Origin of the sequence: Spirosoma endbachense, assembly GCF_010233585.1 — a bacterium.
Taxonomy (GTDB): domain Bacteria; phylum Bacteroidota; class Bacteroidia; order Cytophagales; family Spirosomataceae; genus Spirosoma; species Spirosoma endbachense.
The window spans coordinates 7,987,896-8,045,566 of the sequence record NZ_CP045997.1 but is presented as its reverse complement, the minus strand read 5'-3'; the positions used below and the strand labels follow the sequence as shown (position 1 = coordinate 8,045,566).

The 57,671-nt window shown below is 48.6% G+C and carries 38 protein-coding genes (1 of these 38 only partly in view); 18 read left to right on the top strand and 20 right to left on the bottom strand.

Annotated elements, in window-relative coordinates; translation table 11 throughout:
• The 9 genes from GJR95_RS32795 to GJR95_RS32755 all read right to left on the bottom strand — a co-directional run.
• Positions 1-1,421, bottom strand: partial view of a beta-N-acetylhexosaminidase gene (locus GJR95_RS32795; RefSeq protein ID WP_162389877.1) — the 5' portion only. Its footprint begins 397 nt before the window's first position; the window shows 1,421 of its 1,818 coding nt (coding positions 1-1,421); its start codon is at positions 1,419-1,421; the stop codon falls past the left edge of the window.
• A 46-nt stretch (positions 1,422-1,467) separates the two neighbouring features.
• Positions 1,468-3,192, bottom strand: coding sequence for an FAD-dependent oxidoreductase (locus tag GJR95_RS32790; protein ID WP_162389876.1), 1,725 nt, complete (start codon positions 3,190-3,192; stop codon positions 1,468-1,470).
• Positions 3,193-3,275: 83 nt separating this feature from the next.
• The gene (locus GJR95_RS32785) at positions 3,276-4,970 is read right to left on the bottom strand and encodes a RagB/SusD family nutrient uptake outer membrane protein (protein ID WP_162389875.1); all 1,695 of its coding nucleotides are present in this window, start codon (positions 4,968-4,970) and stop codon (positions 3,276-3,278) included.
• 4 nt (positions 4,971-4,974) lie between these two features.
• Positions 4,975-8,055 (bottom strand): SusC/RagA family TonB-linked outer membrane protein, encoded by a 3,081-nt coding sequence (locus GJR95_RS32780; protein WP_162389874.1) that lies wholly within the window; start codon positions 8,053-8,055, stop codon positions 4,975-4,977.
• 39 nt (positions 8,056-8,094) lie between these two features.
• Positions 8,095-9,714, bottom strand: a complete 1,620-nt coding sequence (locus GJR95_RS32775; protein ID WP_162389873.1) for a DUF4127 family protein — start codon at positions 9,712-9,714, stop codon at positions 8,095-8,097.
• 19 nt (positions 9,715-9,733) lie between these two features.
• A complete protein-coding gene (locus tag GJR95_RS32770; protein WP_162389872.1) occupies positions 9,734-10,975 on the bottom strand; it encodes a sugar MFS transporter in 1,242 nt (413 codons plus the stop codon).
• 5 nt (positions 10,976-10,980) lie between these two features.
• Entirely contained in the window at positions 10,981-12,174 is a 1,194-nt protein-coding gene (locus GJR95_RS32765) for an AGE family epimerase/isomerase (protein WP_162389871.1), read from the bottom strand.
• Between the two features lie 342 nt (positions 12,175-12,516).
• A complete protein-coding gene (locus GJR95_RS32760) occupies positions 12,517-13,722 on the bottom strand; it encodes an ROK family protein (protein ID WP_162389870.1) in 1,206 nt (401 codons plus the stop codon).
• A 147-nt stretch (positions 13,723-13,869) separates the two neighbouring features.
• The gene (locus GJR95_RS32755; RefSeq protein WP_232540933.1) at positions 13,870-14,688 is read right to left on the bottom strand and encodes a hypothetical protein; all 819 of its coding nucleotides are present in this window, start codon (positions 14,686-14,688) and stop codon (positions 13,870-13,872) included.
• Between the two features lie 557 nt (positions 14,689-15,245).
• Here GJR95_RS32755 and GJR95_RS32750 point away from each other — a divergent pair.
• The 6 genes from GJR95_RS32750 to GJR95_RS32725 all read left to right on the top strand — a co-directional run bounded on the left by GJR95_RS32750 (position 15,246) and on the right by GJR95_RS32725 (position 24,427).
• Positions 15,246-16,049, top strand: coding sequence for a FecR family protein (locus tag GJR95_RS32750; protein ID WP_162389869.1), 804 nt, complete (start codon positions 15,246-15,248; stop codon positions 16,047-16,049).
• An 80-nt stretch (positions 16,050-16,129) separates the two neighbouring features.
• Positions 16,130-19,270, top strand: a complete 3,141-nt coding sequence (locus GJR95_RS32745; RefSeq protein WP_162389868.1) for a SusC/RagA family TonB-linked outer membrane protein — start codon at positions 16,130-16,132, stop codon at positions 19,268-19,270.
• Between the two features lie 50 nt (positions 19,271-19,320).
• Entirely contained in the window at positions 19,321-21,018 is a 1,698-nt protein-coding gene (locus GJR95_RS32740; RefSeq protein ID WP_162389867.1) for a RagB/SusD family nutrient uptake outer membrane protein, read from the top strand.
• Positions 21,019-21,226: 208 nt separating this feature from the next.
• The gene (locus GJR95_RS32735) at positions 21,227-22,159 is read left to right on the top strand and encodes a sugar phosphate isomerase/epimerase family protein (RefSeq protein WP_162389866.1); all 933 of its coding nucleotides are present in this window, start codon (positions 21,227-21,229) and stop codon (positions 22,157-22,159) included.
• A gap of 102 nt (positions 22,160-22,261) precedes the next feature.
• Positions 22,262-23,005, top strand: coding sequence for a 3-keto-disaccharide hydrolase (locus GJR95_RS32730; RefSeq protein WP_162389865.1), 744 nt, complete (start codon positions 22,262-22,264; stop codon positions 23,003-23,005).
• A gap of 96 nt (positions 23,006-23,101) precedes the next feature.
• Positions 23,102-24,427, top strand: coding sequence for a Gfo/Idh/MocA family protein (locus tag GJR95_RS32725; protein WP_162389864.1), 1,326 nt, complete (start codon positions 23,102-23,104; stop codon positions 24,425-24,427).
• A 53-nt stretch (positions 24,428-24,480) separates the two neighbouring features.
• Here GJR95_RS32725 and GJR95_RS32720 read toward each other — a convergent pair whose 3' ends face one another.
• Positions 24,481-25,788 (bottom strand): DUF2851 family protein, encoded by a 1,308-nt coding sequence (locus GJR95_RS32720; protein WP_162389863.1) that lies wholly within the window; start codon positions 25,786-25,788, stop codon positions 24,481-24,483.
• 145 nt (positions 25,789-25,933) lie between these two features.
• Between GJR95_RS32720 and GJR95_RS32715 the strand changes: the two genes are divergently transcribed.
• Positions 25,934-26,731 carry an SDR family oxidoreductase gene (locus GJR95_RS32715; protein ID WP_162389862.1) on the top strand — a complete coding sequence of 266 codons (798 nt, stop codon included), beginning with the start codon at positions 25,934-25,936 and terminating at the stop codon, positions 26,729-26,731.
• 67 nt (positions 26,732-26,798) lie between these two features.
• On the opposite strand, the gene GJR95_RS32710 is transcribed toward GJR95_RS32715, so the two are convergent.
• Positions 26,799-28,142 carry an amidohydrolase gene (locus GJR95_RS32710; RefSeq protein ID WP_162389861.1) on the bottom strand — a complete coding sequence of 448 codons (1,344 nt, stop codon included), beginning with the start codon at positions 28,140-28,142 and terminating at the stop codon, positions 26,799-26,801.
• Between the two features lie 456 nt (positions 28,143-28,598).
• Between GJR95_RS32710 and GJR95_RS32705 the strand changes: the two genes are divergently transcribed.
• From GJR95_RS32705 to GJR95_RS32680, 6 genes are all read left to right on the top strand, one after another.
• Positions 28,599-31,745, top strand: a complete 3,147-nt coding sequence (locus GJR95_RS32705) for a SusC/RagA family TonB-linked outer membrane protein (protein WP_162389860.1) — start codon at positions 28,599-28,601, stop codon at positions 31,743-31,745.
• Positions 31,746-31,765: 20 nt separating this feature from the next.
• The gene (locus tag GJR95_RS32700; protein ID WP_162389859.1) at positions 31,766-33,229 is read left to right on the top strand and encodes a SusD/RagB family nutrient-binding outer membrane lipoprotein; all 1,464 of its coding nucleotides are present in this window, start codon (positions 31,766-31,768) and stop codon (positions 33,227-33,229) included.
• Between the two features lie 28 nt (positions 33,230-33,257).
• Positions 33,258-33,776 carry a hypothetical protein gene (locus tag GJR95_RS32695; protein WP_162389858.1) on the top strand — a complete coding sequence of 173 codons (519 nt, stop codon included), beginning with the start codon at positions 33,258-33,260 and terminating at the stop codon, positions 33,774-33,776.
• A 932-nt stretch (positions 33,777-34,708) separates the two neighbouring features.
• Entirely contained in the window at positions 34,709-37,906 is a 3,198-nt protein-coding gene (locus tag GJR95_RS32690; protein ID WP_162389857.1) for a SusC/RagA family TonB-linked outer membrane protein, read from the top strand.
• Between the two features lie 20 nt (positions 37,907-37,926).
• Positions 37,927-39,408: a RagB/SusD family nutrient uptake outer membrane protein gene (locus tag GJR95_RS32685; protein WP_162389856.1), complete on the top strand. Its 1,482-nt coding sequence runs from the start codon at positions 37,927-37,929 to the stop codon at positions 39,406-39,408.
• Positions 39,409-39,539: 131 nt separating this feature from the next.
• On the top strand, positions 39,540-41,225 hold the full coding sequence (locus tag GJR95_RS32680; protein ID WP_162389855.1) for a S8 family serine peptidase: 1,686 nt from the start codon (positions 39,540-39,542) through the stop codon (positions 41,223-41,225).
• On the opposite strand, the gene GJR95_RS32675 is transcribed toward GJR95_RS32680, so the two are convergent.
• Positions 41,226-41,939 (bottom strand): SDR family oxidoreductase, encoded by a 714-nt coding sequence (locus GJR95_RS32675; RefSeq protein WP_162389854.1) that lies wholly within the window; start codon positions 41,937-41,939, stop codon positions 41,226-41,228.
• Between the two features lie 239 nt (positions 41,940-42,178).
• On the opposite strand from GJR95_RS32675, the gene GJR95_RS32670 reads away from it, so the two are divergent.
• Positions 42,179-43,108 carry a porin family protein gene (locus GJR95_RS32670; protein ID WP_162389853.1) on the top strand — a complete coding sequence of 310 codons (930 nt, stop codon included), beginning with the start codon at positions 42,179-42,181 and terminating at the stop codon, positions 43,106-43,108.
• Positions 43,109-43,280: 172 nt separating this feature from the next.
• On the opposite strand, the gene GJR95_RS32665 is transcribed toward GJR95_RS32670, so the two are convergent.
• Together GJR95_RS32665 and GJR95_RS32660 are read right to left on the bottom strand one after the other, a co-directional pair.
• Entirely contained in the window at positions 43,281-44,147 is an 867-nt protein-coding gene (locus tag GJR95_RS32665) for an SDR family NAD(P)-dependent oxidoreductase (RefSeq protein WP_162389852.1), read from the bottom strand.
• 89 nt (positions 44,148-44,236) lie between these two features.
• Complete coding sequence (locus GJR95_RS32660; protein ID WP_162389851.1) at positions 44,237-44,959, bottom strand: head GIN domain-containing protein; 723 nt, start codon at positions 44,957-44,959, stop codon at positions 44,237-44,239.
• 75 nt (positions 44,960-45,034) lie between these two features.
• Here GJR95_RS32660 and GJR95_RS32655 point away from each other — a divergent pair, with 75 nt between their 5' ends.
• Positions 45,035-45,193 carry a hypothetical protein gene (locus GJR95_RS32655; protein WP_162389850.1) on the top strand — a complete coding sequence of 53 codons (159 nt, stop codon included), beginning with the start codon at positions 45,035-45,037 and terminating at the stop codon, positions 45,191-45,193.
• Positions 45,194-45,301: 108 nt separating this feature from the next.
• Here the strand turns inward: GJR95_RS32655 and GJR95_RS32650 are convergent, their stop codons facing one another.
• Entirely contained in the window at positions 45,302-45,511 is a 210-nt protein-coding gene (locus tag GJR95_RS32650; protein ID WP_162389849.1) for a hypothetical protein, read from the bottom strand.
• Positions 45,512-45,561: 50 nt separating this feature from the next.
• The gene (locus GJR95_RS32645) at positions 45,562-46,023 is read right to left on the bottom strand and encodes a MarR family winged helix-turn-helix transcriptional regulator (RefSeq protein ID WP_162389848.1); all 462 of its coding nucleotides are present in this window, start codon (positions 46,021-46,023) and stop codon (positions 45,562-45,564) included.
• Between the two features lie 161 nt (positions 46,024-46,184).
• Between GJR95_RS32645 and GJR95_RS32640 the strand changes: the two genes are divergently transcribed.
• On the top strand, positions 46,185-47,207 hold the full coding sequence (locus GJR95_RS32640; protein ID WP_162389847.1) for a Gfo/Idh/MocA family protein: 1,023 nt from the start codon (positions 46,185-46,187) through the stop codon (positions 47,205-47,207).
• A gap of 37 nt (positions 47,208-47,244) precedes the next feature.
• Here the strand turns inward: GJR95_RS32640 and GJR95_RS32635 are convergent, their stop codons facing one another.
• The 4 genes from GJR95_RS32635 to GJR95_RS32620 form a co-directional block, all read right to left on the bottom strand.
• Positions 47,245-48,162, bottom strand: a complete 918-nt coding sequence (locus tag GJR95_RS32635) for a helix-turn-helix domain-containing protein (RefSeq protein WP_162389846.1) — start codon at positions 48,160-48,162, stop codon at positions 47,245-47,247.
• Positions 48,163-48,231: 69 nt separating this feature from the next.
• Positions 48,232-48,972, bottom strand: a complete 741-nt coding sequence (locus tag GJR95_RS32630; RefSeq protein ID WP_162389845.1) for an SDR family oxidoreductase — start codon at positions 48,970-48,972, stop codon at positions 48,232-48,234.
• A gap of 243 nt (positions 48,973-49,215) precedes the next feature.
• Positions 49,216-50,145 carry a citrulline utilization hydrolase CtlX gene (ctlX, locus tag GJR95_RS32625; RefSeq protein WP_162389844.1) on the bottom strand — a complete coding sequence of 310 codons (930 nt, stop codon included), beginning with the start codon at positions 50,143-50,145 and terminating at the stop codon, positions 49,216-49,218.
• Positions 50,146-50,434: 289 nt separating this feature from the next.
• Entirely contained in the window at positions 50,435-51,901 is a 1,467-nt protein-coding gene (locus GJR95_RS32620) for an arginine deiminase family protein (RefSeq protein WP_162391950.1), read from the bottom strand.
• Positions 51,902-52,817: 916 nt separating this feature from the next.
• Here GJR95_RS32620 and GJR95_RS32615 point away from each other — a divergent pair.
• Together GJR95_RS32615 and GJR95_RS32610 are read left to right on the top strand one after the other, a co-directional pair.
• Entirely contained in the window at positions 52,818-53,198 is a 381-nt protein-coding gene (locus GJR95_RS32615) for a hypothetical protein (RefSeq protein ID WP_162389843.1), read from the top strand.
• 290 nt (positions 53,199-53,488) lie between these two features.
• A partial coding sequence (locus tag GJR95_RS32610) for an SdrD B-like domain-containing protein (protein WP_198424764.1) occupies positions 53,489-57,671 on the top strand: 4,183 nt, incomplete at its 3' end.

Here is a 57,671-nt window from a genome sequence, read left to right as displayed (position 1 = left end):
TATTCGGCATGGCGGATATTCGGTACACTTTCAGCCCAGAGATTTCCCTGCCCGCCCAGAATTAAGTTAACATCGACGCTGTCGGGAACCGGTTCGAACGAGTACGACGTGCTTAGTCGATTGATGCCATACGTGCTGGGTTCGGCCGATGCCTCGCCCTGGTATAAATCGAGGTAACAGAATTGATACGGTGTCATAATAACCGGATGGCCCTGTTTGGCCGCTTCAATACCACCTTTCATGCCCCGCCAGCTCATGACGGTTGCATCGGGTGCGAGACCGCCCTCCAGAATTTCATCCCAGCCAATCAGCTTTTTCCCTTTCGACTGTACGATTTTTTCGACCCGCTTAATGAAATAGCTCTGCAACTCTTCCAAACTGCTGAGGTTATTGGCAGCCATAGTGGTTTTACACTCCTCGCAGCTGGACCAGAAGCCCTTGTAGGCTTCGTCACCACCAACGTGGATATAAGGCCCTGGAAATAGTTGAGCGATCTCAGTGAATACCTTGTCGATAAACAAATACGTGCTGTCGTTGCAGGGATTGAGCGTATTGTCTTCGAGTTTATAGAACTTACCATTGGGTGGTACAACCACCTGCTTTTTGCCACAGGTCAGGTTCGGGTAAGCCGCAATGGCCGACATGATGTGGCCCGGCATATCGATCTCTGGTACGACGGCAATATGTCGTTCCTGAGCATATTGAACAATTTCACGAATATCGTCCTGCGTGTAAAACCCACCATACGACGGTAATTCGCCCGGTTGTGGATTTTCAATGTCCCACCAGCGACCCGTTCGGGGCACGCGCCAGGCACCTACTTCCGTCAATTTAGGCAGGCTATTGATCTGAATCCGCCATCCCTGATCGTCGGTCAGGTGCCAGTGAAAAACGTTGAATTTGTACTGCGCCATTTGATCGATGAACCGCTTCACAAACGCCTTATCGAAAAAGTGACGACTCACATCCAGCATCAATCCGCGCCAGCCAAACCGGGGCTGGTCACGAATGTGCAGAGCCGGAACGGACTGGTCACGAAATGATTTCGCAACAGGCAGCAATTGACGCATCGTTTGCAGACCATAGAAAAGTCCGGCAGCTTCAGGAGCCGTCAGGATAATGCCCGTTGGCGCAACCACCAGATCATACCCTTCCGGCCCTACGCCCGCTACAGGAGCCAGTCGAACCGTGATGGCCTTGGTGGGTCGGGCTATATCCGTTGTCGGAATTCCGGGCAGATTATCCGTCACCATTTTGCGCACATCGGGGGCGGGTGTCAGGATCGACAGGCGGGTTTGGGCGGTGATTGCAAAAGCCCCGGTTGCTGGTTCAAGCGTTTGTGGAGCAGGAATAAGCGCTGGAATTGGTAACTGGGCCGAAGCCGTGACCGCCAGCAAGAGCAGAACAATTAATTTATGCATTATAAATAAGGTTTAGAACAACCGTCTCTTAGACGTAAATCAGCGCTTACGGTTTAGGCCATTGGGTTTCAATTCCCTGCGAGCGAACCATCGTCTGAAATCCATCGAGCAACTGTTCTTTCTCCCGAACCACGCGCGGAATTACTTTCTTATCGAGCGAATAAGCCACCAGCATCCCTACAGCCTCCCCGATGCTCCACTCCACCGGATGCAGTCGATAACAGCCATTGGTAATGTGTGTTGTACCGATGTTTTTATTGGCAGGCAGCAGGTTTTCGACCCGTTTTGGTAATAAAGCCCCCAATGGTATCTGGAATGGCAGGGAACCAAAATCGATGTAGTTGTTGCCACCCGTACTGGGGTGTAAATCAATATGGTAGTAGCCCACCCCTACGCTGTCGGGGAATTCGGCAGCGGTATTGTCGGTCTTCTTTCCCGTTATCAGGGCGCGGTTATCGGCACCGACATGCTCTTCCAGTACGGTAAATACCGCTTTGATGCGCCGTGATTCCCGGATATACGGGTATTTGGCCAGACCATCTTCAGTGCCCATCAGATCACCACGCAGGCGAAGGCCGGACCATCCCAGCTTCCCGTCGGGGCGGGGCGCTTCGGTCTGAAGCCAATACAGCAGCGATAAGCTCAACTGCTTGGCCCGCTCAACGTGTTTTTTAAAGTCTTTTTCACTGGCTCCGATCAGGTTGCCGAGCGTGTAATCGTTCTGTGGCCAGTTTACGCTGGAAATGTCACCCGCATACGTACCGGGTTTAAAGTTGTCTTTGCTGATAATCCGGCGGTAATTCCACAGGTTGAGGCTATCGCCCGTGCTGACTCCTTCGGGATGAAAACCCAGCTTTTTCGGTTCCAGCGTTTTAGGATTCGAATAGGCCAGATCCAGCAGTTTGCCGGACCAAACGGGTGTAACATTAGGGGTATAATTGCGCCAGAAATCGTACTCTTTGGGCTTATCGATGACGTGGTTAGCACCGGGAATATAGTCCATCGCAAAGCACATCGTAAACGCCTGACAGTTGTTCGGATCAGCCTTTTCAGGGGCGTGTAGCTCCCGCGTTTCCGCGCGTGATTCAGCTCCAGTCACGAACTCGGTTCCGGTTAGTGGCAACAGATCACCCAGTTCGGTAGCATCGACAAAATAAGGGGCCGACAGAATGACTTCGTTTCCTGTTCGCTGGCTAACGGCCTTGAGGGCCCGGACTTTATCGCCACGAACATCGGCACCCGTAATTTTGTGTTCGATCAGAACGGTTAGCTGACCCGCGCTGATGTAGGGGGCCAGCATCTGTTGCAGAACCGCCAGCGCAACCCGTGGTTCATGGCATAGTTTCGACACAACGCCATCGCCGGGATTCAGATTCGGGCGTGTTTTGGCCGACTCCGTCAATGGATAATTCTGACGATAGTAGCTACGGACGGCGTTCCGAAAATCGCGGTAAAGCTTCGTTGCTCCATGCGTTTCAATCCACTGATGTTCATCAGGCGGAACACCCTGCTGGGTTAGTTGCCCGCCAATCCAGTCGGTTTCTTCGGTTAAAACCACCGTCAGTTTGTTCCGTAAGGCAGCCAGAGCCGCAGCGCAGCCCCCCAACCCGCCACCGGCTATGACCAGATCAGCCTTGCGTTCGGCCTGGCCAGCGCGCCAGAAGTGCTGCCCGCCGAGACTATGGGCAGTTGCAGGAAACGCCAGCAGTGGAGCCGTTAAAGCAGCGCCACTGCTGATCGATAATCGTTCAATAAAATTCCGTCGATTCATTCGTACTAAGCTAAAAATCTTCTGTGTTGCGGTGGTGTTTCTATCGCCAGGATATGGCCTATAAAACACCACCGCTACTGATTCTACCAACCAGAATTTTGGGTCAGCAGTGGGTTAATGTCGCGTTCAGATTGTGGAACGGGCAGCAAGGTAAGCTTTGGATACCAGAATCGGTTTTCGCGCACGTAGCGTAGATTTTCGCTGCCTGTGTAAACGGGAATACTGTTGAGATCGTGGGTAGTACTCGTTTTAAAGGTCGGGGACGCAGGTACTTTGGCCGGATCTTTGGCAGCACCCATCACCGGCTGTGGCATGGCAATATCAGCGATTCCCCACCGGCGAATATCGAACCAACGGAAGCCCTCCATCGCCAGCTCGGCAACGCGCTCCCGACGAATCAACTGACGGAGTTTATTCTGGTCTTTCTGAATGGCCACCTCCACGGTTGGTTGCCCGGCGCGTTTTCGCACCAGATTCATGGCGTTGATCACCGAATCGTCGAGTTGGTTGAGCTCAATTTTGGCTTCGGCATACATCAGCAGGATTTCGGCGTAGCGCATCATGATGAATCCAACCCGCGCCGTAAACGCATCTTCGGCCGTCAACGTGTATTTGGCATGCAGTAAGCCGACGCCACTTTTAGACGGTCCAAAGGCATTGTCAAAATCAGCGTTGGTGCTGGTTGTCCAGGCTCCACTCGCATTTCTGAACGAGGTCGTGTTCTTGTAAATGTCGTATACCAGCGTTTTCAGGTTCATGGAAATCGTATCGCCCGGAATCGCTACCGTATACTTTAACCGAAGATCACGATTTCGGCTGGGTTTAGCCGGATCATACACCGCCGACTCATCGATCCGTTTTCCGTCTTTTGCTTCGAACATATCGACCAGCCGTTGTTGCGGAAACCGCCCGGACTGACCACCAGCCGCCCGCGAAATACTGCCCAACGGAAGGTACGTGATCGAATTCGCATCGGCTTCCGAATGAAGAATCTGGTACATGATCTCTTTCCCGGCATTGGCCGTCTGCCCCGTCCGCGTGAACAACTCACCAAAGTTTGGATTCAGATTCAGCCCGGCCCCATCCATAATCTGTTTGGCAGCATCGGCCGCAACCTGATATTCTTTGTTGAAAAGCGCCGTACGTGCCTTATAGCCCAGCGCAACCGCCTTGCTCATCCGACCCGGATCGGCAGGAGCCCATGCCAGAACGGCTGCGGCAGCATCTAATTCGCTGTAAATAAACTTGATGACGTCCGCTTTAGGCGTGCGGGTTTGCGAATAAAACTCCGTTGGCAGTAAAGGTTTGGTGATCAGGGGTACATCGCCAAACATAAATACCAGATAAAAATAGGCGTAGGCCCGTAACACCCGCGCTTCGGCCTGAAGTCGGTTATAGGCAGCGGCTGGCACATTGTTTTTGCCAACTTCCATGCCTTCGAGCATCGTATTCGCCTGCTGAATGGTGGTGTAGGCAAATGTCCAGATGGCTTTTGGGTGCGCATTGAACACGTCGAAATTACCTTCACCCAAATCAACCGCCCGCAATAGGGCAATATCGGTCCAGCCGTCCATAATCGACTGATAGGGTGTATTTCCAGTATTCCAGTAAGCCGATTTGTAAATGCCATTCAGGGCAACATTCATCTCGGTCTGGTTATTAAAAAACTGACCCGTGGCCGGGGCATCCAGCGGGACCTGTTCGAGATAATCTTTGCAGCCCGAAAACAAGGTCATCGACAGGCACAAACTTGTTATGTAGAGAAATCTTTTTTTCATGGCTTTAGAAATTGATGTTCAGACCAACGGTGTAGGTTCGCATGATGGGGTAAAATTCACCGCCGGTATCACGTTGCTCCGGATCGAAGCCGGGGAAGAACTTCGTCCAGGTAACCAGGTTCTGGCCACTCACATAGACCCGCGCTGACTTGATTTTCACTTTCGTGGTCAAAACGGTTGGCAGTGTATAGCCCACAACGACATTTTTCAGGCGCAGATAAGCAGCTGACCGCACCCAGAAGGACGACGTAACGTAATTATTCGGAATACTGTTGACCGTCAGGCGGGGGTAAGCGGCTCCGGTATTTTCCGGCGACCAGTAGTCTTTCTGGTACTCAAACATGGTTCCCTGGAAGTTTGCGGAGTAGAATGGCTGTGCCGCCGTGCCTGACAGGTAATTATCTTTCTTGCCAACGCCCTGGAAAAAAGCCGTGAAGTCGAAGCCTTTATATTGTGCCGACAGGTTCACGCTATATTCGTAACGAGGGAAATAATTGCCCAGAATGGCCCGGTCGTAGCTGTCGATTTTGTTATCCGGAACACCATTAGGGCCACTGATGTCGCGGTACCGAATATCGCCCGCAGCCGAGTTTCCGTATTGAAAGGGTGCATTCTTCACTTCCTCTGCGCTCTGAAACAGCCCATCGGCGATGTAGCCGTAATACGAATCCAGTGCGTAGCCTTCCTGCTGAATCGTGGCTCCGTTGATAATCTGTTTTCCGCCATTATTGAGCAGCGTATTCTTTACATCCGATGCATTTACCTGCACCTGATAGCTGAAATCGCGGATTTTGTCACGCCAGCCAATCCCCAGCTCCCAGCCTTGATTGCGCATCGAACCGGAATTGACAAAAGGGGCTGTAAGGCCAACATAGGCCGGAACCGGCACCAGCTGGAGCATGTCGACAATGTCGCGCTGGAAGAAATCGGCCGTTATGTTCAGGCGATTGCGCAGCAAACTGAAGTCGCCACCGATATCCAGAATTTTCGAGGTTTCCCAGCGTATGTTGGGGTTAGCCGCCGTTGTTAGTGCGTAGCCCGGATTGACGGTGTTGTTGAAATAGTAGTTATAGGCCGAACCCGAGTTAAACAGTGAATACGTCGGGTAATAGTCGGCTACACCGCTCCGGATCAGGTTCTGGTTTCCCAGCGAACCATACGATGCCCGAATTTTCGCTTCGTTGACCACTTTATTGATCCCCGCCCAGAATTTTTCCTGTGAAAGCCGCCAGCCTGCCGACACGGACGGAAACAGTTGCCACCAGTTGCTCTCCCTGAACCGCGATGACGCATCCCAGCGACCATTCACTTCCAGCAGGTATTTTTCGTCGTAATTATAGTTCAGCCGACCATAGGCCGACACCATCGAGTAACGGCTTTCGCCACCGCTCATGCTTTGCCCCAGTTGATCGCCACTGTTCAGGTAGGGTCGGTCGGGAGAGAGCAGATTCTGGCGGAATGTATTCACAAAACTGGTCCGAAAATCTTCGGTGCTGAAGCCGCCCAATAGCGTAAAGCCGTGTTTACCAAACGATTTGTTATAGGTAGCCTGCGCCCGGAACAGATTCTGGTAGTTCTGCGAATAATTGTCACTCAGCGAATTCAGAGCTGGCCAGGGCCGCGCAAAAACGAGCGTATTGTTGGCCACATCGGCATTATAGATGTCGTACTGGTCCATAAACTGTCGATTGCGCGACGTGTAGTAGTTGGCGCTGTAGGTTGCGAGTAACTCCAGGCCAGGAATCGGCGTATAAGTCAGTGACCCTTTGATGATCTGCGAATCGGTCAGATTCCGGTTAAAACCACCGTCCTGCGCCTGAGCTGCCGGGTTTGCGTTCGACCAGCCCTCGCCCCACTGGCCGGTACTATACTGACCGGGCGTAATGGCCGGGAAACCCAGCATTTCGCGAATAATGTACTGGGGAGTATTCTGCCCCGGCCACAGGCGGTTCGATTTATTCAGCACCAGATCCATCGAGGCCGACAGCTTATTGGTGATGGCTACATCGGTATTGAACCGCAGGTCCATCCGTTTATAATTCGTGTTGGCCGTCAACCCATTCTGATCCAGAAAGCTGCCCGATGCGAACAATTTGACACGCTCTCCGCCTATCGATACATTGAGGTTATGGTTCTGCATCAGACCATTATTGGTCAATACCAACTTCCGCCAATCGGTGTTGAACAACGTCAGGTTATCCGGCCCATTTTTCTCATAAGCTGCAATTTGCTGGGTAAACGCGGCCGGAAGGCCACTATTGGCCTGAGCCACATCCCAGAATTTCATGTGCTCCAGCCCATTTACTTTTTGGGGTAAATCAGTTGGTTCCTGCTTCAGGCCGTAGGCGTTATAACTGACATTGACGCCTTTTGCGCCCCGTTTGGTCGTAACCAGCACAACACCATTGGCGGCCCGCGAACCATACACGGCAGCAGCAGCGGCATCTTTCAGAATCGAAATGCTGGCAATGTTATTGGGATCGATGGCATCCAGGCTCATCTCGACGTTATCGACCAGAATCAACGGGTTCTGCCCGGCATTGATCGAACCGACTCCCCGAATACGAATCGTTCCTGCATCACCGCCCGGCACACCCGATTGCTGGGTGATGGTGACACCCGGTGCGGCTCCCTGCAACGCCAGCGATGTTGAACCTACCTGCCGATTTGTGAGCGATTTGCTTTCGATTACAGCCACAGAACCGGTCAGATTCACTTTCTTCTGTGTTCCATAACCAACCACAACTACCTCATTCAGCGTTTTGGTGTCTTCGGCCAGCGAGGCATCATACTCACCGGCCCCATTGAACGGGATTTCTTTGCCCACTGTTCCCATGAACGAAAACACGAGCGTACCACTTTGCTCATTCACCCGAAGCGTATAACGCCCATCCGCGTCTGTTGTGGTCCCCAAAGTCGTGTTTTTGACAACCACGGTCACCCCCGGCAGAACGGCCCCGTTCGCATCGGTAACTTTCCCCCGAAGCACCTGGCCCTGGGCAAAAACATTGGCGTGTTGACACAACGTAATCAGCAAAGCCAATAGCCAGCTTATACGCCATCTCTGCGTAAATAAGTGTTGCATAATTAAATTTATCTGGTGTTAGTAAAGAGAAAACGAGGATTAGTTTTCGGGAACAGACTGACAGCTTATCGTAAAATCGATCATGGCTTCGAAGGTGCGGTTCCAGGGGAGGTCAAACTGTAAGGCGATGGGTTTCGTACAGCGAACGGCCTGCTGTAAGCTTCCGGGTCGCTTCTGTTCGTAATTGGTAACCAGTTCATCGAATGATTGCCGGAGAAGTCCCAGGCAGTACGCTTCAACCTGGCTGGTTGTCTCATCACTCATGAGCGTCGAACTCCGCCCGACCTGTTTGGCAAACTGATTGGCCTTCGCCCGGATCAGGTTGTGGAAATAATAATCGTCCAGAACCCGGTGAATCAGAAACCAGTTCTGGGCCGTCCAGATGCGATTGGCCACGCTGGATTGTTTCATTCGTTTTGCTTGAGCCAGCGTAAAAATCACTCCCTGCGGCAAAGCGGTTCCGATGGTGTTGCCCGCCGTATTCCAGGACGCATAACCGCTCAATTCAGGCAATAAATGCCGTTTTTCCAGTGCCATCGTAAAGGGGGTATCTCCTCCCTGTACATCGCCTTTCGGGTCGATATCGGCGACTATGACACGCTTGCTCTGTTTGATTTTCGCATCTATTTCATCCGCAAAGCTGTCGGCCCGACCGGGTTCAAACCGTGATGCAAAGACGTAATACAGGACATCGGCATCGCGCTCATCATTTACCTCCTGCGAACCGGTAGCTTTGATATGATAGCTAACCGTCTGTCGCAAAGGCCGATCTTCGAAAGGCATCACCGTGTTACCAAGCTTTTCTGAGGAGTAAACGGCTTTCACCTTCGGCGAATAGGTTGCATGCTTGTTGAGGGCGCGCGCCAATAATAGCATCGACACCTCGTCGGCGCCGGGTTGTACGGCAATTTTGTCGGTCAGCTTTAGCCGTCTGGTTTCTGTGATCAGTGTTTCCCGATCGGCAATATGAACACCCTTCGGCTTGGCGTCATCCTGTGTCAATAAGAGGTAATCGATAATTCCCCGCCGAACCAGGTCAATGGCCTGTTGGTTCACCCGCAGGTTGCGGGAACGAGCCTGTTTGTAGTCTGCCAAGCCTTCGGCCGGGATTTCCTGCTCCAGTTTTGCGGTTTCGGCCTTTGCTGCCGGATCGGTAGCCACCGAAATTTCGGCCCAGTGAGCCAGCTTTTCGCGGTACGCACCATTCTTGCGATCGGCGGTCGGAGCAAGGCGCATCACGACACTTTGCCCGTAAATTTTCAAACCGGGTGCCCGCTTACGCATAGTCGCTACAATGTCGAGCCGTTTGATGGCTACCTCGAAGGGCACATCATGCACCCGCGAACCAACCAATCCTCCATAGGCCAGCATATCGAGCGCGATAATGGCGGCATCGAACGACTTCAGATCCTGTTGCTGCAACCAGGTAATGATTTTGTCGGACTGGCCGGGTGTCGTAAATCGACCGAGTAGCTCCAAAGGTGGTGTAACGACCTGCGCATCGCCAATGAGGCCCATCCGCTGCGTAAACTGTAAGCAGGGCGGACGGTCATCGAGCGGAATCAGCAGAATCCGTGCGTTGTAGGCAGGATCTTTGCCCCCAAAAGCCGAAAGGCCAAAGCCAGCAAAGAACACAAGAAAGGTTAGGAAACGAGTCATGTTTTTGGAAGGGAGAAAATTATAGGTCAGTAGCCGCTTTATAGCCGTTGATCCCGTAGAAAAGGATATAACCATAGCAGACAATAGGCAGCAGAAAGGCAATAGGCCACGTAAAATGATCGATCAGCAGACCCTGACAGAACGACACAATGGCCCCGCCCGCAATGGCTGTTGAGAGCAAACCCGAAGCCTGGGTCGTGAATTTGCCCAGCCCCTGCACCGCCAGCGAAAAAATGATCGCGAACATGATGGAGTTACACAACCCAACAGCGATCATTGTCCAGACGGCCAGATAGCCCGCCGAATTGATCGAAATCGCAACCAGTCCGATGGCTAGGGTAGCGCAAACAGCCAGAATGGAGGACGGCTTCACCGATTTTAGCAGAAGCGCACCCACAAACCGGCCAACCAGCATACTCCCCCAATAGAAAGCCACATAGCTGTTCGCTTCTTTTTCCGAGATATGGATGGCATCCGTAATGTAGTTCGTCAGAAAAGTACCAATGGACACTTCGGCACCGACATAGCAGAAAATACCGCCGAGGCCGAACCGAAGATTCCGAAACGAGAAAACACTTTTTCCGGATTCAACCTCATTTGTCCCGGTAACTGCTTTGATAACAGGTAAGCGAAGTCGCCACACAACCAGCGCAATACAAGCCAGCAACGCAGCGATTCCCAGGTATGGATACCGGACGGCATCGCTCGATGCATGGCTTTGTTCGAGTGGAGCCAGAATAAAATAAGCCCCAAACAACGGTGCGACGGTGGTTCCGATGGAGCCTACTCCCTGAATTAGCGTTAGCCGGGAAGAGGCCGTTTTTGCCGGTCCCAATATGGTGATGTATGGATTGGCTGCCACCTGCAACAACACAATACCAATGGCAATGATGAACAGAGCAGCCAGAAACAGGGCGTATAAATGCAGCGCCGAAGCGGGAAAAAACAGAATTGCTCCCACTGCAGCAATGGCAAACCCCATGACCATACCGGTCTTGTAGCCCACTTTCTCTACGATTTTCCCGGCCGGGATCGACATGATGCCGTAGGTCAGAAAGAAGTAAAACTGAACCAGCGATGATTGAGAATACGTCAGACTGAAACCCTTCTTAAAAAACGGAACCAGCGTATCGTTCAGACAGGTGATAAAGCCCATCATGAAATACAGCACCGCCAGCGATAGCAACGCCGGGGTATAATTCTGGGCCGTTTGTCCGGACTGTTCGTCAACCGTTATGGTTTGTGCAGGGAGGTTTGCCATTCGTGTTAGTCCTGTAAGAGCGTGTTTGCTTTTTTCTCAGCGATGGCTTCCAGCGTTTTCCAGCACTGGTAGAGACCGCGCGGAATGTGGAAGCAGCCTTTCCATTTGCCGCCTTTAAGCGGTAAGAGCACTTCGCCCTGCCGGTTGAGATAGCCAAACCATTCGCCGTATTCGTCATCCGGAAAATGCGCCCATGTGTAGGCATGTACTTTCTCAAACCACTGCCAGCAACGTTCGTCACCCGTGTGCAGATACCCTTTTAACAAGCTGATGATGGTTTCAATATGTACCCACCAGAGCTTCTGATCCCATTCCAGTTGCTGGGGCGGATACCCTTTCACATCCAGAAAATAGAAGATCCCGCCATACTGCTTATCCCAGCCATATTCCAGAATAGACAGCGTCTGATCGACTGCCTTACGCATCAATGCCTGATCGCCCGAACGCTCGGCCAGATCCATGATAAACCACATCGATTCGAGGCCATGACCCGGATTGACCAACCGTCCTTCGAACGAATCCGAGAAAGAACCATCGGGTGCAATATGCTCCAGAATCAGGCCAAGGTCGGGGCGGTAAAACTCTTCCATGACCGCACGGATACCCGATTCGATGGTTTGCTCGACCAATTCGGGTTTTAACAGGGGTTCAATCTCCAGTACCAGATTGCACAGAATCATGGGTAACGCAAAACTCTTCAGTGGCCGCGTTTCCGGAAATGCTTTGTTGTAGTCTCCTTTTGGATTATCCTTCCGGTGGATAATGTTCAGAAACGTTTCTACAGCAATATTGGCGTATTCTTTAATACCCGTTGCCTGATACAACTGCCCAAACGCCATGGTGGCGAAGCAATCGGAGAAAATATTGTACGGCTGAATGAGTGGTTTGCCTTCGCGGGTGAGTGAGAAATACCAGTTTCCGGACTCATCGCGACCGTGTTCTTTGAGAAAATCAGCGCCCTGAATGGCGAAATCGAGCCATTCCTGCTTCTTTTCGACCCGGTTGTAGAGCATCGAGAAACACCAGACCTGACGTGCCTGTAACCAGACAAACTTATCGGTGTCATACACGGAGCCTCTCCGGTCGAGACAGGTATAATAGCCGCCAAACTCCTTGTCTGCTGAGTTTTTCAACCAGAATGGAATGACATCATTCAATAGATTGTCCTGGTAAAGACGTTGGTAATCGTTTAACTGCATGGCAGTAGGTAATGAACGTTTGTGTTGAACTAACCGTGTTTTCGCTGCTTGATGCAGGTTCTGGAACCAGCTTACCAGCAGCAAATTATTTAATAATCATCTTTACAATCAAGAAACTCAAAATGAATAACAATTATAAAGAATCACTAACTTATTAAATTCACTTATTAAGTATAAAGCGAAATACAGCATTATCTACTGTTGTCGCAAGCTTACAGACGAGTTTTTTTTGGTAAGCGCTAAAATTGTTTATTTAGTAATAGTATTTCGAGATAATTCAATAAACAGTAATATATTTGACAATAGAGCAGATTATCCAAATAATATCCTCTTGATTGCTACTTATATCAATGCTAGTACTCGATCTCTAACCAGAAGACAGGCTCCAACAATACCGGCATGTTCACCCAGCTTTGATAGTTTCAGTTGCGTATCGGTATTGACCAGGTTTAATGAATACTTGTTAATGGCCGTCTTGATCGGCAGTTCAATGTAATCGCCCGTCGATGCAAGGCTACCACCCAGAATCACCAGCTCGGGGTTAAATACATTGATCAGAAAGGCAATGCCACGCCCGAGCCTATCGCCTACCCGCGCGATCAGGTCAATGGCCAGCACATCTTCATTTTTTGCCGCCTGAATAATATCTTCCATCATGATCGATTCAGGAAGCGTATCGTTCCGGGATAAAACAGAGGTTGATCCCTCCTTTAGCTTTTCGCGAAACATACGGGTGAGCGCCCATCCGGAAGCTTCCGTTTCCAGACAACCTTTTTTCCCACAATGACAAATGAGTTCGTTATCGAAAATCGGGATATGGCCTAACTCCCCTGCATAGCCGGATTTACCGTAATACAACTGCCCATCAATCAGAATACCGACGCCAATACCATAATCCAGATTCAGGAACAGAACATCTTTTTCTTTCCCGACAGCGCCTACGCAGAATTCGCCATAAGCCATGGCGCGCGTGTCATTTTCCAGAAAAACCCGGATGCCTACTTTGCTTTCGATAATTTCACTCAGTGGCTGCTCGCCGAAGAAAAAGAAACTGTAGCTATAGCCCGTCGAATAGTTGATCCGCCCCGACAGATTCAGGCCAATGCCCAGAATCCGGTCTTTATTAATGGGCAGGCTGGCAATGAAATCATTGATATACTGGCACAATACTTCCAGTGATTCTTCTGTATTATCCAGTTTATAGGCCAGATTCTCAGTAACTTTAATCAGACTTTTCTGGAGGTTCAGCAGGCCGATATTGATGTGACTATGTTTTACATCGACGCCAATAAAGAAGGCAGAATCAGGAACGACACCATATAAATTAGGCTTACGTCCGCCCGTCGATTCAATTTTACCGTAATCCTGCACTAACCCATCGTTGATGAGTTCATTAACGACTGTAGTCACTTTAGGAACGCTTATCGTTAATTCCTTACTGAGTTCAGGTATGATTGCATTACCCGCATTGGCAAAATAGCTAAGAATATTCTGTTTAAAATTTAGGCCTTTGCTGCTAGTTTTAGAATTGGTTGACGACTTACCCATCAGATCCTCTTTACTACTTTTCCCCAAACTTACTAAGATCTGCCAATAGGCTGATGTGGGCCCGATTTTTATTTACAGATCGTTGCCATCACGTTGGTTAACGAACGCATAAACCGCGCCAGGTGAGGACGGACACTTGCCCCGCAACTAGCCTCGTTTCAGTCTTTGCTTTCGGCGTTGACGCCAGTATTTGATGTCAGAGGTCAGATTTTCGAGAAAAAAAGACGGTCCGACAGATATGTAGAAGCCGGTATAATTGATCTGGCTTTCGGGAATGTCTTTTTTCAATATAAAGCGGTATCCGATCAATGCATTTACCCCAAACCAGTGGAGTGGTCGGAGCCACCGTATCGTTGGAAACTGATACGCCGACAGAACGCCAACCCCAAGCGGCAGAAAAATTCCACGAGCGACTTCAAAATCCTTGGCCTGATCGTCGTTGCGTTCGTAGCGGGAATGCCCATAGCCGAATTCAATTGGTGTACTCACTTCGAACGAGTTTCGACGAAGCCAGTACCGCTCATAATAAACCGTGGCAATACGGAGATGGCGTGTCACATACTCTGATGTATTTGGCAACAGCCCCGGCTGGTCCAGATGCTGGTTGATAAAATAAAATCCGGCCCCCGCCTTGAAACTGGCATCCCTTACTCCTTTAATAGCGGGTCGATCATGCTTTGAGGGGAATAAAAAACCGGCCCGAATACCATAAACACTCACTGGTATTCGCCGGCCGTTGTCGTTACGCGTATCACTAAAGAAAAAAAATCGCTGATCGGTCGATGCGGTGAAGGTGAGTGCATTAGGCCGCGTTTCAATGCCTTTAACCGTGTCTTTTAACGGAGTGACCCCCTGATTGGGCCGGGCAATAACTGAGGAAATTAATTGAACGACCAGAAACAATGTACTAATTGCTCGCAGGGGCCAATGTCCAAAAATCATTCCGGTTCGGTAAAAGCGTATCATAACGTTCGTGAGAACTATAACCGATAAATGCGCAGATGGTTAAAATGTTCTATCCTGATCGTATTACGAATGCAATCGGGGCTGTTTTTCCAGTAGCATTTATCTAATTCCTATTCTTCAGTCCTACTCCCTGGCTATCAAGGACTAACAAAAAACGCTAAACTGAGTATTTCGGAGTAATCTGGGCATGAATAGTCAATAAAGAAAGAATCTATTTCTAAAAAAAATTCAATTTAAAAAATCTAAACACTTCTGCTTCTGTACCCACCTTACATAAATCTGTGCTTCAGTCCACATCAAATTAGCGCTATTTTTTTGTACTTACTTTTGACGGGAACGTTCCCGAGAACGATTGCATAAAAAAATTCTGGTATTTTCTTCTTTATGTTTAGTTTTCTTCGAAAGCTTACGTAAAGTGTTCGTCTATAATCAGGCATCCAGATTTTTTCTTTGTCATTGAATAATCCATAAATGATAAGTATCCCTCTATAATTAACCAGGAATAAGTAGAAATCCTTATCCAGAATGCTTTGACCTACACAAAACAGTGTCATATCGTGTCTTACAAGCCATATTCAGCCTACAGCGCCGAGGAGTTCGCCCTCGACGATTTGTTCGTTCGCTGGGTTCAACACCCAACCGACGAAGAGGTGGTGGCTTATTGGCAAATCTGGCTGGCTCACAACCCAGATTGTGCTGATACGGTTGAGATTGCGCGTGAACTAGTTCGAACCGCTTCGCTACCCACCAGCCTGTCGTTAACCCCGGATGAAACATCGTCGGTATGGTGGCGTATTCGCGAATCGCTGCAAACGATGGAAGATCTCCGACCGTTGCAACCCGACGTTCGGGCTGTCGTTGGCTGGTGGTATTTTTTGAGAACGGTGGCGGCTACGCTAGGTGTCGTACTGCTCATCGGCTGGGCTTTATGGATACAGTATGGCCCTGATCAGTCGATAAAAACGATTAAGACAACGGCTGGGCCTCCCCGAACCATTAATTTACCGGATGGCTCGATTGTACAGCTTCATGCCAATAGTCAGCTACGGTACGACCGGCGCGGTTTTGCCGGACAATGGTCCGACGATACGCCACGGGCCGTATGGCTGGAGGGCGAAGCCGATTTTTCAGTAACTCATCGTAATGATACGTCTTCAGCGCGGTTATTTCGGGTGCATACGCCCGACCTTACCGTTGAAGCCGTGGGTACAACATTCCGGGTTCAACAAGGTCCCGGATGCACACGTGTAGCCCTGACATCGGGGCAGGTCAACTTACTACTCAATCAAAAAAAACCCATACGGCTTAACCCCGGCGACTCAGTCGAGGTAGCAGAGGGCTCAGTACAAGCTTTACCCTAACACTCCCTCTATCAAAATCTCAGCGTGCTTTATTTATTAATTATCAACCTATCTATTACAAACTCTAAATTCTTACCTGAATGCAAAACACAATTACCTCTCAGCCGAGGCTACCATCTCTACGACGGTTATCTCCACGGCGAACATGGCTCCCCTTACTCGGTCTGACGGCACTTACCCTAATCGGCCAACCAGCCTTTAGTGCGCCACCAACAGACAAGTTTAAGTCGGACAATCCGGCCCAGGAACGCTCCGTTTCTGGTAAAGTACTATCTGGCGATGATAACACCGCGTTACCGGGCGTAAGCGTTGCTGTTAAGGGTACCACACGTGGCACGACTACTGACGCAAACGGTGAATACCGGATTAACATCCCTACCAGTCAGGCTGTACTGGTCTTCTCGGCAGTCGGCTTTGTGAACCAGGAGGTTTCTGTCGGCAACAAGTCAGCAATCAACATAACCTTAACGACCGATACCCGCGCCCTGAACGAAGTGGTTGTCGTTGGTTACGGTTCGCTGAAAAAGAGCCAGACAACCGGGGCCATTTCGTCGGTTACACCAAAGCAAATCACCGAACAACCCGTTACCAACATCGGACAGGCCATGCAGGGTCGGGTAGCGGGTGTGGATGTGGCTCAGTCGGGTAGCCGACCCGGTTCCGTACCAACGATCCGTATCCGTGGACGTCGTTCGTTCAATGCCGGTAATGACCCGTTATATGTTGTGGACGGAATTCCGCTTGCCAGAGAGTACGAAGACATCAACCCGAACGATGTGGGTTCGATGGAAATCCTGAAGGATGCTACCGCAACGGCAATCTATGGTGCCAGAGGTGCCAACGGGGTTGTACTGGTTACGACCAAACGGGGTAATCCAACGGGTAAAACAACCATCAGCTACGATAACTATGTTGGTTTTACCGATGCCCTTGATAAAGTCCATCTGTTCAGCGGTTCCGAGTTTGCCGAATTCGTCCGCGAAGCTTACCGAACAACGGGCAACTACAAAGACGTAAACGGAAATCCAGTCCCGACGGGAGTAGCCGATGCCTATGCTGACTCGAAAGTGGCGGTACTGGGTGGCGACCCGAACGTAGCAGCTGGACTTGCCGCGAACCGGAATACGGATTGGCAGTCGTTGATTCTGAAACAGGGGATTCAGCAGAACCACTCATTAGGCATTCAGGGGGGCAATGAAAAAACGCAGTTCTATATTTCGGCTGGCTTTTTTCAGGATAAAGGGATCATGCCTGGGCTTGATTTTACCCGCTATTCGCTGCGTGCCAATGTTGATCACCAGATTAATAAGGCACTTAAAGTGGGTCTTGCTTCGTATATGATGTATTACCTACGTAATGGGGAGAACCTGAATCCATACAATTTTACGCTTCAGCAAAACCCGCTTGGTCGGCCTTACGACGATAACGGAAACCTGATTTTCTCCCCTACCAATGATGCCCTGCTCACCAATCCGCTCGCGGAGGTTATACCGGGTGCCCAGATTGAAGAACGGAAGAAATATCGGATTTTCAACAGTGTTTATGCAGAAGTAAGCATTCTCGACGGGTTAAAATACCGGGTTAATTTCGGGCCTGATTTTACGATCAACAGATATGGCCGCTTCATTGGCGCTCAAACGAACGCCCGGAAATTTGGTGATCCTCAGGCTTCTAACGCTGCCGCCTTTAATTTCGACTACACGCTGGAGAACGTTGTAACGTACAACAAAAAAATTGGCGACCACAATTTCGGTATCACAGCGCTGCAATCTATTCAGCGCGATAATTCGGAGTTTAATAACATTAACGTGCAGGGTGTTCCAGCCGAAACGCAGCAGTTTTACAATGTAGGCAATGCCAGTTCGGTATTAGGGGTAAGCAGTGGCCTGATTCAGTGGACCATCAACTCCTACATGGGCCGTGTCAACTACGACTACAAAGACAAATACCTGGTAACCGCCACCCTGCGCCGGGATGGATCGAGCCGGTTTGGAGAAAATACCAAGTACGGTAACTTCCCCGGTATTGCCCTGGGCTGGAATATCAACAATGAAGACTTCATGAAAGGGTCTACCTGGGTCGATCTGCTGAAACTACGGGTCAGTCGCGGTTCGGTAGGTAATCAGGGCGTAGCACCCTATCAAACGCAGGGGCTGCTGGGTCGTACTGTGTATGCTTTTGGTACTACTCCGGCCTATGGGTATCGCCCCGAAACGATTGGCAATCCTGATTTGCGCTGGGAAACGTCAACGACTACCAATATTGGCGTCGATTTCAGCCTGTGGCGCGGTCGGGTAACGGGTGCCGTTGAATTGTATCAAACCCGAACGACCGATCTGCTGCTATCTGACCAGTTGCCGACATCGATTGGGTTCAACGCAGTTACCCGCAACATTGGCGAGACCCAGAACAAAGGGTTAGAAGCCAGCATATCGACCGTGAATGTGAACACCAAGGGCGGCTTCAAGTGGACCTCCGATATCGTGTTTACCAAAAACACGGAATCCATCATTTCGCTCTTCAACGGACCTATTGATGATGTGGGTAACAAACGATTCATCGGCAAACCCCTGACCGAGTTTTATGACTATAAGAAAGCGGGTATCTGGCAGACCAACGAAGCCGACGCGGCCAAATCTTACCAGAGTGCTGTTGGTCAGATTAAAGTGCAGGATACGAATAATGACGGTAAAATCACGGCTGATGACCGGGTGTTCCTGGGCTCCGACATTCCAACCTGGAGTGGTGGTATTACCAACCGGTTCAGTTATAAAGGGTTTGACCTCAACTTCTTTATTTATGCCCGCATTGGCCAGACCATCCTGAGCGGTTTCCACCGGGATAATAACCAGCTGGCAGGTCGATACCAGCAGATTAAAGTGGATTACTGGACACCTAACAATCCAACGAATGAGTTCCCCCGTCCTAACTCAAGCCAGGAATTCCCCGTGTACAACCAGGCTATTTATTACTTCGACGGTTCATTTGTGAAGGTTCGGAATATCAACTTTGGCTACACGTTCCCGGCAAGCATTACGTCGAAACTCCGTATGCAGTCGCTCCGTTTGTTTGCCAGCATTCAGCAGCCGTTCATCTTTTCGAGCTACCGGTCGAAGTATAACGGTGTTGACCCTGAAACAAGTGCAACTGATGGTGTGGTCAGTAATGGTGTTGTGCCAGCTACCCGGGTAACGACCTTTGGTTTGAACGTCAAATTCTAAGCACATAGCCAGTAAGCGATGTGTTTATAAACCTCATAAGATTCAAAGACATGAAATCAAATTTTTCACATAAATCATTCCGTATTCTGGCCCTTACCGCTCTGCTATTCAGCGGCCAGGCCTGTAAGGATATACTGGATGAAAAAGTTATCTCCAATATTGGAAATGACTATATCAACACCCCAAAAGGTTTTGAAGATGCCAGTAAAGCCGCTTATTCTTCCATGCGGAATTTTTACGGATCGGAACGCGGCCTGACCATGACCGAATACGGTACGGACATCTACACAACCGGAGCCGACGGCAGCTACAAAGGATTTCACTTTTACGACACCCAGATGAACAGCTTTGTTGATATCATTCAACAAGTGTGGGAAGAGTTGTATCGAGGCATCAATACCTGCAATGCCGTTATTGAGCGGGCACCGGCGGCAACCGTTACGGATGCGGTAAAAAAACTCCGGGTAGCCGAGATGAAATTCCTGCGAGCGCATTATTACTTTATTCTGGTGCAACAGTGGGGTGGAGTCGATTTACGGCTGACGGAAACAATACTTCCAACAAAGAAAACCAGCCGGGCTACCGAAGCCGAAATTTATAAAGCGATCACGACTGATCTGGAAGCGGCTATAACAGACTTGCCTACCACCAAGGCATCGGCACAATCGGCCAGTGATTACGGGCGGGCGACCAAATCGGCTGCCGAACATTTACTGGCTCGTGTCTATCTGACCAAAGCTACTTCGTCGGCTAAAGCAACTGACGATTATTCGAAAGCCGCGACCTATGCACAGAGCGTAATTGCCAACTATGGCTACAAGCTGTTGCCCGATTTTGCCAGTGTGTTTGCGCAGGGAAGTGGTGAAATTAACGACGAAGTCATCTTTTCGATACAGTATACATCTGATCCATTGACCAACGTTAACACGGCAAACTTGAATAATGGAGAAGGCAACAAGCTTCACTTATATTTTGGTATGCAGTACGACGTGCAGCCCGGTATGAAACGGGATATTGCAGGTGATCGCCCGTTTAAGCGGCTACGTCCAACGACCTATTTGACCGAAACTGTTTTCAAAGACCGGGTAAACGACTCGCGTTACAAGAAAACGTTCAAGGATACGTGGCTGAGCAACAACCCCGGCGCTAACCTGAATACATCTTTCGACAACAGTAAGGCTAAGATGACATTGAAATTGGGCGATACAGCTATTTACATCCCAGGTATTGAGTGGACCGTGGCACAACGGGCCGCTAAGCCGTATCAGGTTTTGGTACCCAGCGCCTACACGGCAGCCCTATTCCCAACGCTGCAAAAATTCCTCGACCCCAATCGTCCTGATCTAACCTACGAACCGGGTAGCCGTGATTATCTGGCGTTCCGTCTGGCCGAAACGTATCTGATTTTGGGCGAAGCTCAATTCAAGCAAGGTAAAACTACTGAAGCTGCTGCCGCGCTCAACGTAGTACGTCGACGTGCTGCCTGGCCTGGAAAAGAAACGGCGATGGAGATAACCCCTGCACAGGTGGATATGGAGATGATCATGCAGGAACGAGCCCGTGAACTGGCTGGTGAACAAACCCGCTGGATGGATTTAAAACGCTGGGGGAACCTGGTTGAACGGGTGAAATTATACAACCCCGATGCCGCTGCCAACGTAAAAGACATTCATAACCTACGGCCAATTCCGCAAACGCAGATTGACCGGACAGAAAGCGCAGCGTTCAAACAGAATCCAGGATTTTAACGAATAACGTTTAAATGGTGAAAGAGCGAATGAGTAAATGAGTGAAAATAGCTGCCAAATCGTTTTCACACATTTACACTTTCGCTCTTTCACCATTTACAAACAGTAGAACATACCTTATTTGCCCTTATTTAAAGACGGAAAACGATTCATTTCACGATCAGTACCCGTGTGTATCGGGTCTATACTGACTATCCCATTTTCTACCATGCAGGAGACTGTAAACAGACGGCAGTTCCTCACAACGGCCGGATTATCGGCACTGGCCCTCACGACTGGCGTAAATCGGTTATTTGCTCAGGCTGAACTGACCAAACCATCTGGTCTAAAAATTGCCTATTCGGCTATTACATGGGGCGGAAATGATGCTCAGGCCATTACCGACCTGGCAGCACTAGGTTATAAAGGCATTCAACTCCGGGCCAATACCTTTGGGCCCTATAAAGCGAAGCCTTCTGAACTCAAAGCGCTGCTCGACCAGAACCATTTGGCACTGGCCATGTTTTCGAGCGGAAATGTCGAGATCGATCCGGCGAAAGAGCAAAGTACCATCGATATGCACGTGGCCCACGCTAGTTTTGTAAAAGCACTGGGTGGGTCGGCGTTTCAGATGACCAACAGCCTCCGGCCGAAAGACCGGTTGCCAACAACCGAGGAATTGAAACGGCTGGCCGTGGTCATGAACGAAATTGGCAAACAGACCGCCGATCTGGGCGTTCAGGCAACCTATCACAACCACATGAACCAACTCGGCGAAACACCCGAAGAAGTAGACGTGATTGTACAGACCCTGAACCCAAAATACACCAAACTCCTGCTCGACATTGCTCACTACAAGCAAGGCGGTGGCCAGCCCGAAAAAGCCGTTAAGCAGTACAAAGGCATAATCCATGCCCTGCATCTAAAGGATACGATGTCGCCCGTACCCGATAAACCAAACGACCCGAAAGCGTATAAATTTGTTGAACTGGGCCGTGGTAATGTCGATGTTCCGGCCGTCTTCAGAGCGCTGGAGGAGATCAATTTTAAAGGCTGGGGAATCATCGAACTGGATGGCGTCCCCGAAAAAGACAAGACAGCCGCTCAATGCGCCAGTATCAATAAAGACTACATTACGAAAACGTTAAATTTTCCACTATGAATATTAATGAGCGAATGAGTGAATGAGCAAATAAATGAACTGCTCTATATTCACTCATTCGCAATTTACTCATTCGCTCATTAATTATTCACTCAATAAATCATGAAACAATTCATTTTGACGGGTCTGCTGCTGACCTCTTTCCTAGCCGCACAAAATCCCCAGACGCCGAATACGCTTACCGACAAAGAAAAGAAAGATGGCTGGAAACTGCTCTTCGACGGTAAAACGACCAATGGCTGGCGGGGCGCTTATAAAGATAAGTTTCCGGAAAAAGGCTGGAACATTGCCGATGGCCTGCTGACCATTCAACAATCCGATGGCTCCGAATCACAAAGTTTCGGCGATATTGTTACGACCGGCGAATACACCGATTTTGACCTGACGTTCGATTTTAAACTGACCGAAGGAGCCAATAGCGGTTTGAAGTATTTTGTCGTTGAGCATTCACCAAAACCAAAGGGATCGGCCTTCGGACTGGAATTTCAGGTTCTGGACGATGATAAACATCCCGATGCGAAGCTGGGCCGTAATGGGAATCGTACCGTTGGTTCACTGTATGATTTGATTCCGGCTAAAAACAAAAAGGCGAACCCAATTGGCCAATGGAACACAGGCCGTGTCCTGTCGAAAGGGAAACACGTTGAGCACTGGCTCAATGGAACCAAAGTGGTAGATTATGAACGTGGGAGCGAGAAATTCAGGGAGTTGGTAGCACTGAGCAAATACAAAGCTCCGGAATACAACGCCAACGGTCGGTTTGGCGAAGCGCCAAAGGGTCACATCTTATTGCAGGATCATGGCAATAAGGTGTCATATCGGAACATAAAAATCAAAACACTTTAAAAACACTATGGACGACAGACGTTAGACTTTAGTTCTTTCTGACTTTACTTCTATAGGTCTAATATCTAAAAGCCAGCATTTTACCCTCTGAATCACATGGAAAACCGTCGTGAGTTTATAAAAAAATCGGCACTGGCTGGGCTCGGAATGAGTTTCTCTGCTGGTAGTTATGCCCGCATCATCGGCTCAAATGATCGCGTTCGGGTAGGTATCATTGGATTTTCCGATCGCTTCCGGCAGTCGCTGGCACCAGCGTTTGCCGAACATGCCAAAGCACAGAACTTCGCTTTCGTAGGGGTTTCAGACATCTGGAGTCGCCGTCGTGAAGAAGCTGAACAATATTTGAAAGGAAAAGGCTGGAACGACGATGCTTTTTTCAAAGCTCGTAATAACGACGAACTCCTCGACCGCAAGGATGTTGATGCCGTTATCATCAGCACCGCCGATTTTCAGCATGCGCTCCATTGCACAGCCGCCGTCGAATCAGGCCGTGATGTGTATTGCGAAAAACCCTTTGCCGAATCGTTAGACGATGCGCGCAAGGCGGTTAAAGCGGTTGAAAGCTCGAAAAAAATCGTTCAGGTTGGTTCGCAACGGCGATCGGCCCCGAACTACCATTCGGCAAATGACTTTATCAAATCCGGCAAATTCGGCGACATTACGATGGTTGAAATGACCTGGAACGTCAATCAGCCCGGTCGGTGGCGCCGGCCTAAATTAGTGTCTGAAATTCGCAAGGAAGATACCGACTGGGATCGCTACCAGCTTAACCGACCTAAAGTTGCCTGGGACCCCCGCAAGTATCTCGAATTCCGGTTATTCTACCCCTATTCATCCGGTATTCCGGGGCAGTGGATGTCGCACCAGATCGATACTGTTCACTGGTTCAGCGGCTTAGATCATCCACGTAGTGTCGTTGCCAACGGTGGTGTCTATGTCTGGAAAGATGGGCGTGTCAATGCTGATACCTTTACCGCCGTGTTCGATTATGGTCCGGACAATGATAAAACCAAAGGTTTCCAGGTACTTTATTCCTCGCGCATGAACAATGAAGCGGGTGGTGTAAAGGAATACTATTTCTCGAACGGCGGTATGATCAACCTCGATACGAACAAGATTTCGCCCGAGGGAGGTCTGGAGGCTAAATACGCGAAGGAAATGAACATGCAGGCTAATCTTCTGCCAACTATGTCGCTTGGCGAAGCTGCCAAAATGGAAACCTCGGCCAATACCGGCGGTGATCCAATGACCTCGTTACACATGCTCAACTGGATGCAATGCGTTCGTAGCCGCAAAGAACCAAACGCGCCTGCACGAGTAGGATTCAATCACTCGGTCGCCAACATTATGGCAACGATGGCACTGCACACCGGCAAACGCGTAACCTGGGATTCGACCAAGCAGGACGTGGTGGTGAGCTAAACTTTTATGAAATGACCTAAGGTAAATGATGTTCAGTGGTTCCATTCCATCATTTACCTTAGGTCATTTATTTTTAATATTCCGGCACCAATCTGGCAGTTAAGGCATTTTTTCACAGAGCAGAATTCGTTATAAAGTTCAATAGCTGCCTGTGAATCAAAAGCCGTACGCATGCATAAGCCAAGCTCTTCCCAACCGTCGGTCAGACGGTTTTTTTCTGGCGGTAACTGCTCCAGCAAAGCAATTGCCCGATCCAGAAAAGCCGGTTGCCCCCGGTGATGGGCATAGGCTGCCAATAATGGCACAACCGCATTGATCACAATCGTCGAAGCCGAGTTTATCCCTAGCGTTGGGACTGTTTTGCCGGTTGGCTTACCAAACCGATAATGCAACTGCCAATAATCAGACGGAACTAGCTGAAAGGCCTTCAGCAATAGCTGTGCATCATCATTCCCCACAAACAGCGAAAACAAACTGGCATGATGCGTTAGTAACCGGGCAAATTGCGCCAAACGCAGGGTCGGAAAGTTAGCTGGTCGCATTCGCCCCCATTTCCAGGCATGTTCAGCAACCTGTTTGTCGGCAAGATCATACTTCGCCGATAGAAAGCGATACTCCCGTTGAAGCATCCTTACGTAGTCGTCTGGCTCTTCAGAAGTATCAAGCATACCTGCCGTTCCGAAGAGCATCGCTTCGGCCTGTACCAGCACATCCCGATGTTTTAATAATGCTTTCAACGGTACGGCCCGGCTCAATTGCGCCATTGGTTCGGCATTAACTTTAAAACCCATGTTTATGGCCAGTAATCGATAGGCTGTTTCTTCCCAATCGCCCTTCGTTTGTTCAAACACCAACCGCACACCAGCAGCTTTACGTTCCAGGCGCTGTAGCATCGCTTTGTCGAGCATGGCTGTTACCCGCAACGGCTGAACAGACCGAAACAGCCCCGCACATGGAATGGCATCCATAGAATCGGCCAGTGTTTTAAATCGGTCGATTAATGCAGGAGCTGTGATTGAGATACATTCAAGCGTAGGCAAGGGCGCACCGTTTGCCCGATCGACCCGACGGCCGGTTGCGGCACGGTCGTCCTGCCAGACGACGTGCAGAATTACATTATCATAAGCCCGATCGTCCTGATGGTGGTGTGCCAGCCAATCCGACGTATGGGTATGCATTTCGACCGTTCCGACCCATTCTACGTCGTTGATCAATAAGCGGGCATTAAAGAAGTCGGGGCCAGCATCGAGATTTCGAAAACCAGGATGTAACACCTGAACCGATTCCCCATCGGTGGTAATCAGGTTGTTTTTAGTAAAATACTGATATTGCCAAAGAAAGTACAAGAAGGCTTCGGGCACAGCGAAAACGTGTTGACAGTAAGCATTACCAGATGTCGTTTTCGGTTTGGAGGCAAGCCAAAAATAATGAAACTATTAATAGCATAACGTATACTTTACTACAAATTCGTCGATCGTATTTTCGTATCATCTTCATCATCGTTCTATGGCTGCATTTTTTCAGAAAGTTGTTTGGATTACGGGTGCTTCATCGGGTATTGGTGAAGCGATTGCCCAAAACCTGGCGAAGGAAAAGGTAAAACTGGTACTGTCGGCCCGACGAGCCGATGAATTACAACGGGTAGCGGCTCAAACAGGTCTTCCCTCATCTGATATACTTGTTCTACCGATGGATATGACTGACATCGACAGTCTTCCCGGCCATGTAGAAACTGTCCTTCAACACTTCAGTCGGATCGACTATGTATTTCAAAATGCAGGAATCACCCAGCGAAGCAGCGTTGCCGACTCCGACCTTTCGGTATATAAACGACTGATGGATGTAAACTTCTTCGGTGTTGTGGCCTTAACGAAAGCGGTGTTACCCACAATGCTGGACCAGAAAAGTGGCCATTTTGTGGTAACAAGCAGTGTTGCCGGAAAATTGGGGACGAAACAACGTTCGGGATACTGTGCCAGCAAACACGCGCTACACGGTTTCTTTGATGCCCTTCGCGCTGAAACCTACAACGATGGTCTGCGAGTTACTCTGGTTTGCGCAGGTTACATAAAAACTCCGCTTTCGCTCCATGCCCTCAGTGCGGGTGGGCAGGTACATGGGAAGATGGATACCAATCAGGAGGAGGGAATGAGTGCAGAAGCCTTTGCCAGACGCTTATTAAAAGTAGTTTCAAAGGAAAAAGAGGAGGTTTATATAGGGGGTGCAGAAATTTACGGCATTTATCTTAAACGTTTCCTACCGGGTCTTTTATCCCGAATTCTGCGCAATCGGGAGGGCGTATAAACAGAACGGCCGGATTTCTATGATTGAAAGTAAATCGTAGAAATCCGGCCGTTCTGTTTACAGAGAATTATTTACCGCTGATAGCGACACCTTTGCTTTTACCTGCCTGCTCCATATAATCTACGGTCAGATGGCAGAGTGATTTCATACCAAGTACGAAGCAACTTTCATCAATCTGAAAATCAGGTGTATGGTGTGGAGCTGCATCTTCGATCTTTTTACCCTTTGTCATACCGCCCAGAAAGTAAAAAAATCCTGGCACTTTCTGCTGGTAGAATGAAAAGTCTTCGGCACCCGTCTGAGCGGGCGTTAGTCGAATGTTATTTTTTCCGGCTACCGCTTCAAGCGTTGGCACCATCTGATCGGTCAGCTTAGGATCATTGTAGGTGACGGGGTACATGACTTCAATCTTAACATCAGCCTTGGCACCGGCACTTTCGGCAATATTGGTCGCTATTTCATTGATCCGGCGATGGATTGTTTTCTGCATTTCATTATCCAGCGAGCGAATTGTACCGATCATATTCACTTCTTCCGGAATGATATTCTGCCGAATGCCGCCATGAATGGCCCCTACCGTCACAACGGCCGCATTTTCGGTTAATGGTAAGTTCCGGCTGACAATGGTCTGCAAGCCCATAATGACCTGTGCCGATGTCACTATGGGATCAACTCCCGACCACGGTGCTGCACCATGAGTTTGCTTTCCTCTAATTTTAATGGCATACGAATCAACAGCAGCCATCGTTGCGCCGGGCCGATATTTAATCGTACCTACTTCGGTTTGCGAGTTGATGTGTAGCCCGAAAATGGCGTCTACTTTCGGGTTTTCGAGGACACCTTCTTTCACCATCAGGTAGGCACCCCCTTCTTCGCCCGTTGGGGCTCCCTCTTCGGCAGGCTGGAATATAAATTTCACCGTGCCTTTCAATTCACTCTTAATGGATGCCAGTACCTCAGCAGCTCCCATCAGCATGGCCACATGGGTATCGTGTCCACAGGCATGCATTATACCCGTTTGCTGGCCATTGTATTCGGTATGGGCTTCTGACTTAAATGGCAAATCGACTCGCTCGGTAACGGGTAATCCATCCATATCGGCCCGTAACGCCACTACAGGTCCGGGTTTACCACCTTTGAGTAAGCCAACAACGCCGGTTTTACCAACACCCGTTTTCACTTCGATACCGAGCGATTGCAGGTGAGCCGCAATTTTAGCCGCTGTCTGAAACTCCCGATTACCCAGTTCAGGGTGTTGATGAAAGTCGCGACGCCAGGCCACTACTTTTTTTTCAAGGCCTTCAGCGGTTTTATCCATGCGGGCGCTCAACGTAGTTCCTTGTCCCAGCACCGATTGAGCAGTAAAACTCATGACTGCCAGAACGCTGGCACATAATTGATATTTACCCATTGAATTGTACAATTTTTCCGTTTCATTACATCTTTGTAATGCAATTTACATGAAATCCATATAAAATTTGGCTTAGCAGGCCTTATTAATAATAATCAACCTACCAATACTATTTTTTATAAAATAATTCTCATAGCTACTCTAGGCATGAAAATGCTTGATGGTAGGTCAAGAAATTGGATTATTACTCTTTTTATGGATAATCTTGGTGCTGAACCTGGCAGAAAGCTTAGGGCAAATGTCTCAATATGGCTCAAAATAAGTGACTAAAAAATATATTTTACTTACCTATATGTGTAAATTTTCGCAACTAAGTAGGTTAAGTAACCAGTAGTATATAAATCATAAGAATATTGCAAAATTTTCCTACCACTTATCCATTATTTTTATTATTTGTAAGTTAACTTTGTCTCCCTTTTTTGTGGGTTATTATCTTTTTCTAACAACTACTGTTTTATGCACAAAATTTTATTGGGAAGCTGGCTTCTTGCGCTGCTTTTCTGTTTGCCAGCTATGGCGCAGGATATAGCCGTGAGCGGTCGCGTCACTTCATCAGACGACGGCATCGCATTACCAGGTGTAAGCGTGCAGGTTAAAGGAACAACTCGTGGGGCAATAACGGATGCTAGCGGGAACTATCAGATCAGTGTTCCAGCCGATGCAAGACTAGTATTTAGTTTTATTGGCTTTACGAGTCAGGAAATCGCAGTCGGTAATAAGAACACCCTTAATGTGGTATTAGTCGCCGGTTCGCAGAGTCTCGACGAAATTGTCGTAACAGCTCAGGGCATTGAGCGTGACAAGCGCTCGCTCGGTTACGCAACACAGGAAGTAGGCGGTAATATTCTGGCGCAACGGTCAGAGCCAAACCTGCTAAATGCCTTACAGGGCAAACTGGCAGGTGTAAACATCACAGGATCTAGTGGTGCGCCAGGTGCTTCAACCAACATCAACATTCGGGGTATCACGTCATTCAATGGAAGCAACCAACCTCTCATTGTAGTGGATGGTATTATTTTTAGTAACGACGTTAACCTTACTCAGAACACGCTGTTCGGTACCCAGCCTTCTAACCGTCTGGCCGATATCAACCCAGAAAGTATCGAGTCGGTCAATGTATTGAAAGGACCTGCAGCAGCCGTCTTATACGGTTCACGGGCATCGGCTGGTGCTATCGTTATTACAACCAAGTCGGGCCGTAACCAGAACAACAAAACGGAAGTAACGGTCAATTCGTCGTATAACGTTCAGGATGTGTATGGTCTGTACCCATTTCAGAATTCCTATGGTCAGGGAGCCAATAATGCGTACGTTAATAACTCAACAAACTCTTGGGGCCCCTCTTTTACGGATGTTACATCGGTGACGAATCTTCAGGGGCAGACAGTTCCTTACAAGGCCTATCCGAATAACGTACGTGATTTCTACAAACAAGGTAGCGTCATTCAGAATTCTGTCAATATTGCCTCTGGCGATGCCACTCGTAATTACATAATTGCCGTTGGTAATACCTTACAGAATGGGATTGTACCGAACTCGAAGTTTAACCGGACTAATGTGCAGCTTGGTGGCGAGACTAAATTACAGAATGGATTGAAAATCAGCGGAACAGGCACTTACGTTCAAACAGTATCGACAGGTATTCCGGGCGGTAATGGAGCCAGCGCATTTGGTCAGATGACACGGATACCGCGCAGCTACGATTTAGCGAATGAGCCGTATCAGGACGCCAATGGAAAGAGCATTTATTTCTCGACCACGGTCAATAACCCGCAATGGAGTGTTAACAATGAGCGGCTCGACAGCCAGGTTGACCGCTTTTTCGGAAACTTCCAATTGAGTTATGACTTTACTTCGTGGTTAAATGTAGCCTACCGTGTAACGGGTGACACTTATACCGACCGTCGCAAATTGACCCTTCCAATCGGCGCAGGTCGTGCGCCCCTGGGGCAGGTACAACAGGATAACTTTTTTCGCAATGAGTTGAACGGAGATTTGTTGATCAGTGCCCGAAAAGACAATTTGTTTATAGAAGGTCTCAATGCGAACCTATTATTAGGCAATAACATTAACCAACGGAGAACCCAGGAAGTGGCTGCTGATGCAGCATCCTTAACCATTCCAGGCTTCTATAATCTCAGTAATGGAACCGTATTTACAGGCAGCGCCGAAACGACTACTTTGCGTCGCCTGGTTGGTTACTACGGTCAGTTGTCCCTGAATTACAACAACTATTTATTTCTGGAGTTATCAGGCCGCGCTGACCAGTCATCTACTTTACCGAAAGCGAACAACACGTATTTCTATCCTTCTGCTTCGGTTAGTTTTGTACCAACAGATGCATTCAAGATCAATTCTGACGTCCTGTCATACGCTAAAGTTCGGGCAAGTGCTGCCCGCGTAGGTCGCGATGCAGATCCTTATTTGCTAAACTCGGTATATACAACATCGGGTTACGGGAATAATGTTGCCAGTATCACTTTCCCATTGGCCGTAAACGGTGGTAACGTTCCTGGTTTTGGTATTAGCAGCCGTATTGGCAGCAATAACCTCAAGCCTGAATTTGTTACTTCCTACGAAGTAGGGATTAACCTCGGATTTTTCAAAAACCGGTTAAGCATTGATGCGACATACTTCGACTCACGCAGTACACAACAAATTTTCAACGTGGCCGTATCGAACTCGTCAGGGTATGATACACGTACAACCAACGTTGGTGAGTTGAATAACAAGGGGATTGAATTAGTCCTCAATGCCACACCGTTACGGGTAGGCGGTTTCAAATGGGATGCGACGTTAAACTACACACTGATCCGGAATAAAGTTGTATCGATTGCACCTGGTGTGACATCATCGCAAATTACCGGTAACGTATTCGGTGGTATCATTCCTTCCATTTATGTAGGCCAACCATACGGCGTTGTTGTTGGAACAGCCAATGCCCGGGTTCAAAATACAGACCCCACTGGCTTGTATTATGATGCAACAGGCCAATTTGTAGGTAAATATGTTGTCAATGGAACATCTGGGCAGTTTGCTCCGGGTATTGCCAACGCTGTGATCTCAAGTCCGCAGGCTAATTATACGGCGGGTCTGACCAATACCTTCTCTTATAAAGGTCTGGCTCTGTCGGTGTTGATCGATACCCGTCAGGGTGGTCAGCTTTATTCATTTGGTGCTGTCGATGCCCGGTCAAATGGTTCGTTAGAGGTGACAGGAGTTGATCGTGATCAGCCACGCATCCTGCCCGGTGTGATTCAGAATGCCGATGGAACGTTCCGGCCTAATAACATCCAGATAGCACCACAGACGTACTGGGGCGCATTGGGTGGCTTAGCTTCCGAGGGTGCTGTTTTCGATGCGACCGTGTACCGTCTGCGCGAAGTGGCTCTTAATTACACATTACCCAAGAGTTTGCTCGCTAAAACACCTTTCGGCTCTATTTCGGTCGGTGTTAGTGGTCGTAATTTGTATTTCTACGCGCCAAATTTCTTTGGTGATCCAGAAACGAACACACAAGGAGCGGGTAATATTCAGGGCCTAGACCTAAATGGTCCGCCTAACACGCGGAACTTTGGCGGTAACATACGGCTCACTTTTTAACATCCTTATTTGATCTACTCATGAAATTGATAGCCTATAAAAACTACCTTCTCGTCCCTCTTTTTCTGGGAATGGGAGCCTGTAGTAACTATTTAGACGTTAACGTTACGCCCAATAACCCTACATCAGTAACGCCAGCCGTATTGTTGCCTGGTGCTCAGGCAGGCTCTGCTTTTGCGAACGCCAATGAAATAAATCGCTTTTCATCAGTGGTGATACAGCAGTTGTCTGGAGCCGGTAATAACCCAGCTAACTACGATGTTTATCAAACGAACGGCGCTGATTTAAACAACCAGTGGACGGGTGAGCTTTATGATGGAGCGCTCGTTAACTACCAGAAATTAGTTGAATTAGGAGATGCTACGGGTTCAAAAGCTTATACGGGTATTGCCAAAATACTGAAGGCTTATACTTTCAGTGTAGCCACTGACCTTTGGGGAGATATACCTTATTCTCAAGCTTTACAGGGAGAAGCGTTTCTTAGTCCTCGGTTGGATAAGCAGGAGGATATTTACAAAGGCAACACTGCACAGGGCATTCAAAGCCTGTTCGACCTGGTACGTGAGGGTATTAAGGATCTCGATGCTGCCTCGGCAACAAAACCGGGTGCTGATGACCTGATTTATGGTGGAGATCTGGCTAAGTGGAAGCGGGCTGGCAATACATTGTTATTAAAGTTTGCCATGACTATCAGTCGTAAAGAACCTGCTTTAGCAACCAGTGTTATCAATGAGGTACTGACAGGCAATAACTACATCAACGCTAATAGTGGGGATATGAACTTTGCTTTTGGAGCCAGTGTCGGCAGCCAGGACCCTCGCTATACTTATACCAATATCAGTACCTTTAAAGATGACCTTATTTTAAGCACACGGTACTTAAATCTGTTGAAGGGCTTCAACGATCCCCGTCTGCCTATTTTCTTTACGAAGCCGGCAGCTGATTACGTATCGATCGATAATGGCTTTAGGGGTACTTTGCCACAACCCATAACGAGCTGGTCACGGTATAACAAATACGTTGTTGGTAATGCTGGTGAAGGCCCTGTACGATTGGCAACAAACTTCCAGCGGGCATTTATTCTGGCTGAAGCAGCGCTTCGACTGGGTACGCCCGGTGATCCACAGGCGCTTTATACCGAAGGCATCAGAGCATCGATGACGCTGGCCGGGCTTACGGCCGATCAGATTAATGCCTATCTGACTGCAAACCCAACGGTAGCAACGCTAACGGGAACCAATGAGCAAAAGATTGCTCAGATTATCACTCAGAAATACATTGCCTTTACAGGAAATGGATTAGAGTCTTTTAATGATTACCGTCGGACAGGATATCCCGTTCTGCAACCTTCGCAGAACGCGGCTGGTATTGATGGCACCCGGCCAGTTCGGGCAGTATATATCAATGCTGAGCTTCAACGGAATACAAACTTCCCCAATCCCGCTCCCCAATCGAATGTCCGGGTATGGTGGGATGTCGACTAAAACTTAAAGACTTCAAACACGCAATTGCATGAAAAATATAATCATAAATCTGTTGCTGCTTGCTTTGGTAGCTGGTAGTAGCTTCTCCTGTAAAGATGACCAGGTATATAGTGACCTGGTTCGCGATAACCGACCGGCAGTTCCAGTAACATTTCCGGGAGCAACAACGTACGGATTTAATCCATACATTACCAGTTCTCTGGCAGCCGGTGGTGCGATTCAGTTTACCTTGTCTATACCCGCAACCAGTGGTCGTACGATTAAGGAAATTACCAAAGTGGTAGGCGGAGCAACAGGCATAAACGTAGCGACACTAAATGCAGCCACAGCTACGACAGCTTATAATCCAGCTCCTATTGCCGGTAGCGGCACAACAGCCGTATTCACAACGACTATTGCTGATTTTAAAAAGAAGTACCCAACGGTACCGACTACACCAGCAACACAGGCGAACACGTTTACCGAAATTCAATTCCTTTTTCTGGTAACACTTGATGATGGCACCCAAATTGTTCCTGAACCTGTTCGGGTAAGAATTGTGGCCTAATTAACGCTGCCAGACTAGTATAAAAAGCCCTCCAGACGTCTGGAGGGCTTTTTATTTTCAATAGTTTTAGAGCTTTCACTTTGAGCTGTTTTGAATGGTATTAAATCAAAAGCCCGGCAATGAAGGCTCATATCAGCCCGTTTTCCAAGGCAATTTATATATAATGTTTTTCATAATTAGTTACTACACGCAGCTACTCTGGCTTATTTTTTTCAAGCAGATTAATTGTTCTCTAGACTAAGTATTTTCCCTAAATAATTCAATTTCACCAAATGTTAAACTATTATTTTTCAAGTGAAAAAAGTCAAAATAATTTATTCCAAGTAAGGAAATTTAATTTTAGTTATTCGTATTATATCAGCTTATTCAATATTTTCACCAAAATTAATAGGGCACTTAATTAAGTATAAATAACTAATATCAATCCTTGCACCTTACAAAGTAAACTCGTTATGCCTTATCTGTATCAACGTCACTAATTTTTTCCGACGGCATTTTACATTACAGCGGTGTATTTAGGATTAAAAGCGACATTAAATCCTGATTAACAGCAGTATTAAGACTTTAGACGATGCTAACAGGCGAAGGTTCATTTTCTGGATTATGACTGATAAAATTTTATCTAAACAAGGGAGGCCTAAATCATTTCTATAAAACTCATCATCTACCAATTAGTAAATAAACACCAACCAAAAGCCATTATATATCTATAGTAATTAGCTCTAATCCATTTCAAGAAAACCTAGTCAAATTGGCTTTAATAGATGTTAGCCAGATTAGTTGAAGCTTTTTATTTCTATCATCAGCTACAGTATGCCTTATCGGAATATTACAAAAATTTCCTAAATCACAGTACCAATATTGTTATTCTACATACTAACTTTGTACTCCCATTTTGGGATTTTTAAAATGTTTCTAACAACTACTGTTTTATGAGCAAAATTTTATTGGGAAGTTGGCTGCTTTCGCTACTTTTCTGTTTGCCAGCTCTGGCGCAGGATGTAACCATAAGCGGACGTGTCACTTCATCAGACGACGGGTCTCCCCTACCAGGCGTGACCGTACAAATCAAAGGTGCTACCCGTGGCACAAACACCGATGCACAGGGTAATTACAGACTAACTTCTCCAGCCAATGGCCAGTTGGTTTTTAGTTTTATTGGCTACACGACACAGGAAGTTCCCATCAACAATCGATCAACAATCAACGTCGCCCTCGCTGGCGATTCTCAGCAACTCAGTGAAGTAGTCGTAATTGGTTATGGTACCCAGAGCCGACAGGACGCTACCGGTAGTATTGGATCGGTAAAAGGGTCGGCGATTGCTCAGATGCCTATCCAAAGCTTTGAATCGGGCCTGGCAGGTCGTACGCCGGGGGTTCAGATTACCGTTCCGAATGGTGTACTTAATAACCCTCCCGTTTTCCGGATTCGCGGAACAAACTCCATTTCGCTTAGCTCGTATCCGCTCATCGTTGTCGATGGTGTTCCTACATTCACCGGTGATCAGGGTTCTACAAATGCTCCCAGCAACCCGCTGGCCAGTATTAATCCGAACGACATTGAGAGCATGGACGTAGCCAAGGATGCGGCTGCAACTGCTATCTACGGAAGCCGCGCTGCGAATGGTGTCGTATTTATTACCACCAAACGGGGCAAATCGGGTAAAGTAAAGGTTAACTACGATGGCTGGGTAGGCTTTTCAGACACCTATCGTTTGCCTGAGATGTTGAACGCCAGCCAGTATATTAATTATAAATCGGCGGCAGTAGCCAATAACCCCACGGCATCAACCGTAAAGTTTACGCAAACCAACGACGCCAATGGAAACCCCATCGATACGAAGTGGTATGATTACATTTATCGGAAAGCGGTTTCGCATAGCCACAACCTGAACATTTCGGGTGGTAGCGAGAACACAAACTACTATTTCTCAGCGGGTTACACAGCTCAGCAGGGTATTATCCGTAAGAACGATTTCAACCGCATGAACGTGCTGTTTAATGTCGACAGCAAGCTTAGTAAATTCTTTACCATTGGTGGCAAAATCGCTTATTCTAACGAGAGAAACCTTTCTGCGGGTTCGTCGGGATCGTTGAACGGCGAATCGTTCAATACCAGTGGTCTGGGGCGTGTTGGTCTGGTGTTACCTCCAATTCTGTCTCCGTACAACAATGATGGCACTTATAACCTCAACGGATCAGCCATTGGTTTTGCCAATAACATTGCTGGAACTTCTGTTTCATACCCCAATCCAGCCCCAATGATAGACCTGAACCGGTCTAACACAGAAAATGATCACATCCAGTCTAATGCTTATCTGCAATTCAAACCGCTGGATTGGATCACGCTGAGAAGTACCTATGGTATTGATTATCTGCTGGTTGACAATGACCTCTACCAGTCGCCGATCACCAGCGACGGTTACGCCAGCAATGGTAATGCCACGGCTAACTTCCGTAAGTTAAAAACATGGTTATGGACAAATACTGCCCAGTTTGACCGCTCGTTTGGTGGTGCTCATAACTTTAGCCTTCTGCTTGGTCAGGAACAGCAACGCACGACCCAGACAGGCTATGGCTTAAACCGCATCAACATTTCTGACCCAAATTATACGGTGATTCAGGCCGGTTGGGCAACCAGTAACGCATCAAACGCGCTTTATACCGAAAACTATCTGTTATCGGTTTTCGGCCGGTTGAACTACAACTTCAAAGAGAAATACTTCCTGAGTGGCAATTTACGTCAGGATGAATACTCGGCGCTGGGGGTGAAAAAAGGAACCTTCTATGGCCTTTCGGCTGGCTGGGAAATCTCCCAGGAAGGGTTCTGGAAGTCGGCTCACTTAGATAATGTGTTCAGCAACTTTAAAATTCGGGGCAGCTACGGTAAAGTTGGGAATATAGGTGGCATCAACGATTACTCACCGTATTCGCTCTATGCGTCCGGTCTGTATGGCGGTGTGCCAACCCTGTATTTCCAGAGTGTGGGTAATACGAACCTGAAATGGGAAACCAGCACTAAAACTGATCTCGGCTTTACGTTTGGTTTGCTCAACAACCGGATTACTGGTGAGCTGGCCTATTACAAAAACGACATTAATAACCTGATTCTGAACGTAGCTCAGGCTCCATCTACGGGTATTCCGGGACCACTTGGCCCGGTTACGACTGTCGTATATCCTCCGCAAAACGTTGGAGCGATGTATAACAAAGGACTTGAGGTTTCGCTGAATGCACGGGTTATCAACACCAAAGCTTTTCAGTGGTCGTCGAATTTCAACATAACCTTCAACAAAAACGAAGTGACGGCACTGGCTCCTGGGCTTAATGTAATCCAAACCTCTACTGGCTCTCTGGAAACAGTGAACCAGACGGCTCCCGGTTACTCGCTTGGCCAGCTATGGGTCGTTCGTACGGGTGGTGTTGACCCGGCAACGGGTAAGCGGATCTTTATTAACTCCGCTGGTCAGAACGTTTATTATCAGTATTATGCCCCAACCGGTCAGTTCAACTACTCGACCACGCCAGATGGAAAAACCCGTTATGTAAGCCCAACGGGTGGTTCATCGATCACGCAGGCGGCTGATGGCGTGATGTACGCCAACGTTAACCCCAAAGTATATGGCGGCTGGGACAATAATTTCAAGTATAAGAATTTCGACCTGGGCGTACTGCTTACCTATCAGTTAGGTTTTTATGTCTACTACGGTACCAATGCGGGTCTGCACGATCAGCGTTTCTGGAACAACGCTACCGATGTACTGACCGATGCCTGGCAAAAAGAAGGAGATACCGGCAAAAAATATGCAAAGCCCGTATTTAACGATAACACGTCTAACGGATCGGCGTTCCCGATGGATATCAACGTGTTCAAAGGCGACTTCCTGAAAGTACGGTCCCTGACTCTGGGTTATACGCTTCCAGCGGCCCTGCTGTCGAAGGCGAAAATCACGAATCTTCGCTTTTATGTGAGCGGCCAGAACCTGGGCGTACTTACCAAATACCCAGGTCCTGATCCTGAAGTATCGTCGAATGGCTCGGGGGTTGGTGGTAACAGCAGCCAGGGCGTTGACAGAAATACGGTCGGCAATGCCCGCACCATCACCATTGGCCTCCGGGCTGGCTTCTAATTTTGACAGGAAGAGATATCATGAAAAAGAAAATAAATAAGTCAATACTAGTTTGTCTGACTCTGTCACTGTTGGGACTCAGCTCCTGCGACAGGACTCTGCTTAATCCCATTCCCCAAACTACCGTTCTTGACGCTTTGGCCCTGAGCACACCTACCCGTGTGCAGAACCAGGTACTATCGCTATACGGAGCGTTGAAAGATGGGAATTTCTACGGGGGTCGATACGTGATTTACGGCGACATTCGGGGTGAGGATTTCATTAATGAGACCTCTAACCTGGTTACTGGTTCGGATGTATGGGGCCTGAATGCAACGAACAGCGCCACGGCTGTTGTCAACTTATGGTACTTTGGTTACCTGACCATTAACAAGTGTAATCTGTTTCTGGATGGTATGGCGGCTGGAGGTTCTACCGTTGTTGGCACCGAAGCAGCGGCTAAATACATTGCCGAAGCTAAATTTGTTCGGGCTTTAAGTTATTATAGCCTGCTTCAATACTATGCCCGTCCTTACGTAGATGGCAATGGCAGCAAACCCGGCCTTCCACTTCGGTTGACAGGTATTAGCAGCGTTGGGCAGTCAAATTTAGCCAGAAGTAGCGTTGCCGATGTTTACGCGCAGGTTCTGAAAGATTTGAACGAAGCTGAAGCAGCATTACCCGCTACCTATGCCACAGGCTCAGATAACACAACCCGTGCTCATAAGAATACCGCAATTGCATTAAAGACACGGGTTTATCTGACCATGCAGAATTACGCCAGTGTTATTACGGAAGCGAATAAAATCGTTAGTGCAACGGCCCCCTTCAAGGCCTCGACGGGTGTAGCCAACACCTTACAGCCTGATATTACTGCGATATTTACCAACTACACGACTCCAGAATCGATCCTGTCTATGCCTATGACATCGACAACGGGCGATTTTCCGGGTACGCAGAACCAGCTGGCTTATTATTATTCGCCAAGCTCGGCAAACGGTGGTGTAGGTAATTCGGAGTATTCGCTGAACGCAAAAGGAATTATTGCGGATACAACCTGGCGGGCCGCCGACAAACGGCGTTCATTTGTGAAGCAAACAGGTACAACAACCGCAAAATACTGGCTGACCAAGTATAAAGCCGGTAGCCCGTTTACCGATTACGTACCTGTTATGCGCTATTCCGAAGTGTTGCTGAACCTGGCTGAAGCCAAAGTTCGAAGCACCAACGCCATAGATGTACAGGCTGTAGCGCTGCTGAATGCCGTTCGTAATCGTTCGGATGCCACAAAAACCTATACAGCTGCCAGCTTTGCCACATCTACCGACCTGATCAATGCTATCCTGCTGGAACGGCGGATCGAATTTTTAGGCGAAGGCTTACGGAACAATGACCTGATGCGTCTGTTACAGACAATTCCGGCAAAAGGAACAGTACCCGCGAAAGCACCATCGGAACCAAACTATATCTGGCCGATATCATCGTCTGAACTGGCCCTGAATTCGTTAGCTACTGATAATTAACTCAAGAGAATTACCGGTTTGTAAGAGGTTATCTCAAACGGGATAACCTCTTTTTTTTATGCCCGATCTGCCTTCACTACTCATCGAATAGACAAACTATTTCGTATTTTAGAGGAGCAACAATTTTCTTTATGAAGAACTTCCGCCCTGCGCCTGTCATAAAAATTAGGTATATCATCTGCTTTAGCCTGTTATTGCATTCGATTGGCATGCAGGCTCAAGGCGTATCAGGTCAGCCTCCCCGAAACTGGCCTTATCTTGACCCTACCGCCGATTCGGTAGCCGGTATTAGCTTGTATAAGGCCTATGAGTTACTGAAAGGCCGAACCTCTGTTCCGGTTGTGGTAGGTGTCATCGATTCGGGGGTGGATCTTACGCACGAAGATTTGCGGGATGTCATCTGGTCAAATCCTAACGAAATCGCTGGCAACAATACTGACGATGATAAAAATGGCTATACCGACGATCTGAACGGCTGGAACTTCATGGGTGCCAAAGACGGCACGACCTATGAATACGACCAGCCCGAAATCACTCAGACGTATACCCTCCTGAAAGACAAATACGATCAGGCAAACCGCGCGAACCTGTCTCCAACTGAAAAACGGCAATATGACACCTATCAGGCGGCCAAAAAGCTCTTTCTGCAACGCTATCAGGGAGTGCGTTCTAAACGGCTGGCCTTCGCAGACACGGCCCAATTCTGGAAAGTAGCTGCCCGGATTGGTACGCTTTTGCCAGACAGTGTACTAACGCAAAAAGCGATTCGGACTGTTGATGCTGGAAACGATTCAGTAGCGCTAGCTGTCCGTGATTTGCTGGCTAGTGCTTACAATCCAGCCTTTGGATCATTCCTGGCCTATACCAAATTGGTCCGGCTGAACTGGGCGCGATTTAGATTAGTAACCGCCAGTGATGCCGACATTGCCTACAATCCAGCGTATAATCCCCGTCTGGCGATTGGCGATAATCCGGCTGATCCTACTGAACGCTATTACGGTAGCCCTACTTTGGTCATTGGCCAATCGCAGCAACTGGCCGTTCATGGTAGCCATGTGGCGGGTATCATCGCGGCCAAACGCGGTAATGGCATTGGCATCGATGGTATTGCCGACAATGCCCGCATTATGATGGTTGCCGTTGTTCCAGCCAACGGCGATGAGCGCGATAAAGATGTAGCCAATGGTATTCGATATGCCGTTGAAAACGGCGCCAAAGTCATCAACATGAGTTTTGGCAAGCGTTTATCTCCCTTTAAAGAGCAGGTCGATGCAGCTATTCGGTACGCCGAAGAGCACGATGTGCTGATTGTTCATGCCGCCGGAAACAACGGTGAAAACTTCGACTCAATTCCGGCTTACCCATCGGCCCGCTACGAGAATGGCCAGATAGCCCAAAACGTCCTGGTTGTGGGCAATAACACCTGGCGCCTTGATGGAGGATTAGCCGCCCGGTCATCGAACTATGGCCTACAAACGGTCGATCTGTTTGCTCCCGGTACCGATATTCTATCGACCATTCCTACTAATCAGTATGCCGTTTTTTCGGGCACAAGCATGGCTGCCCCCCATACGGCAGGGGTAGCAGCGTTGCTTCGGTCTTACTTTCCAAGCCTGACTGCCGTTCAGGTAAAAGACATTCTCCTGAAAAGCAGTTATAAACCCGGTATTGTTGTGCGCAAGCCTGGCCGATCGACCCAGCAGGTTCCATTTACCAGTCTAAGCAGAACAGGGGGGCTATTGAATGCATACGAAGCGGTGAAGCTGGCCTTGGCCAGTACGCCTGAACAGCCCGGTGGCCCGGCAAAACCACACTGATTACCAGTCTATTTCTCGTTTGTCGTGCCAGAATTTACCGGTTTCATGCTGGGGAGCATCCGTAGCGAGCCAAACGATGGTTTCGGCCCCTTTCTCAACAGGGCGACTGGCATTAGTACCTCCCATATCGGTACGGACCCAGCCTGGATCAACGCAGTTTACAGCAATTTTCTGGTTTCTGAGCGCTCCGGCAAACTGCTTTGTTACCGCATTCAGGGCCGTTTTCGAAATACTGTACGCCGGGGCATAGGTATCCATATCATTCAGGGCTCCTGCTCCACTCGATACATTAATGATACGGCCACCAGAAGGGCTTTTTGCCAGATAAGCCAGAAAATCCTGTATGACCATGATTGGCCCGCTAACATTCGATTTGAATGTGCGGTCGAGTAATTCAGGGTTCAGTTTCACGATAGTTTCGCCGTGGTCTTCCAGAATACCGGCATTATTGACCAATATATCGAGATGATCCGCTTTCTGCGAAAAGGTACCGCAGGCATTTCTGATACTGACTGGATCGGTCACATCGAGTTGTATAAATGTGGCCTCATAGCCTGCCCGGCACAACTCTTCGGATGCTTCGCGGCCTTTTGCCAGATCACGGGCACCAATAAAAACGGCAAAGCCACGTTGGGCTAATTGTCGGGCAACTTCTTTTCCAATGCCTTTATTAGCTCCGGTGATCAGAGCCGTACGCTGATGTTCTGTTTTCATAATCGGGTTAGTGATGGAGTAGTAAGTGCAAAAACAGATCTTTATTATATGGTCAAAAGACTGTATAATTCGGAAATGTTTTCAACACTGACTATACACTCTGTTACTCGGGCAAGCTGCAAAATGTTTACAGAAAAATAACCGTATGCTCAACCCGGCTACCGTTTCCTCATTGTTGTTACCAGATTTATTACCTTATCGACTAATCTTACAGAATTATTTAAATGGCTCACTACCCAATGAAACCGCTGAACATTCTGCTAAGTCTTGGACTGCTATTGCCTGTCTTAGCAGAGGCCCAAGTCAGCCCAGCGACCCAACCCGCAACAACGACATCCCAATCGACAACCCTTAATGCCACTAGTCGCCCGTCTGTTCGTCCCCCCGCGACCCGCGCTGCCAGTCCAGACGCCACTACCCCGTCGACATCGACAGGTTCGAAACCCAACCGAAAGCAGGAATTATACGATCAATATCACGGCATAACGAAAAAGCCAACACCACCTCCACCAGCACCAGTGACTCCGGTAGTTGTAGCCAGCGAACCGGCTCCTAAGGCGGAGGCACCGGAACCAACTCCAGCCATGACCAGCGCTCCGGAGGAAACACAGGTAGCTAACACAAATGCAAATTTCCGAATTGGCATACGAGGTGGCGTTACTTATCCTGTTTATCTGGAAAAAGTTGCAGGATCTGACCCAGCCATCAGTTTTGTTGGCGGTCTCGTCATGCAGTTTGGTCGCGGCAAATTCTCTTTTCAACCCGAGATCAATTATAGCCGGATTACACAAAAGCTGTCAAGTAGTGGTTTTGGAGCTGTAGAATCAAAATACGCTGTCGATCAGGTTGTTGTGCCGCTACTATTCAAGATTTCGACTGGCACGTTTGAAGGAAACCGCTTTTTTGTTAATGTCGGTCCATATGGTGCCTACCTGGCCAGCACCAGTATCAACGGCCTTAAGCGTGAGGTTCCCAGTAACGTGGGCCGCTTTTCGTTTGGTGCAGCGGTGGGTGTTGGTGCCATGTTAAAAGCAGGGCCTGGCCACGTAACCATCGAAGCCAGGGGTTTATATAATCTCGGCAATAGTACGGATGGTATTGTCACTGATTCAAAAACGATTATTGCAGAAGGCACGCTCGGCTATGTATTTCCGCTGGGTGGGCGCTGATCAAACTTCTTTATTATCTCATAGAGTGGGTTTTTGGAATGGCGGTGACTTCTGGTCACCGCCATTTTTGTTGTTCCTTAACGAGACACAAATGGCCTTTCGCCAAACCCAATACCCCGTGCCACGGTTCGAACCGTGGCACGGGGTATTGGGTTTGGCGAAAGGCTTCTGATTAGCTTACGCTTTCCTTCGCCACATAGGCTAAGGTGCGCTCCCATAGCCAGTCGGCATTCTCGTCGGTTGCATCCCGATTGGATGGTGACTTTGGGCGACTATCGGCAAAATAGGCTCCGTTGTTACGTTCACCAATGGATTTGAGTGGAGCTGATGCCAGAAATACAGACGTTTGCGCGCCGACTTCGGGCGTTCGCATAAACGGCCCGGCTAACCGAAAGAGCTGCCCTACCAAACCGGGAGTGTCGCTCCCAAAGTTGGTTCGTACGGCTCCCGGATGCACCGAATACGATGTAATGCCCGTTCCGGCCAATTGACGGGCCGCAGCTTTCGCAAACAATAGATTTGCCAACTTATCGTCGCCATACGCAGCCCATGACGAGAGTGTATCGATGTGCCGAAAAAAACGAGCCTTACGGCCCATGGCATGGGCTCCGGATGATAAACTGATAATACGCGCGTCGCCCGTTTGGGCCGCCGTTTTTTTGAGCAGATCCAGCAAGTGATAGGTCAATATAAAATGCCCGATATGGTTGGCATAAAACGACTTTTCAATCCCGTCGGCAGTAAATTCGATAGTAGCCGGTGTATATCCGGCATTATTGATCAGCACATTGAGCCGCGTATAATCGCTCCTGATTTTCTCGGCTGCCCGGCGTACTGAGTTACCATCAGCCAAATCGACCGTCAGCAAATCGACCCGGACTGCCGGGTTAGCTTTCCGCACTTGGGCCTGTGCATCAAGCCCTTTTTGTTCATTGCGGCAAAGTAGAATAAGATCGAACGAACGTTGCGCCAGCGCTTTTGCAGTAGCCAGTCCAATTCCAGCGTTGGCTCCCGTTATGAGAGCTGTTTTGATTCCCATAGAGATGAATTACAGATAACGTACGGGATGCCTGATGGTATTGTTTCACAAAGCACCTCTACTTTTAAGCTGTAATTCAGCCATTTTGTTTAGCCTTGCCTGCGGATTTTCGACATGCCAGTTGCTTCCTGCGACGTTACGGTCGGGTTTCCCGAATAGGTGATCGAACTAACTCCATTTGCCGATGCCGACAGTGTTTCAGTTACATGAATGTTTGCCTGACTAGCGCCATCCAGTTCAATTGTTGCGCGGGCAATTGTGAGCTTGGTAGCATCTAATTTACCTGCGCCACTTAACCGTATTGTAGCGCTGGTTGCCGTTCCCTGAATCGTTGCCTTCGATCCTTGCTGAACAGTCAGTTTCAGGCTCTTTGCTGTGATAGGAGCCGTCAGATTACTACCCGTTTCTACGGTTGCTGTCAGGTTATCAGCCTGAATGGGCAGATCGGACGTAACTGAACAGCCAGTGCTGACCAAAACCTGATTCAGTTTCGGAACATGAATCGTGACCGTTACGCCCTTGGTATTTTTGAAGCGCGTATTTTCGTTGAGCATCACGGTCAGTTCGCCATTTTTTACGGTAGTCACAACGTGTTCAAGCACATTGCTTTCGCCTTCAAGCTCAGCCTGCCCGGCACTGCCAGCCGTTATGCGCACCCGCATACCCACACGTACGGACAGCTTTGTAAAACTGCCGATCGTTCGTTGTTGTTTCACAATCTGTCCATTGCCAACAATACCATCCTGCGCATTGACGGTTTGATTAAAAAGGATTGTCACAGCGACAAAAAAGCCAGCGATAAGGGTTTTCATACGTGAAAAGAATTAATTGTTTATCACCCGAAAGATGCAATTATTTGGGTAAATGTTGTCTCTAAATTTCGGAATATGATCCTTTTCAGCTTTTCGCTGGGAGCCGTGCCAGGGTTACTGATATTGCTCCTGATAACCACGGCTCCCAGCGAAAAGCCTACGTCGAAAGAATTTGTTAATCTGGTTTACCAATCGGCTCAGAATACAAAGTGTCTGCTCTACTGCCATACATAAAAAAAGAGCCCCATACAGGACTCTTCTTTCGTAATGAATGGGTAGGTCGGGTATAAGCCAGAAGCCAGGATGTAGTGCGTTACGGTACCCTGTCTCCTGGAATATACCTTAAAAAAGCAGCTTCCAGCCGTTAAAAAAGAGATCTTTTCCAGGTTGTCCAGACCAATGCTTAGTCGTATCGTCGGCTTCGAAGACGTGCGTCTCTTTTTGCTTTACGATTGCCGAAATGCCTTCTTTAGCTAATGACCGGCAAATATCTTTTGTGGTGGCATCGCCTTTGCCAATCATCAATCCGATGGTTTCGTTGTCAGTTTTCATAGCGGTCAGTAGTTATATTGTTTGCACATACAATAAATTTCACAAAAACTTTACAGGCTTTCGCCCAGTGCCTGGGTAGCCTTAAATACCTGTTGTGTAAGCCGGCATACGTCGGTTTCACCGAGCGCTTTCGAATAACGTTCTCCTACCCGGTCCCAGGCCTGAGCAATAGCGGGTTGTAGCGCTTCGCCTTCTTCTGTCGGATAAATCAAGGTCTTCTTGCCTTCTGATTCGCGACGAACCAGGTGCTTCAGTTCCAGTTTTTCAACCAGGCGTGTAATAGTTGATGGGGTTAAATACAGCGTTTCGCTCAATTGCGATGGGGTGATCCCCGGCTGACCAACAACTTCACACAGTAAATAGGCGTGCGAGTAGCACATGCCAAACTTCCCAAATTCCTCGTCACCAATGGCTGTAATGGCCCGAGCCAGCGCATTGGCAGAAAACAGCAGGCAAGCACTAAACCGGGTTTCGGCTTTCTGGTCCTGCACTACTTCGCTCATTGCATTCATAGCTTTCTTTCAGATTGGTGAAACAAAGGTAGTAGATGATATTTGTATGTGCAAACAAAAATGTAAAAAAATGTAAAATTTGATTCGACTACACGTCTAAAACCCACCCTATTCAGTACCGGATGCTTCAATAAATCCGTTCTCTTTTGTTTCTTTACGGCATGACCCAACTCAAAGCAGCCATTATTGGTGGAGGCAACATTGCCGACAGTAACCACATTCCCGCCCTCAAACAACTAGCAGAACAGGTAGAGATTGTAGCCGTTTGCAGCCGCGATCTAAACAAAGCCCGCGCTCTGGCCGATAAACATGCTATTGCACACGCCTTTGCCGACACAGCCGAACTCTATCGCCAATGCGCGCCCGATCTAGTGGTTATTTGTACCCCCAATTACCTGCATTATCCCCAAACAATGGAAGCGCTGGAGCAGGGTTGCCATGTGTTCTGCGAGAAACCTCCCGCTCTGGCCGCCCAGAATGCCCGCGATATGGCCAATCTGGCAACCAGCAAAGGACTAACGCTGGCTTATAATTTTCAGCTTCGGCAAACGAGCGAATGGGCATTGCTGATGCGTTGCAAAACCGACGGACTACTGGGTTCTATTTACCATATCAAAGCCCATTTTCTGCGTCGGCGGGGCATTCCGGGATGGGGTTACTTTACCAACAAAACCATGCAGGGCGGTGGTGCGTTAATGGACCTCGGTGTGCATGTGCTCGACCTGGCCTTGTGTGCTTTGGACTACTCCACACCCGATCAGGTTTTGGGCAACACCTATGATTTTATCGGGAAAGCGGGCGGAAAAGGGCTAATGGGGACCTGGAATCCGACAACGTTCGAGGTCGAAGATGCGAGTACCGCTTATATTACATTTCCGAATAAAGCATCGATTATGTTATCGGCTTCGTTTGCCCTGAATACACAAGCTGACAAAGACCGGAATCTGGAAATTTTTGGTAGTAAGGGTGGTGTGAAGTTATTTCCGTTTACGCTTCATACCGAATTGGCGGGTGAACTGGCGGATGTTCAGTTCCCGTATCTGGAAGAAACCGATATTCAATTGAAAAACACAGCCGCTTTTCTGGATGCCTGTCAGGGAAAACCGTCAACTGTTTGCACCGGCGAACAGGGCGCTATTTTACAGGAAATCATCGAGCGCATTTATCAGTCAGCCGAATCGTAATCGGTTCTCATGCTCCCCGAAAGTTGGCTAGATCCGTTTAGACAAAAGACTGCCGGAATTCTACCGGAGAGACTTTTGTCTTTTGCTTAAACAGTTTGTTGAATGATTGGGGATGCTCAAACCCCAGCCTGTAAGCAATTTCGGCAACGGTCAGGCTACTGGTACTTAAACTATCTTTAGCCTTTTCAATGAGTCGGTTATGGATATATTGTTGAGTACTTTGGCCCGTAAGCGACTTTAACATGTCGGTCAGATACCGGGGCGAAACCGACAGATAGTCCGACAACTCCTTAACCGACGGTAATCCAGTGAGCGATGCCTGTTCGGTATCCAGCCGAGCGGCCAGATAGGCATCCATTTTAGCGATCAAATCCGTGTACACAACTTTACGGGTAATGAATTGCCGATTGTAAAAGCGATTGCTGTAGTTAAGCAACAACTCAATTTGTGAGACCAGTACATCCTGACTGAACTGATCAATACTGCCAGCCAGTTCATTGGCTATCGTATCGAAGAGCGCACTGATAATCTTTTTTTCTTTGTCCGCTAAAAACAGGGCTTCAGAAACACCGTACGAAAAAAAACCGTATCTGTTTATTGCTTTGCCAAGTGGATAATTCCGGACGAAATCCCGATGAAAATAAAGCGTATAGCCGTCATAACTGCTTTCTTCGCCCGACATCGTAACGACCTGATTAGGCGCCAGAAAAGCCAGACCACCTTCCTCAAAGTCATAGTAGCCCTGCCCGTATTTTACCTGGCCTCTAAAATTTAGCTTAAAGGATATTTTGTAGAAATCGATGCTGAATGATGACCCCGCATCGGCCAGGCTTACCGCCGACTTTTCGTAGTTGACTAACGCAATGAGCGGATGTAGCGGTTTAGGTAATCCCAGACGTCTCATCAACTCCGAGATGCTGTTAATGACATGTAGTTTGGGAGCCAGGGCTTTCATTTTCAGGGAACATTGTTAGAGGTAGGGTAAGTTGATTTGGCTCAATCCTACCTCTTGATGACGAACACGTTAATCCTGTGCAGTAGGGCGAATAACTATATCGCCAACTTCTACGCTTGCGGGTTGTTCAATGGCGAACGCAACGGCGCGGGCAATCGCATCCGGTGAAATAGCGAGCGTTTCCATATTTTTAGCGATGGCGGCCTTTATGTGGGGGTCTTTCATATGGTCAGCCAGTTCGGTCTGTACAAACCCCGGTGATATGCCAGTTACACGCCACTGCCCTCTGGACTCCTGGCGCAACGCTTCGCTAACCGTACGAACAGCATTCTTTGTGCCGGCATATACGCCCTGCATGGGTACGATCTTAATCCCGGATGTTGACATAATGTTGATAATATGCCCCGAGCCCTGTTGACGAAAAACGGGTAGTGCAGCGGCAATACCGTAGAGCACACCTTTAAGATTCACGTCGATCATCTCTTCCCAGCCATCAACATCTATGTCGTCGATACGGGATAGCTGGCTCATTCCAGCATTGTTAATAATAACGTCAAGTTTGCCGTAACGCGCACAGGCCAATTCGACAAGGCCCAATAAATCACTCTTTCGTTTAACGTCTGTAAGTATATAGGCTGCCTCTCCGCCCATTGCCTTAATCCGGTCGCTAAGTGCCGCAAGGCGATCTGACCGACGTGCGCCAAGCACGACTTTCGCACCTCGCTTAGCAAGCAGGAGCGCAGTAGCCTCGCCAATGCCGCTACTTGCACCCGTGATTGCCACAACCTTACCGTCAATTCCATTTTCCATACAAGTGCTTGTTTTGGTCAGTTTTTACACTGCAAAATTCCAAAACACGAGCAGTCGAAATGTAGCCAAAACAGCAAAATCTGTAGTCTGAATGTCAATGGCTTATCAGGCACTGAACCAGCACGACCTTTATTAGTAGTATCCTCGTCCTGTGCTGAGCCCCGTAAACTCACTTCCTGACCGTTTTTTTCACGCTTAGACTTTTGCGTAAAATACCGTCCTGGTTTTATACGGAGGTGTTCGTTATTTCCTTGGCAAATGCACTTCGGCCATCATGCAACGCGCAGAACCTCCGCCATTGCCTTCAATCATCGATAAATCAAAATGCAGTAGCGTAGCATAGTCATCGATCTGATCAATCTGTTTGGGCGTCAGTGATTCGAAGGCGCGGGTAGACATCACGAGCAGTTTCTGGCCTTTCTGAGTCTGAATCATCAGCATGTTTCCGGCAAAACTGGCCATTTGTTCCAGCGTAATATCGATCACGCGTTTATTGAGCCGCTCAAGTTCCTGGCGTACCATAAGCCGCTCATCCGGATCGCTGATGGCCGACAGGCAAACCACTGCGAACGTATCGCCGATACACATCAGTACATTCGTGTGATAGACAGCTTTACCATTCGCATCAGCCGCCCGGAACGACACCGTCCGATAACCCGTCTGATTGGCAAATTCGGCCAAGACATCAGGATGGGTCCGGGGCGACAGACTGGCAAAAGCTACCCGGTTCATTCGATCCAGAACCATACTCCCTGTACCTTCCAGATATTTTCCTTCCTTCTCAAAATAGGTCAGGTCAATGACTTTAGCCACGTGAAACCGCTCGGCAAGGTCGTTAATGATATCGGGTCGGCGTTCGAGTCGACGATTTTCTGCCTGCATCGGATAGAGCACAACTGTTCCGCTGGCATGGAATGATACCCAGTTATTGGGGAAAATAGAATCCGGTGTATAAGGATCAACAGTATCGTCATATACCATCACATCTACCCCAATAGCCTGAAGCTGGCGCACCATTTCGTCGAATTCGCGCCGGGCATCCTCCTGGGCTACATCCTTCGTCTGCGCAGCCAGTTTAACATCCTGAAACGCATTTGACTCGGCAGTTTCGGGGTTAAACCCAAAGTGAACGGGGCGAATCATTAAAATACGGGAAGTAGCTTGTGATTGCATAGTAGTCTATGAGTCGGTTAGTCAGTTAGTCAGTACCACTGAATCAGTCAGCAAATTAGCACTGATGAATTAATTGTTCAACGATTGCACAAAAGCGTAACTCATCTTTGCTGGTTCTTCGGTCATAAATACGAATTAAATACGCTGGCCTTCCTGACTATATCCTGGCCAAAAAGCAAGATAACTCATTGTACGAACCTCATTTAGGTGATCGGTCAATGTCAGAAAACCAGGCAAATTCTATTGAACTTCTTCGACCAAAACGTCAGCACTACATCAACTTACGAACTCAAACTTCTTCTCTTAACAAAGGCAGGCTCATACAGTGCGATCCCCCTCTGGCCCTCGACAGTTCGGCCGATGGAAGCATGATAAAGGTATTTTCAATTGTTTCCGGAGATGACTCCCCCCGCTCAAAACGCTCCAGCAATTTAGCAGCGGCAACGACTTCGAAACCCGCGCCCCGAAATGCCTCAGCGGTTTTTTCATTGCGATCGTATCCGATAACAACACCGTCTTTCAGGGCCAGCAGGTTACAGGAATCGGTCCATTGTTCCCGCGCTCCGAACGGAAATTCATTGTTACCCGAATAGATGAACTGCACAGGGTCAGTGGCCCCCAGATCGTTTTTGCTAATATCGGCCAGCAGGTCCTCAAGATTTTCGATTTCGATGGGCTTATGCTCGAGCCCTTTAATAAACTGGAGTATTTTCAGATCTTCAGATACATCTTTCGGCGCGAAAAAATGAATGACATCCCGCTTTTTTGCCTCGTCGCCCGTACGGGCAAGCGAACCCAGCAGCACCCATACATTCCGTTTCACCTGCGTAAAGATCGTGTCGATATGCATGTAGTCGCGCTTCTTCGGAATTTTAAGAATCGTGACGGTGTCTACCAAATTCTTATCAAACACTAAGCGCATCACCTGCTGTGCAGCGTATAACGTTGTGCGTTCACTTACGCCAATCATCAGGTGGCGTTGCGCAATCATCATCACATCTCCCCCTTCCAGTGTGGAGCGGGTTACATCGCGATTTACGTCGGCATCCGGCAGCAAAAAGGCGTGTTCGTTATCAGGAATCTCAATGATTTTATCCTGATAGTTGGCAAACAACGGGTGATTAAAGAAAATATACTGAGTCAGTAAAGCTTCACGGGTTCGCGCCAGTTTAGCGGGTTTGTTCAGCAGGATATGATCGTTGATAACGATGCCAATGTCGCGCGTGAAGATGAAGTTCGGCAACGGGGCAAAGAGCATTGTCAGGTCAGGCAACGACCCCGAAATCATTATTTTGGCCAGTTCGGCCGGATCGTACTGGTTTAGCTGCTGCTGAGTGCGGAACGATGTGCGTTCGATGCCACAAATAGCGGCAATCAGCCGTATGCGAATGGATTCGTCCTCCAGAATATCGGCCAGCAGGCGCTGAATATCGATCACCTTATCCGACTTAAAATAGTCGTCGTGGTCAGGTTTAAAGAACGACCTGTCAGAGTCGGGTCCGAGGCTGGCCACTTTGCCCCGTACTTTATCAGGATCAAGGAAATATAACAGAATCTTAACGTAATAATCGTACTCATCCCGACGCATCATGTCGAGGTGTACAATATCTTCAAAGAGCCAGTCCTGTGCTTTTGAGGGTATAACTTTACCTAGTCCCCGATCAGGACTGTGAATAAGCAAACGCTTCAGTGTACCAATTTCCGACGAAACATGAATGCGCTGTGGAATAACCGGCAGAGTACTATTTTCTGCCATGATTAACTCAACAGACGCCGTGTTATTTTGATTGTTCATGCGCACATCCGGCTTCCGTTTACTATCGGCCCCGGATTTGCAAGGTACGGTTTTGGCTGGGTAAATGAAAAGGTCCGTTCAGGTTCGACCATAAGCCCAGACGATCTCCGCCAGCTACATGGAAACCGATCAAACCACCGTTTTAGCTCATCGTCAATCTGCGTTAACTCCCAGTTTTAAGCTTGCTGGCCCAGAAGTAGACCGGGCTCGTGTTCATCAAACGTTTAAGAATAGACTTACTCATTGATCACCATCTCTCCAGATCTTAATCCAGTTGAAGAGTGCTTAAAAGAAGTGCTCGCTCGTTTCTTCGATCAGAATTTACCGGTCTACACTAAGCTTATACTACTGTTAATGAGACAATTACCCGATTTATCAATAGCCTGATAGAAGGGAATGGCTCTGGCATTGCCTTTAGACTACGCAATACTTGACGGGGTCTGACATAAGCAAATTGCTATCCAATTGTAACTTCTTAGCTTTTCCAGGTCAGCTTTCGCATGAGACGGGCGATGGTTTCATACTGCTAAAAAGCATTTTCATATTATTTTCTTCAGTTTATAGAAGCCTAAAAAGCTTAGTACCTTTTTTTTCATCGCCAAGGCATACATCTTGATCAATACCCTAGTGGACAGAATTCAAATAAAATGTATGACTACTGCTAATCACGGCACCACCTTTCATTACTGCTTATCGATAAAGTGCGATTAAGGAGTGCCTGGATTCCGATCTATGCCTGCTCAGTTGCCCATTCCGGCCTCTAACGATAGTAGCCAGCTACATCCAGGAGAACTGAATTCCCGAACGGCACTAGCCTCATAACACTACGATCTGGCACATCAACATTTACCATGCAAGTATTTTACCCACTGTAACTATGAAGTTCCTCTATCACGTTCAGTTCATTTTCCTTCAGATTCAGGAAACGAAAACCCACTGGAACCAACCCTTATTCCGTTGGATTCTCAGTACGACATCCCCTTTACTCAATATCCTACCCGGCTTCCAAACGGTAGCGCGGGCCTCAGGCTGGCAGGGAAGTACTCCGCCAATCAATGGGCCCTTGATGCTAAACCATTCCAGTCAGCAGTCGTCAGGAGCTTCTTTTAACGCTGACGCTTCGCTCCCGGCTCAGGCGATTCCGCCCAACGCGGTAATTGTCTCTTCGCTGGCGGATTCAGGGACTGATCAGTCCTATACGGTTCGGGTTGATAACGATTCGGGATATAACATAGATAGGCCAGCAATCACTTATTAGTACCCTAACCCTAAAGCCTTAGGCCATTTAGCGGCCTTACTGCTTTCTCCAAATAGGTTGTTTTTACCCTGAAAGAGTTTCCCTAACCAACCATTTCATCGCGTGCGATAACCAGTTAGGAAGGGATCTCTTTCATCGTTTCAATCTGATCTTTAGCTAGTCACCCTATCATTCCACTGACTACTCAACGCCATCCCCAGGACTGGCAATCACTGGTCACCAGGAGTACTAGAATCGATGAGCTAGCCTAAAAATAAAAGTCAATCAACGGCACTATGTCCCCGTTTTCTATGTCAAACTTTACTCTATTCATTCACCAGACTCAAGCTGGCAAGTTGGCCAGCAGCCCTGTATCGGCTGCCACAACAGGCGACTCCCAGCCAGCAGGGGCCAAAAGCGTCTCGATACCCGCCTGGTCTACGATAAAGCAATCACTTGGGTTTATCCTTATCAGTTACTTAATAAGTATCTTTCCTTCAGCCATTTACGGCCAGGGGGTAGAGATCCAAAAAAGTGTATCAAAAAGTACCATCAATCCACAATCGGATTTCACCTACACTCTTAAGTATAGCTGTACCAGTATTACTGATCCCTGTCAGGATGTGGTGATTACCGATAAGTTACCTCAGGGTGCAACGGAGGTTAGGCTCTTTTCGCAGATAGGTACGACCTCGTATAATGCGACAACCGGGATTGCAACCTTTACTTTGGGAGACCTACCTGCCGGGACAACTGGACAAGTAGAAATTAGACTTCAGGTCGACGGAAGTATACCCGGTGGTACTGTATTACCCAACAGTGCTACTGTTACTTCAGGCGGAACACCCATTGTTAGTAATAGTGTATCCACGACCGTTAATACCCAGCAAGCTACTATTCTAAGGAAATTGACTGGTAGCACCAATTCGGCTGGTAGCAATGTATTCTCACAGGGTTCTGAAGGCTATTATTTATTTGACTTTAGTAATTCTGGCAATACCTCATTCAGCAATTTCTGTTTAGCAGATTCGACGCTACCTATACCCGATAAACTGCGGGTTACATCCATTCAAACAGGGGAATACAATAATTACTGGGGGGATGCCGTACCCGAAACGGTTACGGTTTCTTATAAAACGAATCTTAACACCAGTTACCAAGACCTATCTGGTTCGCCCTTTTCAACCAGCGTATCGTCTTCAGTAACACCGACATTAGCCGCTAATGAATACATTACAGCCGTAAAGTGGTGTTTTAATGGAACGGCACTACCAGGCTTTAGTGTCCTTAAGGAACCTACTATTGTCGTCGCGGTAGCGGCTGATGCTCCGTTGGGCGATTATCAAAATTGCTCGACGCTTAACCAGGACGGTACAACAGTCCGTCAAGCCTGTGCCTCATTCACAGTTAAAACGCCTGTTAACGGAGCCATTACTCATATCATTAAGACCAACGGCAATCCTTCCAATACTACACCAGGAGATACCATTACGCATACAGTGACCATCACCAATTTGGAGTCGGCAACTCAAGGCTTGCAGAACGGCAGAGTGCATGATGGATTCATAACCAACAATTATGAATACGTACCCAACTCCTGGACCTACACCGGTCCAGGTTCGCCCCCTACGTTTACAACGACTCAGGCAAATGGTAATACGTATCTGAATTGGACCCTAACCGGTGAGCTTCCTGTAGGTGCTCAAATGCAGTTGTCCTACAAATTAATCATACGTCCTGGCAATGGAGGTTTCCTACCGAATAGTGTTCTCGTAAACGGATCGAATGTTTATTCATGTTCGGCCCCAACTGTAGGAGCTGACTCCTGGGATTTGGATCAGGATGGGGATTTTGAAGAAACCGTCTGCATTGGTTATTCAGAGTTGTTGGTTCGTTCATTAGCCCTGTTGAAATCTGAGAAGTTGGTAAAGGGGCAGTTAGATGCTGCTTATTCCAAGTACCCTGCTTATGGGCAAACCGTTCCGGGTGGCCTGGCCGATTACCGGCTCCGCGTTTCCAACGACGGAAATGTCCCGATGAAGAATATTGTCATTATTGACGTCTTACCCTTCATTGGCGATAAAGGCGTATTGGATACGCAAGACCGACTCACACAGTGGCGGCCCAACTTGGCTGGTCCTGTAACGCCACCCGCTGGTGTGAGCGTTTATTATTCGACCCAACCCAACCCATGTCGGCCCGAACTTAACTTCAGCCCTGCTGGCTGTACGAATGCCAACTGGTCGACTGTACCTCCTACGGATATCACCACGGTTCAGTCTCTCAAGTTCGATTTTGGTAGTATCGTTATCCAGCCCGGCGATTCACTCTTCCTGGCCTGGCCAATGCGCGCACCAACTGACGCACCCACCAGTGGCGAGATTGCCTGGAACTCTTTTGGCTATATTGCTGCCCGTAACGATAATAATGTTCAGCTTCTGGCCGCCGAGCCCATCAAGGTGGGTATTCAGGTTAACCCACTGATACCCGCTGTCTATGGTGACTTTGTTTGGCTCGATACCGACAAGGATGGTGTTCAGGATACTGGAGAACCAGGTATATCAGGCGTGCGCGTTGAACTTTACAAAGACAACGGAGATGGTATATCAGATAAAAACACCGATACCTATGTCGGATTTACGGTCACTGATGCCAAAGGTCGTTACCTCTTCTCCGGTTTACAAGCCGGCGATTATTATGCTATTTTTTATCCACCTTCTGGCTATGCTATTTCACCTAGCCTGGCCGGTAGCAACCCTAGTGTAGACTCCGAAGGAACCATTGCTGCGGTCACTCATCTGGATGCCGGGGAAACCGACCTAACCTGGGATTTGGGCATCTTCCCCAGCACTGCCTGCAATGTGCAGATTACTAATGTTACTGTTAGTGATTGTAATTACTCGGGTGGAGTGAGCCGGGCCACCGTCAACGTATTTGTGACCTGGGCCAATGCACCAGCAGGACAGGACATCACAGTGAGCTTGGCAGGAGCTACTGCTCAAACTATCGATGTAACCGGCGCAGCTACCTCTCCAGTTCTGGTCAGCTTCACCATTGCAGCTGACGGAGCTAATCATGCTATCACGGCTGGCTTCGCTACGGTGGCCTGCCAGGACAACAGTTCCATACTATCTCCTCAACCCTGTGCGCCAGCGGTTTGCTCAATTGGCCTGACTAATGTGCTGTTCGGAGCCTGCACAGGCACCAAACGACAGGTAAATGCAACGGTTTCGTGGAGCAACGGTCCCCAGGGAGAGAACATCATTGTGACCTGGGATGGCGTACCCGTAGATACCATTCTGGTTTCGGGAGGTTTGGGTTCTCCTCAGCCGACAAGCTTTTATGTAACAGGAGGAACCGGCAACCATACGCTTTCAGCCAAATTCGCCAGCAAGGCTACTTGTTCAGCTTCAGTTTCCAACTTGACGGTAGCGGCTTGTGCCTTACCGTGTAATATAACAGTCAATGCCACTTCGACCAGCATCTGCGAAGGCCAAACCGGCACGCTTACCGCTTCGGGGGCCACTACCTACCTGTGGAGCAATGGCGCTACCGGCTCGTCCATCTCCGTCAATGTGGCCGGCACCTACTCGGTGACGGGTACCACATCAGCGGGTTGTTCGGATGTGGCCACCGCCACGGTCACCATCAACCCCGTCGCTACCCTCAATGTCACATCCGCCACCGTCTGCGAAGGCCAGACGGGCACCCTTACCGCATCGGGAGCGACCACCTACCTGTGGAGTAACGGGGCCACTACGGCTTCCATCAATGTCAATGTAGCCGGCACCTACTCGGTGACGGGCAACAGTGGCTCGGGTTGTACCGGGGTTGGATCGGGCATCCTCTCGGTCAGCCCTCCCCCCACCGTCAACGTCTCCTCCATCAGCATCTGCGCCGGACAGACGGGCACGCTCACCGCTTCAGGAGCATCTACCTACCTGTGGAGCAATGGCGCCACGGGCTCATCCATCTCCGTCAATGTGGCCGGCACCTACTCGGTGACGGGTACGACGACAGGTTGTTCGGATGTGGCCACCGCCACGGTCACTATCAATCCCGTGGCCACCCTCAATGTCACCTCGGCTACCGTCTGCGAAGGCCAGACGGGTACCCTTACCGCATCGGGAGCGACCACCTACCTGTGGAGTAACGGGGCCACTACGGCTTCCATCTCGGTCAATGTGGCCGGCACCTACTCGGTGACGGGCAACAGTGGCTCAGGTTGTACCGGGGTTGGCTCAGCCACCCTCACGGTTAGCCCACCCCCCACCGTCAACGTCTCCTCCATCAGCATCTGCGAAGGCCAAACCGGTACGCTCACCGCATCCGGAGCATCTACCTACCTGTGGAGCAATGGCGCCACGGGCTCGTCCATCTCCGTCAATGTGGCCGGCACCTACTCGGTGACGGGTACGACGACAGGGGGGTGTAGTGATGTAGCTACCGCCACGGTCACCATCAATCCTGTCGCCACCCTCAATGTCACCTCGG

What these genes read in the sequence shown, in the direction of transcription:
- GJR95_RS32790 (WP_162389876.1), bottom strand. Translation starts at nt 3,192, where the DNA reads ATGAATCGACGGAATTTTATTGAACGATTATCGATCAGCAGTGGCGCT.
- GJR95_RS32785 (WP_162389875.1), bottom strand. Translation starts at nt 4,970, where the DNA reads ATGAAAAAAAGATTTCTCTACATAACAAGTTTGTGCCTGTCGATGACC.
- GJR95_RS32780 (WP_162389874.1), bottom strand. Translation starts at nt 8,055, where the DNA reads ATGCAACACTTATTTACGCAGAGATGGCGTATAAGCTGGCTATTGGCT.
- GJR95_RS32775 (WP_162389873.1), bottom strand. Translation starts at nt 9,714, where the DNA reads ATGACTCGTTTCCTAACCTTTCTTGTGTTCTTTGCTGGCTTTGGCCTT.
- GJR95_RS32770 (WP_162389872.1), bottom strand. Translation starts at nt 10,975, where the DNA reads ATGGCAAACCTCCCTGCACAAACCATAACGGTTGACGAACAGTCCGGA.
- GJR95_RS32765 (WP_162389871.1), bottom strand. Translation starts at nt 12,174, where the DNA reads ATGCAGTTAAACGATTACCAACGTCTTTACCAGGACAATCTATTGAAT.
- GJR95_RS32760 (WP_162389870.1), bottom strand. Translation starts at nt 13,722, where the DNA reads ATGGGTAAGTCGTCAACCAATTCTAAAACTAGCAGCAAAGGCCTAAAT.
- GJR95_RS32755 (WP_232540933.1), bottom strand. Translation starts at nt 14,688, where the DNA reads ATGATACGCTTTTACCGAACCGGAATGATTTTTGGACATTGGCCCCTG.
- GJR95_RS32745 (WP_162389868.1), top strand. Translation starts at nt 16,130, where the DNA reads ATGCAAAACACAATTACCTCTCAGCCGAGGCTACCATCTCTACGACGG.
- GJR95_RS32740 (WP_162389867.1), top strand. Translation starts at nt 19,321, where the DNA reads ATGAAATCAAATTTTTCACATAAATCATTCCGTATTCTGGCCCTTACC.
- GJR95_RS32735 (WP_162389866.1), top strand. Translation starts at nt 21,227, where the DNA reads ATGCAGGAGACTGTAAACAGACGGCAGTTCCTCACAACGGCCGGATTA.
- GJR95_RS32730 (WP_162389865.1), top strand. Translation starts at nt 22,262, where the DNA reads ATGAAACAATTCATTTTGACGGGTCTGCTGCTGACCTCTTTCCTAGCC.
- GJR95_RS32725 (WP_162389864.1), top strand. Translation starts at nt 23,102, where the DNA reads ATGGAAAACCGTCGTGAGTTTATAAAAAAATCGGCACTGGCTGGGCTC.
- GJR95_RS32715 (WP_162389862.1), top strand. Translation starts at nt 25,934, where the DNA reads ATGGCTGCATTTTTTCAGAAAGTTGTTTGGATTACGGGTGCTTCATCG.
- GJR95_RS32710 (WP_162389861.1), bottom strand. Translation starts at nt 28,142, where the DNA reads ATGGGTAAATATCAATTATGTGCCAGCGTTCTGGCAGTCATGAGTTTT.
- GJR95_RS32705 (WP_162389860.1), top strand. Translation starts at nt 28,599, where the DNA reads ATGCACAAAATTTTATTGGGAAGCTGGCTTCTTGCGCTGCTTTTCTGT.
- GJR95_RS32700 (WP_162389859.1), top strand. Translation starts at nt 31,766, where the DNA reads ATGAAATTGATAGCCTATAAAAACTACCTTCTCGTCCCTCTTTTTCTG.
- GJR95_RS32695 (WP_162389858.1), top strand. Translation starts at nt 33,258, where the DNA reads ATGAAAAATATAATCATAAATCTGTTGCTGCTTGCTTTGGTAGCTGGT.
- GJR95_RS32690 (WP_162389857.1), top strand. Translation starts at nt 34,709, where the DNA reads ATGAGCAAAATTTTATTGGGAAGTTGGCTGCTTTCGCTACTTTTCTGT.
- GJR95_RS32685 (WP_162389856.1), top strand. Translation starts at nt 37,927, where the DNA reads ATGAAAAAGAAAATAAATAAGTCAATACTAGTTTGTCTGACTCTGTCA.
- GJR95_RS32680 (WP_162389855.1), top strand. Translation starts at nt 39,540, where the DNA reads ATGAAGAACTTCCGCCCTGCGCCTGTCATAAAAATTAGGTATATCATC.
- GJR95_RS32675 (WP_162389854.1), bottom strand. Translation starts at nt 41,939, where the DNA reads ATGAAAACAGAACATCAGCGTACGGCTCTGATCACCGGAGCTAATAAA.
- GJR95_RS32670 (WP_162389853.1), top strand. Translation starts at nt 42,179, where the DNA reads ATGAAACCGCTGAACATTCTGCTAAGTCTTGGACTGCTATTGCCTGTC.
- GJR95_RS32665 (WP_162389852.1), bottom strand. Translation starts at nt 44,147, where the DNA reads ATGGGAATCAAAACAGCTCTCATAACGGGAGCCAACGCTGGAATTGGA.
- GJR95_RS32660 (WP_162389851.1), bottom strand. Translation starts at nt 44,959, where the DNA reads ATGAAAACCCTTATCGCTGGCTTTTTTGTCGCTGTGACAATCCTTTTT.
- GJR95_RS32655 (WP_162389850.1), top strand. Translation starts at nt 45,035, where the DNA reads ATGATCCTTTTCAGCTTTTCGCTGGGAGCCGTGCCAGGGTTACTGATA.
- GJR95_RS32650 (WP_162389849.1), bottom strand. Translation starts at nt 45,511, where the DNA reads ATGAAAACTGACAACGAAACCATCGGATTGATGATTGGCAAAGGCGAT.
- GJR95_RS32645 (WP_162389848.1), bottom strand. Translation starts at nt 46,023, where the DNA reads ATGAATGCAATGAGCGAAGTAGTGCAGGACCAGAAAGCCGAAACCCGG.
- GJR95_RS32640 (WP_162389847.1), top strand. Translation starts at nt 46,185, where the DNA reads ATGACCCAACTCAAAGCAGCCATTATTGGTGGAGGCAACATTGCCGAC.
- GJR95_RS32635 (WP_162389846.1), bottom strand. Translation starts at nt 48,162, where the DNA reads ATGAAAGCCCTGGCTCCCAAACTACATGTCATTAACAGCATCTCGGAG.
- GJR95_RS32630 (WP_162389845.1), bottom strand. Translation starts at nt 48,972, where the DNA reads ATGGAAAATGGAATTGACGGTAAGGTTGTGGCAATCACGGGTGCAAGT.
- ctlX (WP_162389844.1), bottom strand. Translation starts at nt 50,145, where the DNA reads ATGCAATCACAAGCTACTTCCCGTATTTTAATGATTCGCCCCGTTCAC.
- GJR95_RS32620 (WP_162391950.1), bottom strand. Translation starts at nt 51,901, where the DNA reads ATGGCAGAAAATAGTACTCTGCCGGTTATTCCACAGCGCATTCATGTT.
- GJR95_RS32615 (WP_162389843.1), top strand. Translation starts at nt 52,818, where the DNA reads ATGAAGTTCCTCTATCACGTTCAGTTCATTTTCCTTCAGATTCAGGAA.